This window comes from Thermostichus sp. MS-CIW-30, from assembly GCF_054058015.1.
This window is the reverse complement of the sequence record NZ_JBSRZW010000008.1, coordinates 1-56,075: the sequence shown is the minus strand read 5'-3', so window position 1 is coordinate 56,075 and position 56,075 is coordinate 1. Positions and strand designations below refer to the sequence as shown.

General features: G+C 58.9%; 53 protein-coding genes (1 of these 53 running past the window's edge). 27 read left to right on the top strand and 26 right to left on the bottom strand.

Annotated elements, in window-relative coordinates:
* Together ACVWXW_RS05280 and ACVWXW_RS05275 are read right to left on the bottom strand one after the other, a co-directional pair.
* Positions 1-434 carry the 5' portion of an SRPBCC family protein gene (locus ACVWXW_RS05280; RefSeq protein ID WP_414329799.1) on the bottom strand. The gene continues 151 nt to the left of window position 1, outside the view, so only the first 434 of its 585 coding nucleotides appear in the window; its start codon is at positions 432-434; the stop codon falls past the left edge of the window.
* A 154-nt stretch (positions 435-588) separates the two neighbouring features.
* Positions 589-834, bottom strand: a complete 246-nt coding sequence (locus ACVWXW_RS05275) for a hypothetical protein (protein WP_049749597.1) — start codon at positions 832-834, stop codon at positions 589-591.
* 156 nt (positions 835-990) lie between these two features.
* Between ACVWXW_RS05275 and ACVWXW_RS05270 the strand changes: the two genes are divergently transcribed.
* A complete protein-coding gene (locus tag ACVWXW_RS05270) occupies positions 991-1,080 on the top strand; it encodes a cytochrome b6-f complex subunit PetN (protein ID WP_244349857.1) in 90 nt (29 codons plus the stop codon).
* A gap of 91 nt (positions 1,081-1,171) precedes the next feature.
* Positions 1,172-1,333: a hypothetical protein gene (locus tag ACVWXW_RS05265; RefSeq protein WP_011434030.1), complete on the top strand. Its 162-nt coding sequence runs from the start codon at positions 1,172-1,174 to the stop codon at positions 1,331-1,333.
* A 23-nt stretch (positions 1,334-1,356) separates the two neighbouring features.
* Here ACVWXW_RS05265 and ACVWXW_RS05260 read toward each other — a convergent pair whose 3' ends face one another.
* From ACVWXW_RS05260 to ACVWXW_RS05250, 3 genes are all read right to left on the bottom strand, one after another.
* Positions 1,357-1,728: a DUF309 domain-containing protein gene (locus ACVWXW_RS05260; RefSeq protein WP_414404799.1), complete on the bottom strand. Its 372-nt coding sequence runs from the start codon at positions 1,726-1,728 to the stop codon at positions 1,357-1,359.
* 4 nt (positions 1,729-1,732) lie between these two features.
* Entirely contained in the window at positions 1,733-4,231 is a 2,499-nt protein-coding gene (locus tag ACVWXW_RS05255) for a sensor histidine kinase (RefSeq protein ID WP_457403078.1), read from the bottom strand.
* 225 nt (positions 4,232-4,456) lie between these two features.
* Positions 4,457-5,236: a TatD family hydrolase gene (locus ACVWXW_RS05250; protein WP_457393310.1), complete on the bottom strand. Its 780-nt coding sequence runs from the start codon at positions 5,234-5,236 to the stop codon at positions 4,457-4,459.
* A gap of 207 nt (positions 5,237-5,443) precedes the next feature.
* On the opposite strand from ACVWXW_RS05250, the gene ACVWXW_RS05245 reads away from it, so the two are divergent.
* On the top strand, positions 5,444-6,031 hold the full coding sequence (locus ACVWXW_RS05245) for a thioredoxin family protein (protein WP_414407619.1): 588 nt from the start codon (positions 5,444-5,446) through the stop codon (positions 6,029-6,031).
* Here the strand turns inward: ACVWXW_RS05245 and ACVWXW_RS05240 are convergent.
* Positions 6,016-6,825 carry an inositol monophosphatase family protein gene (locus ACVWXW_RS05240; RefSeq protein WP_041436751.1) on the bottom strand — a complete coding sequence of 270 codons (810 nt, stop codon included), beginning with the start codon at positions 6,823-6,825 and terminating at the stop codon, positions 6,016-6,018. The two genes, ACVWXW_RS05245 and ACVWXW_RS05240, sit on opposite strands and share 16 nt — an antisense overlap.
* 62 nt (positions 6,826-6,887) lie before the next feature.
* Between ACVWXW_RS05240 and ACVWXW_RS05235 the strand changes: the two genes are divergently transcribed.
* Both ACVWXW_RS05235 and ACVWXW_RS05230 read left to right on the top strand, forming a co-directional pair.
* Positions 6,888-7,526 carry a biotin transporter BioY gene (locus ACVWXW_RS05235; protein ID WP_457403075.1) on the top strand — a complete coding sequence of 213 codons (639 nt, stop codon included), beginning with the start codon at positions 6,888-6,890 and terminating at the stop codon, positions 7,524-7,526.
* A 180-nt stretch (positions 7,527-7,706) separates the two neighbouring features.
* Positions 7,707-8,147 carry a hypothetical protein gene (locus ACVWXW_RS05230; protein WP_414522501.1) on the top strand — a complete coding sequence of 147 codons (441 nt, stop codon included), beginning with the start codon at positions 7,707-7,709 and terminating at the stop codon, positions 8,145-8,147.
* Positions 8,148-8,463: 316 nt separating this feature from the next.
* Here the strand turns inward: ACVWXW_RS05230 and ACVWXW_RS05225 are convergent, their stop codons facing one another.
* Entirely contained in the window at positions 8,464-8,580 is a 117-nt protein-coding gene (locus ACVWXW_RS05225) for a photosystem II reaction center protein I (protein ID WP_011434021.1), read from the bottom strand.
* Between the two features lie 385 nt (positions 8,581-8,965).
* On the opposite strand from ACVWXW_RS05225, the gene ACVWXW_RS05220 reads away from it, so the two are divergent.
* On the top strand, positions 8,966-9,925 hold the full coding sequence (locus tag ACVWXW_RS05220) for an alpha/beta hydrolase (protein ID WP_457403074.1): 960 nt from the start codon (positions 8,966-8,968) through the stop codon (positions 9,923-9,925).
* Positions 9,926-9,950: 25 nt separating this feature from the next.
* Positions 9,951-10,937: a porphobilinogen synthase gene (gene hemB / locus ACVWXW_RS05215; protein ID WP_414344721.1), complete on the top strand. Its 987-nt coding sequence runs from the start codon at positions 9,951-9,953 to the stop codon at positions 10,935-10,937.
* Positions 10,938-10,948: 11 nt separating this feature from the next.
* Here the strand turns inward: hemB and ACVWXW_RS05210 are convergent, their stop codons facing one another.
* Entirely contained in the window at positions 10,949-11,485 is a 537-nt protein-coding gene (locus ACVWXW_RS05210; protein ID WP_414522504.1) for a slr1601 family putative cell division protein, read from the bottom strand.
* Positions 11,486-11,832: 347 nt separating this feature from the next.
* On the opposite strand from ACVWXW_RS05210, the gene thyD reads away from it, so the two are divergent.
* On the top strand, positions 11,833-12,753 hold the full coding sequence (gene thyD, locus ACVWXW_RS05205) for a thylakoid membrane protein ThyD (protein WP_414343742.1): 921 nt from the start codon (positions 11,833-11,835) through the stop codon (positions 12,751-12,753).
* A 16-nt stretch (positions 12,754-12,769) separates the two neighbouring features.
* Here the strand turns inward: thyD and secA are convergent, their stop codons facing one another.
* Positions 12,770-15,643 carry a preprotein translocase subunit SecA gene (gene secA, locus ACVWXW_RS05200; protein ID WP_457403111.1) on the bottom strand — a complete coding sequence of 958 codons (2,874 nt, stop codon included), beginning with the start codon at positions 15,641-15,643 and terminating at the stop codon, positions 12,770-12,772.
* A gap of 253 nt (positions 15,644-15,896) precedes the next feature.
* Here secA and ACVWXW_RS05195 point away from each other — a divergent pair, with 253 nt between their 5' ends.
* Genes ACVWXW_RS05195 through purU form a run of 3 tightly spaced genes read left to right on the top strand, consistent with a single transcriptional unit; the run spans position 15,897 to position 17,381 of the window.
* Entirely contained in the window at positions 15,897-16,211 is a 315-nt protein-coding gene (locus ACVWXW_RS05195; RefSeq protein WP_457403073.1) for a TatA/E family twin arginine-targeting protein translocase, read from the top strand.
* Positions 16,212-16,214: 3 nt separating this feature from the next.
* Positions 16,215-16,475, top strand: a complete 261-nt coding sequence (locus tag ACVWXW_RS05190) for a hypothetical protein (RefSeq protein WP_457403072.1) — start codon at positions 16,215-16,217, stop codon at positions 16,473-16,475.
* Positions 16,476-16,532: 57 nt separating this feature from the next.
* Entirely contained in the window at positions 16,533-17,381 is an 849-nt protein-coding gene (purU, locus tag ACVWXW_RS05185) for a formyltetrahydrofolate deformylase (protein ID WP_414413463.1), read from the top strand.
* A 1-nt stretch (position 17,382) separates the two neighbouring features.
* Here purU and ACVWXW_RS05180 read toward each other — a convergent pair whose 3' ends face one another.
* Together ACVWXW_RS05180 and ACVWXW_RS05175 are read right to left on the bottom strand one after the other, a co-directional pair.
* Complete coding sequence (locus ACVWXW_RS05180) at positions 17,383-18,600, bottom strand: RNA-guided endonuclease InsQ/TnpB family protein (RefSeq protein WP_457403071.1); 1,218 nt, start codon at positions 18,598-18,600, stop codon at positions 17,383-17,385.
* 133 nt (positions 18,601-18,733) lie between these two features.
* A complete protein-coding gene (locus ACVWXW_RS05175; protein WP_238376787.1) occupies positions 18,734-19,042 on the bottom strand; it encodes a gas vesicle protein GvpV in 309 nt (102 codons plus the stop codon).
* Between the two features lie 100 nt (positions 19,043-19,142).
* Between ACVWXW_RS05175 and ACVWXW_RS05170 the strand changes: the two genes are divergently transcribed.
* Positions 19,143-19,637, top strand: coding sequence for a pentapeptide repeat-containing protein (locus ACVWXW_RS05170; protein WP_041436747.1), 495 nt, complete (start codon positions 19,143-19,145; stop codon positions 19,635-19,637).
* Between the two features lie 14 nt (positions 19,638-19,651).
* Here ACVWXW_RS05170 and ACVWXW_RS05165 read toward each other — a convergent pair whose 3' ends face one another.
* A complete protein-coding gene (locus tag ACVWXW_RS05165; RefSeq protein ID WP_414330858.1) occupies positions 19,652-19,960 on the bottom strand; it encodes a hypothetical protein in 309 nt (102 codons plus the stop codon).
* A gap of 194 nt (positions 19,961-20,154) precedes the next feature.
* Here ACVWXW_RS05165 and ACVWXW_RS05160 point away from each other — a divergent pair, with 194 nt between their 5' ends.
* The 3 genes from ACVWXW_RS05160 to tenA all read left to right on the top strand — a co-directional run bounded on the left by ACVWXW_RS05160 (position 20,155) and on the right by tenA (position 23,003).
* A complete protein-coding gene (locus ACVWXW_RS05160) occupies positions 20,155-20,886 on the top strand; it encodes an aldehyde oxygenase (deformylating) (protein WP_457403110.1) in 732 nt (243 codons plus the stop codon).
* A gap of 110 nt (positions 20,887-20,996) precedes the next feature.
* Positions 20,997-22,022 carry a long-chain acyl-[acyl-carrier-protein] reductase gene (locus ACVWXW_RS05155; protein WP_011434004.1) on the top strand — a complete coding sequence of 342 codons (1,026 nt, stop codon included), beginning with the start codon at positions 20,997-20,999 and terminating at the stop codon, positions 22,020-22,022.
* Between the two features lie 321 nt (positions 22,023-22,343).
* Complete coding sequence (gene tenA, locus ACVWXW_RS05150; protein WP_414416477.1) at positions 22,344-23,003, top strand: thiaminase II; 660 nt, start codon at positions 22,344-22,346, stop codon at positions 23,001-23,003.
* Here the strand turns inward: tenA and ACVWXW_RS05145 are convergent.
* The 4 genes from ACVWXW_RS05145 to rpoB all read right to left on the bottom strand — a co-directional run bounded on the left by ACVWXW_RS05145 (position 23,000) and on the right by rpoB (position 33,102).
* Complete coding sequence (locus ACVWXW_RS05145; RefSeq protein WP_457403070.1) at positions 23,000-23,725, bottom strand: uracil-DNA glycosylase; 726 nt, start codon at positions 23,723-23,725, stop codon at positions 23,000-23,002. The genes tenA and ACVWXW_RS05145 overlap by 4 nt on opposite strands.
* Positions 23,703-27,620, bottom strand: coding sequence for a DNA-directed RNA polymerase subunit beta' (locus ACVWXW_RS05140; protein ID WP_457403069.1), 3,918 nt, complete (start codon positions 27,618-27,620; stop codon positions 23,703-23,705). The genes ACVWXW_RS05145 and ACVWXW_RS05140 overlap by 23 nt, the downstream gene beginning before the upstream one ends.
* A 63-nt stretch (positions 27,621-27,683) precedes the next feature.
* Entirely contained in the window at positions 27,684-29,567 is a 1,884-nt protein-coding gene (locus ACVWXW_RS05135) for a DNA-directed RNA polymerase subunit gamma (protein WP_414356733.1), read from the bottom strand.
* A 115-nt stretch (positions 29,568-29,682) separates the two neighbouring features.
* A complete protein-coding gene (rpoB, locus tag ACVWXW_RS05130; RefSeq protein ID WP_457403068.1) occupies positions 29,683-33,102 on the bottom strand; it encodes a DNA-directed RNA polymerase subunit beta in 3,420 nt (1,139 codons plus the stop codon).
* A 590-nt stretch (positions 33,103-33,692) separates the two neighbouring features.
* Between rpoB and ACVWXW_RS05125 the strand changes: the two genes are divergently transcribed.
* Positions 33,693-34,406 carry a biliverdin-producing heme oxygenase gene (locus ACVWXW_RS05125; RefSeq protein WP_457392901.1) on the top strand — a complete coding sequence of 238 codons (714 nt, stop codon included), beginning with the start codon at positions 33,693-33,695 and terminating at the stop codon, positions 34,404-34,406.
* 47 nt (positions 34,407-34,453) lie between these two features.
* Here the strand turns inward: ACVWXW_RS05125 and ACVWXW_RS05120 are convergent, their stop codons facing one another.
* Positions 34,454-34,984, bottom strand: coding sequence for a pentapeptide repeat-containing protein (locus tag ACVWXW_RS05120; protein WP_457392899.1), 531 nt, complete (start codon positions 34,982-34,984; stop codon positions 34,454-34,456).
* A 99-nt stretch (positions 34,985-35,083) separates the two neighbouring features.
* Complete coding sequence (locus ACVWXW_RS05115; protein WP_457403067.1) at positions 35,084-36,409, bottom strand: RNA-guided endonuclease InsQ/TnpB family protein; 1,326 nt, start codon at positions 36,407-36,409, stop codon at positions 35,084-35,086.
* A gap of 156 nt (positions 36,410-36,565) precedes the next feature.
* Between ACVWXW_RS05115 and pyrR the strand changes: the two genes are divergently transcribed.
* The 3 genes from pyrR to ACVWXW_RS05100 all read left to right on the top strand — a co-directional run bounded on the left by pyrR (position 36,566) and on the right by ACVWXW_RS05100 (position 38,789).
* Positions 36,566-37,114 carry a bifunctional pyr operon transcriptional regulator/uracil phosphoribosyltransferase PyrR gene (pyrR, locus tag ACVWXW_RS05110; protein WP_414341613.1) on the top strand — a complete coding sequence of 183 codons (549 nt, stop codon included), beginning with the start codon at positions 36,566-36,568 and terminating at the stop codon, positions 37,112-37,114.
* Between the two features lie 51 nt (positions 37,115-37,165).
* Positions 37,166-38,137 carry a putative 2-dehydropantoate 2-reductase gene (locus ACVWXW_RS05105; RefSeq protein WP_414341611.1) on the top strand — a complete coding sequence of 324 codons (972 nt, stop codon included), beginning with the start codon at positions 37,166-37,168 and terminating at the stop codon, positions 38,135-38,137.
* A gap of 79 nt (positions 38,138-38,216) precedes the next feature.
* Positions 38,217-38,789, top strand: coding sequence for a metal-binding protein (locus ACVWXW_RS05100; protein WP_414341609.1), 573 nt, complete (start codon positions 38,217-38,219; stop codon positions 38,787-38,789).
* A gap of 1,169 nt (positions 38,790-39,958) precedes the next feature.
* Here the strand turns inward: ACVWXW_RS05100 and ACVWXW_RS05095 are convergent.
* The gene (locus ACVWXW_RS05095; RefSeq protein ID WP_457403065.1) at positions 39,959-40,714 is read right to left on the bottom strand and encodes an ankyrin repeat domain-containing protein; all 756 of its coding nucleotides are present in this window, start codon (positions 40,712-40,714) and stop codon (positions 39,959-39,961) included.
* A gap of 241 nt (positions 40,715-40,955) precedes the next feature.
* Here ACVWXW_RS05095 and ACVWXW_RS05090 point away from each other — a divergent pair, with 241 nt between their 5' ends.
* Complete coding sequence (locus tag ACVWXW_RS05090; RefSeq protein WP_011433991.1) at positions 40,956-41,549, top strand: J domain-containing protein; 594 nt, start codon at positions 40,956-40,958, stop codon at positions 41,547-41,549.
* Here the strand turns inward: ACVWXW_RS05090 and ACVWXW_RS05085 are convergent.
* The gene (locus tag ACVWXW_RS05085; RefSeq protein ID WP_457403064.1) at positions 41,546-42,949 is read right to left on the bottom strand and encodes a 2-succinylbenzoate--CoA ligase; all 1,404 of its coding nucleotides are present in this window, start codon (positions 42,947-42,949) and stop codon (positions 41,546-41,548) included. The genes ACVWXW_RS05090 and ACVWXW_RS05085 overlap by 4 nt on opposite strands.
* Before the next feature lie 146 nt (positions 42,950-43,095).
* Between ACVWXW_RS05085 and petG the strand changes: the two genes are divergently transcribed.
* From petG to ACVWXW_RS05065, 4 genes are all read left to right on the top strand, one after another.
* A complete protein-coding gene (gene petG, locus ACVWXW_RS05080; RefSeq protein WP_011433989.1) occupies positions 43,096-43,209 on the top strand; it encodes a cytochrome b6-f complex subunit V in 114 nt (37 codons plus the stop codon).
* 63 nt (positions 43,210-43,272) lie between these two features.
* A complete protein-coding gene (locus ACVWXW_RS05075) occupies positions 43,273-44,901 on the top strand; it encodes a bifunctional pantoate--beta-alanine ligase/(d)CMP kinase (RefSeq protein WP_457403109.1) in 1,629 nt (542 codons plus the stop codon).
* Between the two features lie 144 nt (positions 44,902-45,045).
* Complete coding sequence (locus tag ACVWXW_RS05070; RefSeq protein WP_187147237.1) at positions 45,046-45,210, top strand: hypothetical protein; 165 nt, start codon at positions 45,046-45,048, stop codon at positions 45,208-45,210.
* Positions 45,203-46,240: a hemolysin family protein gene (locus tag ACVWXW_RS05065; RefSeq protein WP_457403063.1), complete on the top strand. Its 1,038-nt coding sequence runs from the start codon at positions 45,203-45,205 to the stop codon at positions 46,238-46,240. The genes ACVWXW_RS05070 and ACVWXW_RS05065 overlap by 8 nt, the downstream gene beginning before the upstream one ends.
* Positions 46,241-46,276: 36 nt before the next feature.
* On the opposite strand, the gene ACVWXW_RS05060 is transcribed toward ACVWXW_RS05065, so the two are convergent.
* From ACVWXW_RS05060 to ACVWXW_RS05050, 3 genes are read right to left on the bottom strand one after another with little or no spacing between them, the layout of a single operon-like run.
* The gene (locus tag ACVWXW_RS05060; RefSeq protein ID WP_457403062.1) at positions 46,277-46,594 is read right to left on the bottom strand and encodes a hypothetical protein; all 318 of its coding nucleotides are present in this window, start codon (positions 46,592-46,594) and stop codon (positions 46,277-46,279) included.
* A 15-nt stretch (positions 46,595-46,609) separates the two neighbouring features.
* Positions 46,610-47,239, bottom strand: coding sequence for a DUF4126 domain-containing protein (locus ACVWXW_RS05055; protein WP_414413217.1), 630 nt, complete (start codon positions 47,237-47,239; stop codon positions 46,610-46,612).
* A 9-nt stretch (positions 47,240-47,248) separates the two neighbouring features.
* Entirely contained in the window at positions 47,249-49,342 is a 2,094-nt protein-coding gene (locus ACVWXW_RS05050) for a HAMP domain-containing sensor histidine kinase (protein WP_457403061.1), read from the bottom strand.
* Positions 49,343-49,609: 267 nt separating this feature from the next.
* On the opposite strand from ACVWXW_RS05050, the gene ACVWXW_RS05045 reads away from it, so the two are divergent.
* A complete protein-coding gene (locus ACVWXW_RS05045; protein WP_457403060.1) occupies positions 49,610-50,587 on the top strand; it encodes a deoxyhypusine synthase family protein in 978 nt (325 codons plus the stop codon).
* Between the two features lie 10 nt (positions 50,588-50,597).
* On the opposite strand, the gene ACVWXW_RS05040 is transcribed toward ACVWXW_RS05045, so the two are convergent.
* The 3 genes from ACVWXW_RS05040 to ACVWXW_RS05030 are packed head-to-tail and all read right to left on the bottom strand — an operon-like array spanning position 50,598 to position 52,637.
* On the bottom strand, positions 50,598-51,164 hold the full coding sequence (locus ACVWXW_RS05040) for an ankyrin repeat domain-containing protein (RefSeq protein WP_011433982.1): 567 nt from the start codon (positions 51,162-51,164) through the stop codon (positions 50,598-50,600).
* Positions 51,165-51,168: 4 nt separating this feature from the next.
* Positions 51,169-51,987 (bottom strand): MBL fold metallo-hydrolase, encoded by an 819-nt coding sequence (locus ACVWXW_RS05035; protein ID WP_414413658.1) that lies wholly within the window; start codon positions 51,985-51,987, stop codon positions 51,169-51,171.
* Complete coding sequence (locus ACVWXW_RS05030) at positions 51,984-52,637, bottom strand: anthranilate synthase component II (protein ID WP_414357317.1); 654 nt, start codon at positions 52,635-52,637, stop codon at positions 51,984-51,986. The genes ACVWXW_RS05035 and ACVWXW_RS05030 overlap by 4 nt, the downstream gene beginning before the upstream one ends.
* Positions 52,638-52,832: 195 nt before the next feature.
* Here ACVWXW_RS05030 and ACVWXW_RS05025 point away from each other — a divergent pair, with 195 nt between their 5' ends.
* Both ACVWXW_RS05025 and ACVWXW_RS05020 read left to right on the top strand, forming a co-directional pair.
* Complete coding sequence (locus ACVWXW_RS05025; protein ID WP_457403059.1) at positions 52,833-55,241, top strand: DEAD/DEAH box helicase; 2,409 nt, start codon at positions 52,833-52,835, stop codon at positions 55,239-55,241.
* A 40-nt stretch (positions 55,242-55,281) separates the two neighbouring features.
* The gene (locus tag ACVWXW_RS05020) at positions 55,282-55,641 is read left to right on the top strand and encodes a hypothetical protein (RefSeq protein WP_414331067.1); all 360 of its coding nucleotides are present in this window, start codon (positions 55,282-55,284) and stop codon (positions 55,639-55,641) included.
* Positions 55,642-56,075: the final 434 nt, after the last annotated feature.

The window sequence follows — 56,075 nt, the reverse complement described above, 5'->3', positions numbered from 1 at the left end:
TGATGGGCCGACCAATCGGCCAGATCCCAAAACCCCTCGAAGATAAGAAAATCCCCTTGTGTTTTTTGGAAGCGAAGCTGCTGAGGAAAGATCTCCTCGATAGCCAGCACCACCGCAGCAGAAAATTGGGCAAATAAAACCTTTTGGGATCCCACTTGACGTACCAGTGTGCGGCCATTCTCACGGCCAATGACGCGACTTTCCACCAAGTTGGGAATAAACTCCGCCAGATGGTCGTAGTCGGTCAAAACCTGCCAGACCTGCTGCCGCTCCACCGGAATCAGGACGCGACCTCGCACTTGGCAGCGGCGCTCCCCCAAATCCTCCACCTCCACCTGGATGTCTGAGGACTCCGTCCCGCTGACGCCAGCAGGAATGGGGATCCCATCTTCTGGGGTGGGGTCTTGGGGATCCCATTCAGGGTCAGAAGGCATGGCGAGAACTTCAGTCGCGTAGGTGCTGTAGAGCAGTGCGGAAACCGGAGAGGGAATCGATTTTTGACTGGACAAACCATTCGCCAGCAGTTCCAATAGGCTGCCCCCCTGTGTTTTCTATTGTATCAGGGAACTGTATAGCAGATAACGAACTCTAGGGGAGAAGGGCCTGGAACCAACCGACGATCACCTGCCAAACCTGTTCTAGAAGGGCAAAGGGATCCCGCAACTCCTGCAGCACCTGCCGCGGGCCAATTCTAAAGACCACGTACAACACGGCCAAGATGATTACAATCCCCACCGTTGTCCAGATGGCCTCTCGAACCACCCGCACCCAAAAAACCAGCATAAAAATGGCGATGGCTACAGCGGCAACCAGCGGCAATGTGTCCAGTACCATCGGATCCCACCTCGTTTGGCTCAGACGTTTCAGATTTAACTCCACTGTAGCCAGCTTGAACTGAAAACAGGTGTTCGTAGATGTCCGTTGACAAGGGATCTCCTCTCGTAAAATGGGATCACCTCGAGATAACCCCTCTTTAGCTGGGCTAGACCTATGGACATCATCACCCTTGGCTGGATTGCCGTCCCCACCTTCTTCGTTCTTTCCATTGCCCTGGTGGTCTGGGGGCGCAACGGCATGTAATTTGTCATGCCTGGATTGAGCCTCACATCCATCTTGCATTCATCTTGTTGTTCCTGCCGCCGATATTGACGGGGTTACCCCCGCTCACACCATGGAAACCGATCTTCCCTTGGTCGCCCGCATCGCCTACGGAAGCATCTTTTTGCTGTTGACAGCCGTAACCCTGGGCGTTGGCTACATTACCTTCATCGACTGGCGGGATCGGCGGCGACGCAACGAAGTTGAGCGCAAAGCCCGTCGCTCCAAGCGCTAGGGCCGGTGTTGAGCCTGCTCAGGTTAGTCTTCAACCCAACTCAGGGTGGGGATGGCCAGGTAAGGCAAGGGATCCTGGGGTTGCAGTTGAGAAAGATGCCGCAGGATGCCCTGGTTAGCCTGCCACAGGGCTTGCACATCCCATCCGGCGTAGGTGGGCAGAAAGTCCGCCAGCTTGCGGTTAGCTTCCCCCAGCAGGATCATGCAGCCGCGGCGGTTGCCGTTTTGCAGGTGATAGTAGGCCACTGCCGTCTGCAATAGACCCTGGTAAAAACGCCGCTCTGGATCCACTGCCTCCATCCACAGGGCCTCTAGGGTGTCGTGGCAGGCGTAAAATTCCCCCCGGTTAAACTGCTCGGCGGCCAGACGCAGCGCTTCTGAGGGAGCGTCGCTCATGTCGCTAGGCACAGGCCAGGGGGGATGTCTGCACAGGCAGGGATCCCTGCGGCAGCACCAGGGTAAAGCAGGTTTTGCCTTGAGAGCTCTCCACCGAGACGCTGCCCCCCAGCCGCTGCATCCACTGCTTGACCAAAGCCAGGCCCAGGCCGGTGCCGCCCCGCTTCCAGGGATCCCCGCTGGGAATGCGGTAAAACTTCTCGAAGATGCGCTCCCACTCGCTGTGGGGAATTTCTACTCCCTCGTTGATCACCCGAATTTCCACCTGCTGCGGGCCGGGCCGCTGCGCCGTTACCCAGATGCTGCACCCTGGGGGAGTATACTTGCAGGCGTTGTTGACCAGCTCCTGCACCACCCGCTCCAGGCCACCTTGATCGGTGAGCACCTTGCCCACATTTGGCGCAATCTGCCACTGCAACCGTTGCTGGTTGGCCTGGGCCCGCTGTAGAAACGGCTCCAGCACGCTGGGCAGCCAGGTTGCCAGCGGCACTTCTTCCAGATGGAGCGTTTTGGATCCCTGCTCCAACCGCTGCAGATCCAGCAGGTCGTTCACCAATTCCGCCTCCCGCTCACACTCCTGCTCCAAAATCTTGAGATATTGCTCTCGTTTTTGGGGGGCGCGGGCGGTTTTCAGCAGTTGGATGGCCATCTTCATGTTGGTGATGGGGGTGCGCAGCTCATGGGAGACGGTGCTCAAAAAATCATCTTTGAGGCGGTTGAGGCGCTCCAGCTCACCAATTTGCTGCACAGAAGCCTGGTAGAGGCGGGCCTGGCGGATGGCAATGGCGCAGTGATCCGCCACCTGCTGCACCACCTGCACCTCCAGTTCATCAAAGCACTCGGCTGCCGGCTTCGCCAGCCAGAGATCCCCCAGCACCCCTTGGTCATCCCGCAGCGGGCACACCAGCAGGGTCAGCCCTTCCCGGCGGGGGATCCAGCCCTGCCCAGGCAAGTGGCAGAATTGCATCGCTTGACCCTCTTGCAGGTGCCGGTAGAGATCGGGGTAGTCGGCCAAGGTCAGGGTGATCCCACCGGCAGGTGGTAGAGCAGAGGTGTATTCATAGCGCACCGTCGCCTGGCCAGATGCCCAATCGTAGAGACAGAGATCGCAACCTTGAATGGGCAACCCCAGAGCCAACTCCTGCACCACTGCCCGCAGGATCTGGGCCTCGTCCAAGCTATCCCGCACCTGGTCGGTGACCCGCTTCAGGAGAGCATCCATCTCCAAAGAGCGCTGCAGGGCTGCCGTCCGCTCCCGCACCTCCTGCTCCAGACGGGCGTTCAGGGTTTGCAGTTGCCGGTAAAGCTGATTTTGCGTGATGGACAGGGCTAGATGCACCCCAACCCGGCCCATCAGCTCCAGCTCCGAGGGTGACCAGGCTTTGGCCTCGTCAATTTTCAGCTCTCGCCAGGCGGCAAAAGAGATGAGAGGCAATTTTTGTCTGGGATCCCCCTGGGTAAACCAACGGTAGCCCGCCCAGTGGGTTTCTTGGTAAACGGCCCCGCGAAACACGCTCAGCCAGCCCACCGGCTGGTCATTCCAGGCGAGCTGGGCCACCAGCAGGCCACGAATGGGTGTCTGCTTCATCTGCTCTTGCAGCTCCGGCCATTTCTCCAAGTGGGAGAGCGACCACATCTTGACCCAGCCCCCCGCTCCTCCGGCCCTTCCGAGCTGCTCCTGTAGCCAGGTGTCGTAGCTGGCCGGGGGTTGCACGCCATGACAACAGAGGGTATCTGAGCCCATAAAGTGGATCCGCAGCCGTGCCCCGATCCCCTGCAAACCGGCAGCAAGCTGCTCCAGCACCGTGGTCAAGGTCGTCTCCGGGTGCAGGGGCGAGTAAACTAGAGCAGCAATTTGGTTGATGAGGCGTTCCTGCTGCGCCTTCTGCCGCGCCTGCTCCAGCAATTCCGCCTGAGCAATGGCAATGGAAACTTGATCCGCCAGCAACTGCACCACCTGCAGCTCTTCTTGGGAGTAGGGACGAGGCTCAGCATGATGGGAGACCAACAGCCCCCATAGCTCCTGGTGATGCATCAGGGGAACCACCAAGGAAGAGGCCACCCCCATGGATTTCAAATAGTGAACATGGCAGGGATCCACGGGCCGCTGCAGCGGCTCGCCCAGAGGAACCCTAGCAGACAACCCCCAAGACTCCGGCTGGCTGATGGAACGGCTCTGCGCCTCCACATCCACAATCACCCGCACCTGAGCTAGGCGAAACAACCGCCGCGCCTCCTCGGGAATGTCCCCTGCCGGAAAAGTCAGCCCCAAGAGCGAGGGCAGCCGCTCCCCGCCTCGTGCTTCCGCCACCACCGTTCCGTGACCTTCGGGATCAAAGCGGTAAACCTTCACCCGATCCGTTTCCAGAAAAGACCGTATCTCTTCCGCTGTTGCCTTGAGGATTTCCTCCAGCTCCAGGGATTGCCGAATCTGGTGGGTGATGCGGTTGATGAGGGCATCTCGGCTGGGTCGAGCTGCGGCAGCCCACGTTTCAGTATCCATAGTTACAAGCCCCTAGCCCCTGGAATTAGCGGAAAGTACCTAAAAATACATCCCTTTTTTCCAGCATAGGATGCCTTTGAGAAGAGCAGTCGGAGTTCAAAAGAAAAGTTAAAGAAAAAGTTAAAAATGGTAACTCAGGGTTTCCCGGGTTGGAATCGCCTGAGATCGGGTGAGATCTAGGGTCGGGAATGGCCTACGGCTCACCCGCGCCCTCGGAAAGCAGAGCTAGAGGAGAGGCAGCTGAAACAGGCGAGCGGCATTTTGGCTGGTTTCTTCTGCCAGTTTTTCCGGTGGGATTCCCAACAGCTCCGCCAAGGTTTGGGCCACCCGCTGCACATAGGCCGGCTCATTGCGTTTGCCGCGGAAGGGGGTGGGAGCCAGAAAAGGGCAATCGGTTTCCACCAAAAGCTGGGATAGGGGCACCTCCAAGGCCGACCGGCGGACAGTCTCGGCATTCTTGAAAGTAACAATGCCGCTGAAGCTAATGAAGCAGCCCAGCTCGACAAACAGCCGCGTCTCCTCCGGGGATCCGCTCCAGCAATGCATCACCGCCCGCACTGGCCCCCCCGTGGCCATGGCCTCCTTGAGGATGGCGTAGGTGGCTGCTGCCGCCTCGCGGCAATGGACGATCAACGCCAAATCCTGGGCTTGGGCAATGGCAATCTGGGCCCAGAAGGATTCTTTTTGCCGCTCGATATCCGCCGGGTTGGACTTGTAGAAATCCAGGCCCGTCTCCCCGATAGCCACCACTCGCTCGTCGCTGGCGGCCAGGTGGGCGATCTTTTCGGCCAAATCGGGCTGCCACTGGCCCGCCTCCAAAGGGTGCAGCCCCACCGACAAAAATACTTCCGGATACTGGTCGGCAATGGCCTGCAACTGGGGGAATTCTGCTGGTGTTACACAAGAATGCACCAAACGCCGGATCCCCGTCTGACGCCAGCGCTCGGCCACCTGGGGCAGATCCGCGGCAAAATCGGGGTAATTGAGGTGGACGTGAGTATCCACCAAAGGAGCAGCAGGTAAGACGGCGGTGCTCAAGGCTCAGCTCCCCAACAATCGTGTTGCCAACCTTATCCAATTGTAAAAGCTGTCCCCGGCCTGCTTGGGATCCCTTCTGGCGCTCCCGTTTGCCGGCGAGCTCCCCTTGCGACGGCTCCTGGGGGGGCAGGATGATCCACAATGATTGAGGAAACCTTACGCCGGAGGTTTGTTATGGCCCGTACCCCCTCAACCATGCTGCCTTTGGGCACCCCAGCCCCTGACTTCAGCCTGCCGGATGTGGTGAGCGGCCAAACCATCTCCCTCTCCACCTTTGCCGACAAGCCGGCCCTGCTGGTGATGTTCATCTGCCAGCACTGTCCCTATGTGAAGCACGTGCAAGAGGAGCTGGCCCGCCTTGGCAGAGATTACAAGGATCGCGGCGTCGGCATTGTAGCCATCAGCGCCAACGATGTGGAGAAATACCCGGATGACAGCCCAGAGAACTTGAAGAAGATGGCCGAGACCTTGGGCTTTACCTTCCCCTTCTGTTACGACGAAAGCCAAGAGGTGGCCAAAGCCTTCACCGCCGCCTGCACCCCCGACTTTTTCTTGTTCGACGCGGATCGCAAGTTGGTCTATCGTGGTCAACTGGACGACAGCCGTCCCAGCCTGACCGATGTGCCGGTGACGGGCAAAGATTTGCGGGCGGCGCTGGATAACCTTCTGGCCGGCAAGCCCATCGATCCCGACCAAAAGCCCAGCCTGGGCTGCAACATCAAGTGGAAACCTGGCAATGAGCCTGCTTATTTCGCTGGGTAGATCCCGCTTTTTTGAATCGCGGCCAGGGCCTGTCGATGCAAGCTGGGGTTGGCTGCCGCCAACACTTCTCCCGTGGAGGTGCGGGTTAAGGGATCCCCTCGCCAATCGGTAATCACGCCACCGGATCCCTCAATCACCGGCACAAGGGCAGCAAAATCGTAGAGGGCAAGGCCACACTCCATCACCAGATCCACACAGCCGCTGGCCAGCAGGCCGTACTGGTAGCCATCGCCCCCATAGGAGGTAATGTGAACTGCTTGGCTGAGCCCCTGGAAGCACCGTTGTTGGTCGGGTTGGGTGAACAAATCAGGGGTGGTACAGCTCAAGTAGGCGCGGCTGAGGTCGGTGTTGGCCTTGGCTCGGACGGCTTGCCGGTGGGAGGGGGTTATCCATTGAGTGGGCTGTCCCCGTACCCCCAGCCAGCGTTCCCGCAACACCGGCTGATCGATGATGCCCAAAATGGGGCGGTCTTCTTCCAAGAGGGCAATCAGAGTAGCAAAGGTGGGCTTGCCGGTGGAAAAGGCGATGGTGCCATCCAAGGGATCCAGAACCCAGGTATAGAGGGATCCCGTCTGGTGAAAACCAAACTCTTCGCCAAGGATGCTGTGTTCTGGCACTTGGGCCATGAGCAAAGCCCGCATAGCTCGCTCTGCCTCCCGGTCGGCCACCGTCACAATTGGGGAGCGGGCCTCTTTGTATTCGGCTTGCAGTTCTCCGCGAAACAGGGGGCGAATCACCGCTCCGGCAGCATCGGCCAGGGCCTGGGCCAGTTCAATCCACTCTGCCTTGACCACCTTTTGCCCACCCTATTTGCGCGTCTCCCCTCTTAGCATAGAGTAAGGGTTTCCCCCCGGTTATGCGGTCTGGCCTGCTCTTAACTCCTCTGGAATGGCTCTGGACGGCGATTGGGGTAATCCTGACCATTTTGGGCACCCTGACCCATTTGAGTTTTCCGCCGGAGCTGCCTGGGTTGGGGGGATACAGCTTTTCGCTGCAAATTGGGGGCGTGTTGCTGACGGCTTGTTTGGCGGGGCCGGTGGCGGCGGTGTGCGCCCAGATCGTCTACCTAGGGTTGGGGCTGGCAGGGCTACAGGTGTTTGCCCAAGGGGGAGGGTGGCAGTACCTATACCAGCCTGCCTTTGGCTACTTGCTGGGGTTTCTGCCAGGAGCCTGGGCCTGCGGGACAATTGCTTTTCCGCAACGGGATCCCTACCCTTCTCCCCCGGCCCGCCAACGCGCTGCCGATGCCAAGCGGTGGGCAGGAGGGATCCCTGACTCCCCGGTGGGCCTCCAAGAGTTGGGATCCGGCAGCTTGGTGGCTTTGGCCTTGGTTCACCTGACCGGGATTCTCTACCTTTTGGCCACACAACCCTGGAATGGGGAGTTGCTGAGGTTGATAGGGCTTTACTCCGGCTATACTCTGCCGGGACAGATCATCGTGGCCAGCTTTGTTGCAGTGATAGCGTTGCTGTTGCGGCGCTTGCTGCTGCTCTGAAGCAAGGGAATCAACTCTGCACAAAGGCCCATGCAGATTTGGGTCGTGGCGCATCTTTTCTCAAGCTGCAGAGGCAGAAAGTAACTTAGAAAAGTAACTTAGAGCTGTGCCGCTCAAGCGGTGGTACAGACTCTGGTCAAGTCTTGTGAGGATTGACGGGTTTGCGTAAGGAACTGCGGGATGCAACGGACTGCTCTCACCCTTTTGGCCACCGGCCTTTTGGCCACTGGGCTGGCTGCTTGTGGAGATGGCGGCAGCTCAGGGGGCTCGATCCTGCCCCCACCCCAAGGCCCAACGGTTTCGTTTATCAATGCGCCCACCTCGGTGCGGGTAGGCACCTCCACGCCGGCCTTCACGGTGCAGGTGAGTGTGCCCGGCGGTGCTCGTCCAACGCAGTTCCTCGAGCTGGAAACTTTCAACCCCAGCGGCGTGCGCGTGCAAAGGGAATTCCTCAGCCCACAGCAGGCCGGCTGTAACCCTGGGGCCACCTTTTGTAGCTTCAGTACCGATTTCCGCGTTGCCCTCGGGGATCCCATCGGCGTTTGGCAGTTCCGGATTACCGCGTTTGACCAACAGAATCGCTCCGGATCCCAGACATTGCTGATTACCGCCTTCCAGTAGGCAAGCAGAGTTGCCGGTTTTGGGGTGAGGCCACTCACTCTAGAGGGGAATGCCCACCAGCGGGCCGAAGTCCGAACAAGGACTGAATCTTGCTCACCGCTGCGGCTTTCTTCCTGCTTCCACAACCCCTAACCAGCAGCAGCTTGCGTCGCCGCACCGCCGGAGGGATCTCCACAGGCGTCAATTTCCCCAGGGCTAGCGTTCCGCGTCGCCGGTGCGACCGGCAGAGTTCCACAAAAACAGGGCCAGAGGCATGCCCCCTCAAGCGATGAGCCGGTTATCACTGGAGTTCGCAAGCTGCCCAAGGCGGGATCCCCTACTCCAGGTCTCGACGGTTGGGGTTGCGGGAGGGGTCGTTGCTCAAAAAACCAAACACAAAAAGCCCCACAAAAAAGATGACAACCGCGTAAACAGAGATTTTCAGTAACAGCATAGTTTCAGCAACCCGTTTCCGACTGAGTGAACTGATGAAGCGATAAGGCAATCGTAAAACAAGGGTGAACCACCCCAGAGAGGGGATCCCGTTCAACCTGAGACCCCGCAAAACTTCTTCACAACATCATACCTCTCAGCGGCCCTTTTTCCCGCAAATGGCCCCAGTTCGCCCTGAGAGCTCCTTTCATCACGCCCTCAGGAAAAGCTGCAAAGCTTGGCCTGTTAGGGATCCCCGGCAAGAGCAGAGATTGTTAAGAAATATTTTGGGCTGGAAACAAAGATTGCAACTCCTCAGCGGCAGCAACGCTCGCGGGCGACTGGGACATAGGAAGATAGGATTTGTGGCTTTGTCGGGTCTTGCCGGACGTGTGTTGGATTTGCCCATGCCTTTTGATCGGTTAGGTGACTTAGAGGCTCTGGATGGGCGGTCGGGAGCTCAGCCGCAACCTTCGTCGGGGATCTATCGGCCCCAGGAGTTGCTGCTTTCCGATGGGATCCCAGCTTTTCTGCACCACTGGCCCCAGGGATCCCCTTGTGGAAGGGTGTTGCTTTTGCACGGCAAAGGGGATCACGGCGGCGGGTTTTGCCCTTTGGCCGGCGAGTTGGCTGCTCAAGGGTGGGAGGTTTTGGCTCCCGACATGCGGGGATTTGGTCGCTCCGGCGGGATCCGCTGCTGGATCGACCGCTTCAGCCAATATCAAGCGGATCTGGAGAGGATCGCCCAGCAGGTCTGGCCGCAGAAAGGGATCCCGCAGATCTGGTGTGGGTATAGCGCGGGGGCCAACTGGGTTACGGAATATGCCCTTGCCCATCCCGGCCAGGTGCAGGGCCTGATCCTCATCTCTCCCGCTTTTCGCATCGACCACTATTTCACCCCTTTGACCCACGCCCTTTTGCAAGTTTTGGACAGGGTTGCTCCCCAGCTGGCCTTAACTGGCCTCTACGAGCCAGCGCGGGTGACTTCCCTACCCGAGCAGCAAGCCGCCTTTGCGGCGGATCCCTACATGTGTGGTGTAACGCGGGCCAGATTCACAGCCGAACTGGTGCGCAGTGGACAGCGCTGCCTCGACCAAGCCCATCGGCTCCGCCTGCCGGTTTTGCTGCTTTACACCTCCGCCGATATCGTCGTCAATCCTGCGGGAGCTGTGGATTTTGCCCGTCGGCTGCCCCAGGGAGAAATCCACGATTTTCCCCAGTCCCGCCACGATCTTTTACACGACTGCCAAGCCGAAGCGGTAAAAGAGACCCTCCACCGCTGGCTGGCCCGGCATTTCCCCTCTGCCCCGGATGTCGCCTCTCGCCGGACGACCAGCTCAGCCCCTACCGACCTCATGGCAAAATAGAAACGCCCTCTTTCCTGCTGCTCCCATGAGCCAAGACCTGATCTACCGTCCCCGTCGGCTGCGGCGCACAGAGGCCTTCCGCCAGATGGTTCAGGAAACCCACCTGCGGGTGCAGGATCTGATCTATCCCCTGTTTGTCATGGAGGGGGAGAACCAGCGGCAGGAAGTAGAGTCAATGCCCGGCTGCTACCGCTACACCCTAGACCTGCTGCTAAAGGAGGTGGAAGAAGCCGCTCAACTGGGGATCCCGGCGGTGGCCCTGTTCCCGGTGGTGCCGGAAGAGAAAAAGGATCCCACCGGGCAGGAGTGCTTCAACCCAGAGGGCTTGATCCAGCGGGCGGTGCGGCGGATTAAACAGGAAATTCCCGAGATTTTGGTGGTAACCGATGTGGCTTTGGATCCCTACAACAGCGATGGCCACGACGGCATTGTGCGGGATGGGGTGATCCTCAACGACGAGACGGTGGAAGTTTTGGTCAAGCAAGCCCTCTCCCAAGCAGAGGCGGGAACCGACATTGTGGCCCCCTCGGACATGATGGATGGTCGCGTCGGCGCCATTCGGGAGGCCCTGGATGACCAAGGCTATACCGATGTGGCGATCCTGGCCTATTCTGCCAAATATGCCTCTGCCTTCTACGGCCCCTTCCGCGATGCCCTGGGATCCGCGCCCAAATCGGGAGACAAGAAAAGCTATCAAATGGATCCCGCCAATGCTCGGGAAGCCATCAAAGAGGTGGAGCTGGACGAGGCCGAGGGGGCGGACATGGTGATGGTGAAGCCGGCCCTGGCCTACCTGGACATCATCTACCGAGTTAAGGAATCGACGGATCTGCCCGTGGCTGCCTACAACGTCAGCGGCGAGTACGCCATGATCAAAGCCGCCGAACAAAAAGGCTGGATCGACGGCAAAAAAGTGATGATGGAATCGCTGCTGGCCATGAAGCGGGCCGGTGCCGATATCATCCTCACCTACTTTGCCAAAGAGGTGGCCTTGCTTCTCAAACAAGCCTAGGCAGAGGCAGCCTACGGCCTGGCAGACGGCTGGGTGGACTGCCCGATCCAGGAAGGGTGGGTGTTCTTCTCGTCGTCCGCCACCCAGGTACTGGGATCCACCAAACGCACCTGAATTTGATTGCGTGGCACCCGATTCAGCCGTTCCTTGATCAGGGCCTCCTGCTGCAAGGGATCCATACCTCGATCCACCCCCTCCTGCAGCCGAGAAATCCGAGTGGACAAGACCTCGATATGCCGCTCCAGAACCTGGAGCCGGTGGTGCTGAGCCAACTGCACCGGCAAGAGGCGATACAAACCACTGAGGGCAGCCGCCGTAAACAAGACATTCACCCCGATGTGACAGGCCATCTCCCAGACTGGAGGCTCGTGGCCAGGTTCTTGCCGTCCGCGCCGGCGGGAGCGCTGGACAGGGATCGTCCGCCGACCGGAAATTGGGAGAGAGGAGGGAAACCCTGCCCGAACCAGGGATCCCTGCCCTTGGGAGCGATGCACTCGTGGAGCAACAGAGATGTCCAGCCGCGGCCCAGCAACCTGCTCTGCACGCATAGACACGTGGCGAGCCGGGGTACGGGAAGAAGACTTGGGTGTCACGGGTGAAGGGAAGAAAATAGGGGGACGATGAACCACCTCTGCTGCCAAGAAGCGCAGCTAGGGCCTATTGAAGCCGATTTTTCCAGGTGTGTCAGGCTTTGCCGCAAAACATTTTTATTCTTGGGCTTTCTTGGGCTCTGCCACTTCGCCAAGCTCAGCAAACGGATGGCGGGATCCCAGGCAATGGCCAACGCGGGGCAGGAAACGCGCTAGGCTAGAGGTTCGAATAGCGGAAAGGCTCTGCACCGTTCAAAGGACAAGGGCGGCACAGGGCTTGTGCAGATGCAAGTCGGATCCACATCATGCGCATTGTCATCACGGGTGGAAGTGGTTTTATCGGGCGTCGCTTGGTGGCCCGTCTGCTGGAGCAAGGGGATCAGGTTTTGGTCTTGACCCGCCGCCTGGAGCAGGCCCGCCGCATTTTGGGGGAATCCCCCAACCTCAAGCTGCTGCCCTACGATCCCTACCAACCGCAAGCCTGGGCAGCCGCCCTGGAAGGGTACGAGGGGATTGTCAACTTGGCCGGAGAGCCTTTGGCTTCTTCTCGCTGGACAGAGACCAAGAAAAAAGAAATCCGTCGTAGCCGTGTGGAAACCACCCAGGCCCTTGTCCAAGCCCTCGCCTCCCTCAACCAAAAGCCCCAGGTGATGATCAGCAGCTCGGCGGTGGGTTACTACGGATCCCATCCGGCAGGAGAACCCTTAACAGAGACGGATCCCCCGGCCCAAGATTTTCTGGCAGAAGTCTGTCAAGCTTGGGAAGCTGCCGCCCGGCCGGTTGAGGAATTGGGGATCCGTTTGGCCATCCTGCGCACAGGGATTGTGTTGGGTCCGGATGGAGGAGCGCTGGGGCAGATGCTGGCCCCCTTTCAGTTCTTTATCGGCGGAACGATCGGCTCCGGCAAACAATGGCTGTCTTGGATCCACCGCGAGGATTGGGTGAGCTTGGTCTGCTTCCTGCTGGAGCAGGGATCCGGAGTGTTCAACGCCACCGCTCCCAACCCGGTGCAGATGGAAGAGTTTTGCCGAACCTTAGGCCAGGTCTTGGGTCGCCCCTCTTGGTTGCCTGTGCCGGAGCTGGCGTTGGAACTGCTGTTGGGCGAGGCAGCTCAAGTGGTTTTGACGGGGCAGAAAGTGATCCCGCAAGCGGCTTTGCAGATGGGCTTTACCTTCCAGTACCCACAACTGAAAGAGGCATTACGACAGATCCTCCTCCCCCGCTGACTTCTCTCTACGCCAATTATTCTTCCGTGAAATCGGCTTCCACCACCCCTGAAGCAGAGCTGGGATCAGGGCTGGCAGCCGCAGTGGGTGCCGGAGCCGGTCGCGATGCCTGGGGCACTTGCACAATTTGGGGAGTAAAGATGAATAGGTTGTACACCGTGTTGCGGCGGATGTTGTCCATCATCTCCAGGAACAGCTCGTAGCCCTCGTTCTTGTACTCGATCAGGGGATCCTTCTGACCGTAGCCTCGCAGGCCCACAGCTTCCCGCAGCGCCTCCATCTGCTGCAGGTGTTCCCGCCAGAGGGTGTCCACCTGTTGCAACAGGAAAAAGCGCTCTGCCTTGCGCATCAAACCGGGCTCAAAGGTATCCAGAAAAGCCTCTTTGGCCTCATAGGCCAGTTCTGCCTGCTTGATCAGGTAGTCCAAGATCTGCTCGTAGGAGAGATCCTGCAGGTCTTCAACCTTGAGGTTTTGCTTCAGGAGCGGCACAAACTCCTGCATCTTGGCGGTCAGCTTGTCAATTTCCCACTCTTCCGGGGGCAGCTCTGGGTTGACATGCGCTCGCACGATCTCGCCAACGGTTTTGCGCACATAGTCAAGGATCTTGGTCTTGAGGTTTTCCCCCTCCAAGATGCGCCGCCGCTCTGAGTAGATGGCCCGCCGCTGGTTGTTCATCACCTCGTCATACTCGAACACCTGCTTGCGCATGTCGAAGTAGTACACTTCCACTTTTCTCTGCGCATTCTCCAGGCTGTTGCTGAGCAAACGGGTGCTCATGGGCATGTCCTCCTCCACCCCGAACATGTCCATGAGCTTGGCTACCCGCTCGCCACCGAAAATCTTGAGCAGGTTGTCTTCCAAGCTGAGGAAAAACCGCGAGGAGCCGGGATCCCCTTGCCGCCCGGCACGGCCCCGCAGCTGGTTGTCGATACGGCGGGATTCATGGCGCTCCGTACCGATCACATGCAGGCCCCCCAGCCTCACCACCTCTTCGTGCTCGGCCTCAGTAATTTTTTCGTACTCGGCTTTGATGCTGTTGTAAACCTCCCGCAGTTGCAAAATTAGCGGATCCTGCACCGGCGCTTTCTCGGAAGCTACTGCGATGAGATCCTCCACCACCAGCTCTGGCAGACGGTTCAGCCCATACTTGGTCACCGCTGCCGCCACCACTTCGTCTAAAGCTTGGTTGGTGCGGGCCGACAGCTCACAGGGGTAAAAATTGGGGGAGACCACCGTCCAGGATTTTTTCGGCTTGGGTGCTGTCCCACCAAATCCCTGGCCACCCCCCCGTCCCACCATCTGAACGGATCCCAAGGGGTTGTCGGCGTCCAATTGAGCCAGCTTGGGCATCAGCCGTTCCCGCAGCTTGAGGCGGGCCATGTACTCCGCATTGCCTCCCAAGATGATGTCCGTGCCTCGACCGGCCATGTTGGTAGCAATGGTTACAGCGCCTTTTCGCCCCGCCTGGGCAATGATCTCCGCCTCCCGCTCCACGTTTTCTGGCTTGGCGTTGAGGAGGTTGTGAGGGATCCCCATTTCCTTGAGCATGGCCGAGAGGCGTTCGGATTTTTCCACGCTGGTGGTGCCCACAAGGACGGGGCGCCCCTGGGCGTGCATGTGGGCAATTTCCTCGGCAACCGCTTGCCACTTGCCCCTTTCGGTCTTGTACACCAAGTCGGGGGCATCTTTGCGGCGGATGGGTCGGTTGGTGGGGATCACCGTAACTTCCAGGTTGTAGGTTTTGCCGAACTCGGCCTCCTCAGTGCGAGCCGTGCCCGTCATGCCGGAAAGCTTGGGATAGAGCAGAAAAAGGTTTTGGTAGGTGATGGTGGCCAGGGTTTGGCTCTCGCTTTGAATCGGCACCCCCTCTTTGGCCTCCACCGCCTGGTGCAGCCCATCAGACCAGCGGCGGCCGGGGAGCACCCGCCCGGTGAACTCGTCCACGATCACCACCTCTTGATTGCGGACGATGTAGTGGACATCCTTGATGAAGAGCTCTTTGGCCTTCACCGCGTTAAAGACAAAGTGCGCCCAGGGATCCTTGGGATCAAACAGGTCAGAGACCCCCAGCAACCGCTCGGCGGCTTCAAACCCCTCGTCGGTAAGGATGACGTTGCGGGCTTTTTCATCCACCTCATAGTGTTCATCTCGGATCAGCTCCCGCGCCACCTGGGCTGCCCGCAGGTATTTTTCGGAGGGGCGAGCCACCTGACCGGAGATGATCAGGGGAGTGCGGGCCTCGTCGATAAGGATTGAGTCCACCTCGTCGATGATGCAGTAGTTAAAGGGCCGTTGCATCACCTCCTTGATATCGGTGGCCATGTTGTCCCGCAGGTAGTCGAAGCCCAGCTCGCTGTTGGTGCAGTAGGTAATGTCGCAGTTGTAGCTGCGGCGCTTTTCTTCGGGTGACATGCCCTCTTGCACTAGACCGACCGTCAGGCCCAAGAAACGGTGCACCTGCCCCATCCACTCCGAGTCGCGCCGCGCCAAGTAGCCGTTGACGGTAACGATGTGAACCCCCTTCCCAGTCAGGCCGTTCAAGTAGGCAGGCAGGGTGGCGACCAGGGTTTTCCCCTCGCCGGTTTTCATTTCGGCAATCTGGCCTTCGTGCAGCACCATGCCGCCGATGAGCTGTACGTCGTAATGGCGCAAGTTCAAAACTCGCTTGGCGGCCTCCCGCACCACGGCAAACGCCTCCGGCAAGAGATCGTCCAGAGATTCTCCTCTGTCCAAGCGCTGGCGAAACTCTGTGGTCTTGGCCTTGAGCTCCGCATCCGAAAGAGAGGCGATCTCGATCTCCAGCGAGTTGATCAGCTTGACGACAGGACGGTACTGCCGGATCTTCCGATCGTTAGGATCCCCGAGGAGCTTTTGTAGGGTTTGGAGCATGGGCAAGCCTAGGCCAATGAAGAACATTGATTAATGATGCAATTCTACCATTTTGACTTGGCCGGCCAGGGAGAGGTTGGCCTGGATGAGCTGAGAGCAAAACACCAGAGCCAACCAAAGCCATCAGAATGGATGAGGAGAGCCGGCAGTTACTTGCAGCCCGCGGCAAGAAAATGTCAGTCTAGGGAAGGGATCCCGACCAAACCGTACTCTGCCGAGGCTCATGAATTTTTTGGGTGTTGGACTGCCGGAAATGTTGGTCATCTTTGCGGTGGCTCTCTTGGTTTTTGGGCCCCGCAAACTGCCGGAGATTGGTCGCACGCTGGCCAAAACCCTGCGCAGTCTGCAGGATGCTTCCAGAGAGTTCGAGGCGCAACTGAACAAAGAGGCCCAAAAGCTGGAAAAAGCCACCCGCGGGACAACGGCTGCCGCCCCTCCCAAGGTTTCCCGAACAGCAGCCGCGGCTGAGCCCAAAGCCGAGTCGGTCGCCACAGCCGATACACCCACCTCAGAGATGGCTCCCCCCCCATCCGTAGCCGACGACGCTCAAACCGCAGACGCTGCTTAGTCTATGCCCCGCTTTAACCCCCTTTGCTTCGGCATGGAAATTACGCGCCTGTTCGAGCAAGGGCAGTCCTACTTCGCTCCTGCTAAGGTGGAGACCTGGCTGCGGCAGCATGGCCAAAACCCGTCTGACTATGAGATCTCGTTTCACCAGGAACTGCCCCCTGCCGGCTCTTCTGCGGCGATGTGGATTCGCATCGACCTAAAGCGTTGGGATGGCCAGCCGGTGGATCCCTGGCTATTGGAAGAGATCAACCGGGTAGATTGAGAATGGATTGCTCTTGGGGAGAGCCAGTCCCCACAAAGTTGAGGCTGTTGTCTACCGATGCCCAGTGCCACCCTGTTGGTATCTTGCCCTGATCAAAAAGGGCTGGTAGCCAAGCTCTCCAGCTTCATCTACAGCTACGGCGGCAACATCATTCACGCCGATCACCATACGGATCCCGAGGCAGGACTGTTCTTGAGCCGCATCGAGTGGGACTTGCAGGGCTTCCAACTGGAGCGAGGGGAAATTGTCCCCGCCTTTTCGGGTATTGCCCGTGGGATCCAAGCCAACTGGGAACTGCATTTTTCCGACACTCGCCGTCGCATTGCGTTGTGGGCCAGCAAGCAAAGCCACTGCCTTTTGGATCTGATCTGGCGGCAAAGGGCGGGAGAACTGCCCGCCGAGATCCCCTTGATCATCAGCAATCACCCCGACCTGGAATCGGTGGCCCGCTCCTTCGGTATCGATTACTACCACATCCCCGTTTCTCCAGAGGGCAAAGCCGCAGCCGAAGCCCGTCAGCTCGCTCTCCTGCAGGAATATCGAATTGACCTGGTGGTGTTGGCCAAGTACATGCAGGTCTTGAGTGGGTCGCTGCTCCGCCAAGCCCCGCCGGTCATCAACATTCACCATTCCACCCTGCCCGCCTTTGCCGGAGCCAACCCCTACCACCGCGCCCATCAACGGGGGGTGAAGATCATCGGCGCGACTGCCCACTATGCCACCGAAGATCTGGACGAAGGGCCGATCATCGAGCAAGACGTGGTGCGGGTCAGTCACCGCGATACCGTTGCCGACCTCGTCCGCAAAGGCCGCGACATGGAACGCCTAGTCCTGGCACGGGCAGTGCGGTATCACCTGGAGAATCGGGTGCTGGTGTACCACAACAAAACGGTGGTGTTTGCGTAAACTACCCGACCCTGACTGCTTCGCAGTACAGAGCGGGCTTTCGGTAGCCCTGCAGTTGGCAAGCCAACCACGAACCTCTAGACTGGTTTACAGCAGCCCCCAAAAGCGTAATCACATTCGCACCATTCAAATCCGCATCTCCTTCCCATCCACAGTGCCCACACTTGAACGACTTGCCACTGCGGTAGGACTTGCCCTGCTCAGGGTGGATGTGTAAGCACCGGTGACAGGTCTGCGACGTGTAAGCAGGCGGCACAAGAATCAGAGAAACCCCTGCAGCCCTCGCCTTGTATTCCAGAAACTGACGGAGTTGATAAAACGCCCAACTGTTGGCCCTGCGCCTTTCGGCTTTGCTGCGGGGTTGTTGATTGACCCTTTCCCGGATCCCTGTCAGGTCTTCCAGAGCAATAGCGCTGTTGGTAGCTTTTGCCCTAGAGACAATAGCTTTGGAGATGCGATGATTGACCCACGCCTGAAAACGTCTCTCCTTGCCAGACAGCCGTTGCAACAGTTGACGGCATCTGCGCCGCGAACTGTGTGTGCCCTTACTGGCTTTGCGTTGGAGTGCCGCCCTCAATCGAGAGTAGTGGTCTCGGACTCGGTTCAACTGCTGTCCATTCCAGTTATCCCCCTCTGACGTATGGGCAATATCTGTCCTTCCCAAGTCCACCCCCAGCACTCTACCCGTGCGTTGCGGTGGGGATGGCTCCGTTTCCACACAGATCTGAATAGAGTAGGAGCCGTCTTTGCGCTTGACCAGAGTGGCAGATTTGGGATTGGAGCCCGCCAGCCGTTCTCTCTGGTAGCGGCCAATCGCCAGCTCAAAGCGCTCCCGACCCTCCACCGTGGTCAGCGACACCGTCCAGTCTTTCTCGCGAAACGAAAAGATACGGGCATCGTAGGTCGCAAAGCCTCTCTTGAACGCTTTGACCGGACGGTTTTTCTGTCGGGCAACTTTACGGGCACCGGCCAGCCGTCTGCAGACCTGCTGGTCGCGTAAGCGGGACGTAGTCCTTGCCAAGTTACTGGACAAGCCGAACCGGGCACGGATTTCGCGGTAGCACAGAGACTGGAGCTTAACGGCGTTGGCGACTTTCTCGGGTGTGTTTTGGTTGACCCAGTTCAACGCCTGCACAAAGGCATCCATTGTCGCATCCAACTTTGCGGCTTGCGACTGGGACACCTTGAGCTTGCAGGATACGGTCAGGGCTTGGGTCATAGTTCTATTGTAACCTCGCATTCCTCCCGGCACTGACCCTACGGGTACAGTGCGGGGCTCCTGCGATTTCTAGCTGACTTGTTGCTTAGGTCTGCTTTGAATCTTGGGTCTTCTTTGAGATTTATAGGATCCCTCAATACTCGAAGGTCATGGGCGGGAAGCGGGAAGGGCGGGATCTGAGCTGGGCGGGTTCAGAGGCAGGAGCGGGATCCCGAAAGGCTTTTGCCTCCTGCTGAAGGTGTTGCATGGCCTGCTCGATTTCCTGAAGTCGCGCGTGGATTTGCCCTTGCCGCTCTCGAATAAACTCTAGCTCTTGGTTGAGCCGCTGCTTTTCGACAGTGAGCTGCTGCATTTCGGCATAGAGGGCGGATTCGGTTTGGCGGCGAGGGATCGAGCGCAGCTTGGGGCGAGGTCGAGTTCGGGGCACACGGGGCAAGCTCATAAGGGGGGATCCCGGAAAACGGCTTGCGCCTATCCTAGCGTGCTCTTGGCGGCCCTTCTATTCCTAGGTAGGATCCATTCGTCTGGTGTGGAAAACAGCGATGGTGGAAACTGGAGCAGACCTGTTGCAACGCTACGGCAGCGGTGAGCGGGACTTCAGCAACAGCCAACTGGCCGGAGCTGATCTGGCCGGGGCCGACTTGGCCGGGATCGACTTGGGGGGATCCATTCTCCGCCAGGCAAAGCTGGCCTCTGCCAACCTGGAGCGGGCCTACCTGAGCGGCGCCGACCTCAGCCAAGCGGATCTGCAGGGATCCAACCTGCGGCTGGCCAACCTAGAGAAAGCCAAGCTGCAGGGATCCCGATTGCAAGGAGCCAACTTGCGTGGGGCCAACCTGGCCGAAGCGGACTTGAGCGAAGCCGATCTCAGCCAAGCGGACCTGGCAGGGGCCAATCTCACCGGGGCCAACTTGAGAGGAGCCCTTCTTGCCCAGTGCAAACTCAAGCTGGCCAACCTGCGAGGGGCCTGCTACGACGCCACCACTCAGATGGAAGCGGGTGTTACACCGGTGGAGCTGGGCATGGTTCAAGCCTAGAGGGGGAAATGGGGCTAGTCCTCCGGCTCCAAGTCCAGGATCTCCTGAATTTCGGCATCGGTATAGCCCACCGCCCGCAACTTCTCCGATACCGTCTGAATCTCCCCTGGAGACAAATCCTGCTGCCGTACCCGATCCCAGAGATTGGCCACAATCTGCAGCAGCAAACCGCTGCTCTCCGCCTCAAACAGCTCAAAAGCCGTGGCTAGCTCAATGGCCTGCAACACCTCCTCGGCACTGCCAATCGGCTGATCGAGGGATCGTTCCTCCAGCTCCACCAGCAACTGGCGCAGTTGGTTCAGGCCATCCCCAAGAGCAGACATACAGCAGGCTCCACAACGGCACTCGAACCCTCACCCTAGCAGACCCCTATCATTCCGCAAAAGGAATCCCGCCAATTCTGCGACAGCTACAGCTATTCTGATTAAGAGAGCGATTCAACTGCAATCGAGGCGATTGTCGAGTCAGCATAGACAATCAACAACACCCAAACAACACCGAGAGGAGATGCATGAGTATGGCCCCAGTGAACGTCCTGCCCAATACCCCCCAGCCTTTAGCCGATGAGGGTGGCACCACCTTGGACTATGGCAGCGCGGTTTACCGGCAGGCCTACTCTCGCATCAACGGCATTGTGATCGAAGGGGAACAAGAAGCCCACGACAACTACCTCAAGCTGGCCGAGATGTTGCCGGAAGGGGCAGAGGAGCTGCACAAGCTGGCCAAGATGGAATTGCGGCACATGAAAGGCTTTCAATCCTGCGGCAAAAACCTGCAGGTAGAGCCGGATAGGGAGTTTGCCCGCACTTTCTTCGCCCCTTTGCGCAACAATTTCCAAAAAGCGGCAGCAGCCGGAGATCTGGTTGCCTGCTTGGTCATTCAGTCCCTGATCATCGAATGCTTTGCCATTGCCGCCTACAACATTTACATCCCCGTCGCCGATGAGTTTGCCCGCAAGATCACCGAGGGGGTGGTCAAGGATGAATATCTGCACCTCAATTTTGGCGAGCGCTGGCTAGGGGAGCATTTTGGCGAGGTCAAAGGGCAGATCGAAGCGGCCAACGCCCAGAACCTGCCCTTGGTCTGGCAGATGCTGCAGCAGGTGGACCAGGATGTAGAAGCCATCTATATGGATCGCGAGGCCATCGTCGAGGATTTTATGATTGCCTATGGAGAGGCGCTGGCCAACATCGGCTTCAGCACCCGCGAGGTGATGCGCCTCTCTGCCCAGGGTTTGCGGGCAGCATGACCCACCTCAGCATTCATCCTCTGCCGGCGGACTGCAGTTCTAGGCTGGCTACAGGCGGGTATGGACATGTTTTGATGGGATCCATCAGTTATCCAAGCGGGTAAACCTTTATGTTCGGCCTGATTGGGCACTTGACCAGCCTGGCCCATGCGAAGCGGGTGGCAGACAAGCTGGGTTATTCCGAATATGCGGAGAGCGACCTGGAGTTCTGGTGCATGGCTCCCCCTCAGGTGGTGGACGAGATCACGGTAACCAGCATCACCGGCCAAAAGATTTATGGGCAGTACGTCGAATCCTGTTTCTTGCCGGAGATGTTGGCGGGGGGACGGGTGAAGGCAGCTTGTCGGAAAGTGTTGAATGCCATGGCCCTAGCCCAGCGGCGCGGCTTGAACATTACTGCTTTGGGGGGATTCAGCAGCATCATTTTCGAGACTTTTCGCCTCGACAGTCTCCGGCGAGTCCGCAACATTGACTTGGAGATCCAACGCTTTACCACCGGCAATACCCACACGGCCTACATCATCTGTCAGCAACTGCAGTTGGCGGCCCAGCGCTACGCCATGGACTTGGCAGCCGCTACGGTTGCGGTGGTGGGGGCGACCGGAGATATCGGCAGCGCCATTTGTCAATGGTTGGTGGCCCACACTCACTTGGGCAAATTGTTGCTCATCGCCCGAGAGCGACGGCGTCTGGAGGAATTGCAGGCCAAGCTCAAGCAGGGGGAGATCTCTTCGCTGGAAGAGGCCCTGCCCCGCGCTGACTTTATCGTTTGGGTGGCCAGCATGAGCCAAGGCATGGCCCTCGATCCCCAAGTTTTGCCGGATCCCTGTGTCATCATCGACGGTGGCTACCCAAAGAACATCGCCTCCAGCTTGCAGCGAAAGGGACTCTACGTCATTGACGGGGGGATGGTGGAGCACTCTTTGGATATTGAATGGAACATCATGCAGTTTTTGAATGTGGCCAACCCGGCCCGTCAGCTTTTTGCCTGCTTTGCTGAATCCATGCTGCTGGAGTTTGAGGGGCTGTACACCAATTTCAGTTGGGGCCGTAATTTGATCACCCTTGAGAAATTGGATCTGATCGGGCAGCTTTCCCGCAAGCATGGGTTCCGCCCCCTCATGCCCGAAGCCTAATTGAGATTCAAAATGAAGAAAGCCTCAGCCCCAGCAGAGGTGCTGGCCCTGGTCAGGTCAATCACCAATCGAGTAAACTACCCGACACCAACCGCTAGGCGGTACGGAGCGGGCTTTTAGTAGCCCTGCAGTTAGCAAGCCAACCACGAGCCTCTGGGGTGGTTTACTGCACCCCCAATCGACCGTTACCAGTGCCTTAAAAAAAACCGTTTCTGGTGCCCGCAGTATTATTATAGCATTCCTCCCAACACTGACTTTATAGGTACAGTGCGGGGCTCCTGCAATTTCTAGCTGAAGACCAAACGCCGAGAGACGGTCGCCATGCCCCAGTCCTTTACTGCCCACCTTTGGCAAGCCATTCAGCCCATCTACAAGCAAATCCTCGATCACCCCTTCAACCGAGAGTTGGCAGCGGGCAGCCTATCGCGGCAGCGGTTCCAGTTTTACTTGCAGCAGGATGCTCTTTATCTCACCGACTTTGCCCGCGCCCTGGCCTTGATTGGAGCTCGTTCCGAAGGGGCTGAGCAGGTGGTGAGTTTCTTGAACTTTGCCCTGGGAGCCATTGTGGCCGAACGCAGCCTGCACGAAAGCTATTTTCGCCTCTACGACATTCAACCCGAAACAGCCTATGCCCCTGCCTGCTTCGCCTATACCCGTTTTTTGTTGGCTGCGGCGGCTGTGGATCCCTATGAGGTGGCCATTGCCGCTGTGCTGCCCTGCTTTTGGATCTACCGAGAGGTGGGATCCACCATCTATCGCACCGCGCAGCCTGACAATCCCTACCAACAGTGGATCGACACCTACGCCGGGGAAGAATTTGCCCAAGTGGTGCAGCAGGCTTTGGACATCACCGACTCCGTCGCTCAGCAGGCTACAGAACCGCTGCGGGAAAAGATGAGGGCAGCTTTTGTCACTGCCTCCCGGTTGGAATGGCTGTTTTGGGACAGTGCCTATCGCCTCGAATCTTGGCAACCCGCCTAATCCTCAGCCGGTCGGGCTGGCTTACCAGACAGCAACTGCTGGGCTTGCGCGAAAACGGCATCCAACATCGGCTCCGTCAGCAGCCGTGTGGCCGTGTTGCGCCGGCTGGGATGGTAAGACGCCAGCAAATAGCGACCCTCTGCCAGGGGAATAACGCAGTTGTGGCCAAAGCGGGGACGGAGCCTGAGAGGTGGCAAGAGCGTCAGAGCGTGTTGGAAGGCAAAATGCCCCAACGTCAGGATCACTCGCACCTGGGTTAGCAGCTCCAGCTCTTGCTTCAGGTAGCCCAGGCAGGTCTTGGCTTCTATGGCGGTGGGGCGGTTCTCCGGGGGCACACAGCGCACCACTGCCGAGATGTAGCAATCCTGCAATTGCAGGCCATCCTCTCGGTGGGTAGAGGTGGGCTGATTGGCAAACCCGGCTCGGTACAGGGCGCGAAACAGCCAGTCCCCGCTGGGATCCCCGGTAAACACGCGCCCGGTGCGGTTGCCCCCATGGGCTGCCGGCGCCAACCCGATCACCCACAGCCGCGCCTGCGGATCCCCAAATCCCGGAACGGGCTTGCCCCAGTAGGACTGCTCCCGAAAACGGGCCACCTTCTGAAGGGCGACTGACTCTCGCCAAGCCACCAAGCGGGGACAGCGGCAGCAACTGACGATTTCAGCTTGCAAAGTGGCCCAATCCTGGATCCCCAGCGCCCTACTCCTCCTCCTCGTCGTCATCCTCCTCTAGCTCGTCGAAGGCAGGGGTGGAATCGTCGATCAATTGATCATCTTCCAAGATCAAACGAGGCGGCAGCTCCGGCAACACCGCAGGCTCTTCCTCCTCTTCGTCAGGCTCCGGCTCGGCGGCAATCTCCTCGTAGGTGGTGAAGCCCGTGCCTGCCGGGATCAGGCGCCCGATGATCACGTTTTCTTTCAACCCGCGCAGCCAGTCGGATTTGCCCTCGATGGCCGCCTCTGTAAGCACGCGGGTGGTTTCCTGGAAGCTGGCCGCTGAGATGAAGCTGTCGGTATTCAAGCTGGCCTTGGTGATCCCCAGCAGGACGGGCGTGTATTTGGCCGGCGCTCCTCCAGTAATGGCCATGGTGGCGTTGGTCTGCTGGATTTCCCGCAACTCCACCAGCTCGCCCGGCAGCAGGATGGTGTCGCCGCCATCATCCACCCGCACCTTGGAGGTCATCTGGCGCACCACGATCTCGATGTGTTTGTCGGAGATCTCCACCCCCTGGGAGCGGTAGACGTTCTGCACTTCGTTGACAAAGAAGCGCTGCACCTCCCGCAGAGCCAACCGTGCGGCTTGGTCATCTCCCAAGGTTTGGCGATGGTACTCGTAGTAGATCTCCAAGAGGTCGTGGGGGTTGGCAGGGCCATCGGTAAGGGGATCCCCCACCCCCACCGGCTGTCCATCTACCACGATTAAGCTCTGCCCCGGCAGCCCAGGATAGTCTCTAACCGTGCCATCGGCTTCGATGACCTTGAGATCTGGCTCTTCTCCCCGCCAGCTCAGTTGAACGGTGCCGGGCCGCTTGGCCAGAACACACATTTCCTTGGGCTTGCGGGCCTCCAGCAGCTCCTCAATCCGTGGCAGACCCTGGATGATGTCCCCTGTCTTGGCCCGCTCGAACACCAAGAGGGCCAGAGAATCCCCCCGCTGCACCAGATCGCCATTCCGTACCTGCAGGATGGCACCCGCAGAAACCAAGTAGGGCCGCGCCATCCGCAACAGGACTTGGCCGTCCGTTATCTGCATCACCTGTCCTGACTGTGGAGAAGGGATCCCGGGAGCAAGCTCGTCCCCAGCCCGCACCAGCGCCCCCACTTCCACATTGGCTGGGCCCGTCAGGGGCACCTGCACCAGATCGTCGTCGGTAATCACCAGCACCCGCCGTACCACCTCCGCTCCCTCGCGGATTCCTTGGACGATCCCGGCCTTTTTGGCTTGGATTTCGGTGCGGGCGATAACATCTCCGCTGGCGATGGAGTCTCCTTCCTTCACCAACAGCCGCGTGTGGGTACTCCCCTGCGTCAGATCCGCTTCCACGTCGCGGCGCAGCAACAGGGTTTCCAGAATCACCAGTTGCAGGCGGCGAATATCTGGATCCTTCTCATCTTGGATCAGCTCGATATCGGCCTTCAGTTGTGGGGCGTCGGTATCGATTTCCAGCACCAGTTGGGTGCGTAGGAGTTCTACAGGGCCTACTGACTTCACCCGCTCCCCATCTTTGAAGGGAACCCGCTGCACCGCCCGCAGACGAATGGAGCGACCGGACTCGCTGGTGGACTCTTGAGTGGGCACCAAGGGCCGGTCGGGGATCTCGTACTCCTGCACCGGACGCAGCAGCAAGCCTGGGCCTTCGGGAGTTTCCACGTGTTCCAGGTAGACCAGTCGGTCGGGAACGATGCTGCTGAGCACCGGTTGCCCGGGCTGGATCAGGGTGCCACTTTTCACTTCCAAGTCGGCGGGGTTGTCCACCAGATGCAGGGATCCCGGCTTGATGACAATCTCCCGCAGAATGTCGTTCTTCTGGATGACTTCGACAACACCGGCATTCTGGCAAAAGATGTCTTTCACCACCTCAGTGCCTGCTTCCACATACTGGCCATCGTCCACGTTCAGCAGGGAGATGTCCTTGTTCACCTCGTGGGTCTCTTCTGGGATCCACAGCAGGGTGCCGCCCTGGATGACTTCGTAACCTTGCTTGGCCTTGCCGCGCCGTGCCACCTCAATGCCGGCGAACTTCACCAAGCCTCCCGTCTGACTGCGGAAGTGGTTGTCGATCAGCTCCGCCACCACCTCATCGTTGCCCACTTTGGTGCCCGGAGTAGCCTTGAGAACAAAGGTCTGCCCACTGGAAGTGTCCAGCAAAAATTGTTCCCGCCCCTGGTGGGATTCCACCCGTACCCGTGCTTCCCGCAACACCACCGAAGCGTTGATGATCTCCACCTCGCGCCCACTTCTGGTGTCGCTGCGCTCCGGTAGCCGCACAATGCCGCCATGCTCCGTCACCAGCGAGGTTTCGGCGATCACATCCCCCGCCTGCACCCGATCCCCGTTTTTCACCACCGGCTCGGCCCCCGGAGGCAGGTTGTACACCTGTCCAGACATCACCCAGATCAATCCCTGCCGCTGGGCAGTGTAGGTGGTGTTACCCTGGCGGTCAGTCTTCTCCTCGATGGGCAGATCGGCAAAGCGAATTTCTCCAGCCAGGTCGGCCACCACCTCTTTCTGGGCTTTCTCGGTGCTCTTACGGCTGGCCTTGGCCAGGGACACCTCTGCAATCAACTGATCCCGCTGCACCTGGGCTCCGTCCCGCACCAGCAGGGTGGATCCCTGAGTCATGTCGAAGGACTCCCGTTGACCGTCTGGGCCTTCCAAGATGATTTGGTTGTTTACCTCCACTTGTAGAGCATCGTCGCCGTGGCGGGTACGGAAGGGGCGGGTGCGCAGATTTTTCGGGAACCGCACCACACCCGCAAAGGGGGCGCGAATTTGGCGGGCCACCTCCCCTGTAAACACGCCTCCCGTGTGGAAGGTGCGCATGGTCAACTGGGTGCCCGGCTCCCCAATCGATTGGGCGGCGATGATCCCGACCGCTTCCCCCAGATCCACCAGGCGGGAATGGGCCAAGCTCCAGCCATAACACATCCGGCACACGGAGCGGTTGGCTTCACAGGTGAGGGGAGAACGCACCATCACCTGGCGGATGCCAGCCTCTGCAATGGTTCTAGCCAAGTCGTGATCCACTTCTTGGTTGCGGCGGGCGAGGATCTCCTGGGTTTGTGGATGCACCACGTCGCGCGCCAACACTCGGCCCACCAAGCGCTCCTCCAGAGACACCACCACCTTGTCCCCGTCCATCAGGTATTCCAGAAGGATGCCCTGCTCAGTGCCGCAGTCGGATTCCCGCACGATCACATCCTGAGACACGTCCACCAAACGGCGGGTGAGGTAGCCGGAGTCGGCGGTGCGCAGAGCCGTATCCACTAAACCCTTGCGGGCCCCATAGGAAGAGATGATGTATTCGGTAACGGTCAGGCCCTCGCGGAAATTGGTTTTGATGGGCAAATCGATGATCCTCCCCTGGGGGTTGGCCATCAGGCCGCGCATGCCCACCAACTGCCGTACCTGGGAGACATTCCCCCTCGCCCCCGAGTTGGCCATCATGTAGACGGAGTTAAGGGGATCGTTCTGGCGGAAGTTGCTGAGCATCTCCTCCTTGATCTGGTCGTTGATCTGGTTCCAGGTGTCGATCACCTTTTGGTAGCGCTCCACCTCTGTGATTTCTCCACGGGTATAGCGCTCGGTGGCCGCCTCGATCTCGGCTTCCGCTTGTGCCAACAACTGCCGCTTGCTGGGGGGAACGCGCAGATCTTCGACGCTGATGGAGACGGCTGCCTGGGTGGCGTATTTGAAGCCCAGGGTCTTCAGAGCATCCGCCATCTGAGCGGTGCGGGCTGTGCCGTAGCGGGCAAAAGACCAAGCAATTAGGTTGCGCAGCTCTTTTTTGCCAATTTGATAGTTGCGAAAGGGCACAGGGGGCAAGGGGGTGTCGGCTTTGTTGCCGTCGGCAGCCTGCCGCGCCAGGCCAGCGGAAAATCGTCCTTTTTCGCTCATGATGCCTCGCTAGAGAGAAGAGGAGAGAGGGGAGAGAAGAGCCGTCCTACGGCAGGGGATGAACTACGCAGACAAAATATCTTGCACGGTCTTGTTAAAAATGATCCGGCCTGGCGTGGTGCGAATGTACTGGCTGATCACGTTGCCGTCTTGATCCTCGCGGATACGGCGGTAGTTGGTGATCTTGAGGCGGATGCCGCCCGGTTCTTCGATGATTTGCGGCTCGGACTCTTTTTCGCCCTTGCCCAACTCCATCGGGCCGTGGTAGCGCACCCAGACCTTGCTGTGCAGGCCGATGGCGCCGCGGTCGTAGGCGATGAGAGCATCTTCCAAGCTGGCGAAGAAGCGATCGCCAAGATCGGGCTGGTGGGGGTTATCTGCCGTCAGGTAGTAGCATCCCAGCACCATATCTTGGCTGGGGGTGATGATGGGAGCGCCGGTGGCCGGGGAGAGGATGTTGTTGGTGGCCAGCATCAGCAGGCGCGCTTCCGCCTGGGCTTCCAACGACAGGGGCACATGCACCGCCATCTGGTCGCCGTCGAAGTCAGCATTGAAGGCGGGGCAAACCAGAGGGTGAAGTTGAATCGCCCTTCCCTCCACCAGGATTGGCTCAAAAGCTTGGATCCCCAGGCGGTGCAGGGTGGGGGCACGGTTGAGCAAGACGGGGTGGCCGTCGATCACCTCTTCCAGCACATCCCAAATCTGTGGGTCATTGCTCTGGATCATCTTTTTGGCAGCCTTGATGTTGTTGACAATGCCCCGCTTGATCAATTTGTGGATGACAAAGGGCTGGAACAGCTCGATGGCCATCTCTTTGGGCAGGCCACACTGGTGCATGCGCAGGTTGGGCCCCACCACGATCACCGAACGCCCGGAGTAGTCCACCCGTTTGCCCAACAGGTTTTGCCGGAAGCGCCCCTGTTTGCCCTCGATGATGTCGGAGAGGGACTTGAGGGGACGGTTGTTGGCCCCCGCCACTACGCGCCCCCGCCGACCGTTGTCGATCAGCGCGTCCACCGCCTCCTGGAGCATGCGCTTTTCGTTGCGCACAATGATCTCCGGTGCCATGATCTCCTGCAGCCGGGCCAGACGGTTGTTGCGGTTGATCACACGACGGTAGAGATCGTTGAGGTCGCTGGTGGCAAAGCGGCCCCCATCCAACTGCACCATGGGACGCAAATCCGGCGGGATCACCGGCAGCACCCGCAACACCATCCACTCCGGACGGGATCCGGTGGCGATGAAGTTGTCGATTACCCGCAGCCGCTTGATCAGGCGTGCCCGCTTTTGGCCGCGAGCAGTGGTGATCTCCTCCCGCAGTTGCTCCGCCTCTTTTTCCAGGTCGATATCCTTGAGCAGGCGCTCGATGGCCTCCGCCCCGATCATCGCCCAGTTCTCCGGCAGTTGCAGTTCGGATCCCTCCTCGTACATCTGATCTTCGATCTCGAGGAATTGATCCTCCGTCAGCAGTTGTTTGTAGGAGAGATTCTGGGCATTGCCCGGATCCACCACTACGTAGGCGTTGAAGTATACCACCTGCTCCACATCCCGCAGCGGCATATCCAACAGGGTGGCGATGTGGCTGGGGATCCCTTTCAAATACCAAACGTGGGTGACCGGAGCGGCCAACTTGATGTAGCCCATGCGGTGGCGGCGCACCCGCGACTCGGTCACCTCCACCCCACAGCGCTCGCAGACGATCCCCCGATGCCGTACCCGCTTGTACTTACCGCAGTGGCATTCCCAGTCTTTGGCCGGCCCAAAGATGCGCTCACAGAAAAGACCATCCATCTCCGGCTTGAGGGTGCGGTAATTGATGGTCTCGGGCTTGGTGACTTCCCCCACCACTTGACCATTGGGCAGGGTGCGCTGGCCCCACTCCATGATCCGTTCTGGAGAAGCCAAGCCAATTTTGACATAGTCAAAGCGTTGCTCTGTTTTGGCCATCGCCGTTTTCCTCCTGGCTTGCTGAACCCAAAGGAGAGGGAAGCCCCACCCTCCTTCGTGGGTTGAAGGGGATCCCCGTCACGTTCGCGTCAGGGGTGGGGAGCGCTCTCAACCCTCAAAAGTCCTCTTCCTCCTCCTCGTCCTCATCTTCCTCAAGGCTGCGGCTGGCATTCGCGTCAGCGGTGCGGAGCACTCTGGTAAAGGCGGGTGATGGCGAGAGATCCTCAGACGTAACCGATTCATAGGTGGGTCGAGAGGGAGTGTGACGGTTGGAAGTATCGGCCATCAGATCCACTTCCACATCGTGGGTTTGCCCTTCGCTGTCCACCTCCACCTTGTGTACAGACACATCTAGGCAGAGGGACTGCAACTCCCGTACCAGCACCTTGAAGGACTCCGGCGTGCCGGGTCGAGGGATGGGCTTGCCCTTGACAATGGCGTTGAGAGCCTCGTTGCGCCCCACCATGTCGTCGGACTTGACGGTGAGCAACTCCTGCAGGATGTAGGCTGCCCCAAACGCCTCCAAAGCCCACACCTCCATCTCCCCAAAGCGCTGGCCGCCCTGCTGCGCCTTGCCCCCCAGCGGTTGCTGGGTCACCAAAGAATAGGGGCCGGTGGAGCGGGCATGGATCTTGTCATCCACCAAGTGCACCAGCTTCAGCATGTAGGCGCGGCCCACCGTAACGGGCTGGTCGAAGGGCTCCCCGGTGCGACCATCAAACACCTGGATTTTGCCGCAGTACCTGCCTTCCGGGTTGAAGATCCAGTCCTTGCCGGTCTTCTCTCGGGCTTCCCTCAGCTTGGCCTCCACCGTCAGACGGGAGGCTTCTAAACCGTGCATCTCATCAAAGGGCATCAGCTTGAAGCGCACTCCCAGATGTTCTGCTGCCCAGCCCAGCAGGCACTCGTACACTTGGCCCACGTTCATGCGAGAGGGCACCCCCAAGGGGTTGAGCACCACATCCACCGGTGTGCCGTCCGCCAGGTAGGGCATGTCCTCAATCGGCAAGATGCGGGAGATGATGCCTTTGTTGCCGTGACGGCCCGCGATCTTGTCCCCCACCTGGATTTTGCGCTTGAGGGCGATGTAGACCCGCACCACCATGTTGGCGCCGGGAGGCAGCTCATCCCCCTGTTCGCGGGTAAAGATGCGCACATCTACCACCCGACCGCGCTCGCCGTTGGGCACCCGCAGCGAGTTGTCCCGCACATCCCGAGCCTTTTCCCCGAAAATGGCCCGCAATAGCCGCTCTTCTGGGGGCTGATCCGACTCCCCTTTGGGGGTGACTTTGCCCACCAAAATGTCGCCGGCCTCCACCCAAGCCCCAATGCGCACAATGCCGTTTTCATCCAGGTCGCGCAGGGCATCTTCCCCCACGTTGGGGATCTCGCGGGTAATCTCCTCAGGGCCCAGTTTGGTTTGCCGGGCCTCGATCTCGTGCTTCTCGATGTGTACCGAGGTAAAGACATCGTCGTAGACCAGCCGCTCGCTGATCAAGATGGCATCTTCGTAGTTGTAGCCCTCCCAGGGCATGTAGGCCACCAACACGTTTTGGCCCAAAGCCAACTCGCCCCCTTCGGTCGCCGGGCCATCCGCCAGCACCTGGCCAGCCACCACCCGATCCCCCGTATAGACAAGGGGACGCTGGTTGAGGCAGGTGTCTTGGTTGGAGCGCTGGTATTTCTGCAGGCGATAGACAATTGGATCCCCGCCGTCGTCTGGCCGCACCACGATTTCGTCGGCAGAGACATAGGTCACCACGCCATTGGTGCGCGACACCACCACCATGCCGGAGTCGCGTGCCGCCTGGGCTTCCAGGCCAGTGCCCACATAGGGCCGATCCGGCTTAAGCAGGGGTACCGCCTGCCGCTGCATGTTTGCTCCCATCAAGGCACGGTTGGCGTCATCGTGCTCCAGGAAGGGGATCAAGGAGGTGGCCACCGAGATGACCTGCACCGGCGCCACTTGGACGTAGTGCACTTCTGTGGGGTGGGCGGTGGTGAACTCTTGGCGGTAGCGCACCGGCACCAAATCGGCAGTGATGCGGCCCTCGGCATCCACCGGCACATCCCCCGGGGCCACGCGGTACTCGTCCTCTTCGTCAGCGGTGAGGTAGACCATGCCCAGATCTTTGCGCACCACGCCGTTCTCGACCCGGTAATAGGGGCTTTCGATAAAGCCGTACTGGTTGACGCGGGCGTGGGTGGCCAGGGATCCAATCAACCCGGCGTTGGGGCCTTCTGGAGTTTCGATGGGGCAGATGCGGCCGTAGTGGCTGGGGTGGATATCCCGCACCGCAAAGCCGGCCCGTTCCCGACTTAGGCCGCCGGGGCCCAGGGCAGATAACCGGCGCTTGTGGGTCAGCTCCGCCAGGGGATTGGTCTGATCCATGAACTGGGAGAGCTGGCTGGAGCCGAAGAACTCCTTAATGGCCGCCACCAAGGGTTTGGGGTTGACCAAAGAGGCCGGGGTGAGGTTTTCCGACTCGGAGACTGTCATCCGTTCTCGGATGATCCGCTCCAGGCGATTCAGGCCCACCCGCACCTGGTTTTGCAGCAGCTCGCCCACGGAGCGCACGCGGCGGTTGCCCAGGTGGTCGATGTCGTCCACATGGCCGATGTCGTACTCCAAATTGATCAGGTAGTCGATGACGGCCAAAATGTCGGTGACGGTAAGCACCCGCACACTTTCGGCTACGTTTAAATTTAACTTTTTGTTCAGCTTGTAGCGCCCTACCCGGCCCAAATCGTAGCGTTTGGGGTCGAAGAAGCGGGATTCCAGCAACTGCTGGCCACCCGATACGGTGGGGGGTTCCCCGGGCCGCAACTTGCGGTACAGCTCCATTAGGGCTTCTTCTTCGGTGTAGGGCCCCTCTTTCTCCATGGTTTTCTGGAAGAATTCGGGGTGGCGCAGGTTGTCGTAAATCTCGGAGTCGCTCAGGCCCAAGGCTTTCAGCAGAACTGCCGCCGAGAGCTTGCGGGTTTTGTCGATGCGCACCCACACCAGGCCGTTTTTGTCGGTCTCGAACTTCAGCCAGGCACCGCGGTTGGGGATGAGGCTGGCGCTGTAGGTGCGACGCCCGCTTTTGTCCAGCTCCGATTTGTAATAGACGCCGGGGCTGCGCACAATTTGGTTGACGATCACCCGCTCGGCGCCGTTGATGATGAAGGTGCCCCGATCCGTCATCAAGGGCAGTTCGCCGATGAAGACGTCCATGTCTTTGATCTCGCCGGTCTCTTTGTTGATCAGGCGAGTGGGCACCCGGATCTGCGCTTGATAGGTGGCATCCCGCCGCTTGGCCTCCTCGGGGTCGTAGCGGGGGCGGTTGATCTTGTACCCTTTGGAGGGATCCCCAGGGCGATATTCGGGCAGGAAATGCAGCTCCAGCTTGCCGGTGTAATCGACGATGGGGGAAAAGCTGAGAAGCTCCTCTTCAAACCCTTCTCGCAAAAACCACAAGAAACTCTCCCGCTGAATCTCCACCAGGTCAGGAAAGGTAGGAGCGACAGGGGATGGCACTGCTAATTGTGTCATGCGTTGCTCGGGAGGGGTCGCGCTGCAGTCAGGCCTTCCATTATAGAAACCCCGCCAACGATCGTCAACGAACGTTACAAAGGTCGAGGGGCTGTCCGGATCCCTTGAGGGCTCACTTGGAAAATCTCGGCAAAACCGCTTGGGATCCCCTTTTGGCTGCCGGGGCAGGGGCGGTTTCCGCCATGCCTTAAGGATTGTTCACATCCATTCACACTCAAGCAGATTATTCTAATCTTTAACCGTTTTTGCGGATCATCCGCTGCTCCAGCTCGGATTTCCGGTCAACCTTGGGGATCGGAGGGGTGGCTCTGACAGGCTCAGCCAGTCGCCAGGGTGGACGCGGCGCCGGTCTTTGTCGCTTTTGAGATGCACGCTGTTGATGCAGGCTAGGGGGCAAGACGCGGAGCCATCAATCATGAGAAAGGATCGGGAATGGGTTTACAAAGCTTCTCAGGCTGGGGGAACCTCGGGATGGCTTGCGGGTGATCTGCGGGTGATCTAATGAAGCACAGTTTGTTGGCGAGGAGGGTTTTGTGAGTCAAAGCCACAACAATCAGAATAAGAATGATTTGAGTAACCGGGACAACAGCCTGTCGGCCCAGTTGCGGGAGGGCACCAAGCAGTCCCACACTATGGCCGAGAACATGGCCTTTATCAAGTGTTTCCTGAAGGGAGTGGTGGATAAGCGGGCCTACAGCCGCTACCTGGGCAATTTCTACTTTGTCTACAGTGCTCTGGAAGAGGGCTTTGCCCAACTGCGAGAGCACCCGCTGGTGGGCCGGTTCTACTACCCGGAGCTGTGGCGCAAGACCAGCTTGGAGAAGGACTTGAATTATTTTATCGGCCCCAATTGGCGCGCTGTGGTCAAGCCCTCCCCTGCCTGCCAGGTCTATGTCAACCGCATCCGAGAAGTGGTGGAAAAAGATCCACTTCTCCTGATCGCCCACGCCTATACCCGCTACATCGGTGACTTGTCGGGTGGCCAAATCCTCAAAAACATCGCCCGCCGGGCCATGGGCTTGCCGCAGGGGGAAGGAACGGCCTTCTACGATTTCGAGCAGATCCCCCACGAGGGCAAGTTCAAGCAGCGCTACCGTGCCCAGCTGGATGCGTTGGAGCTGGATCAAGCCACCATCGACCGCATTGTGGCAGAGGCCAATTATGCCTTCAAGCTGAACATGGACTTGTTTAGGGAGTTGGAGGGGAATTGGCTGTTGTCGATGGCCCGCTTGGCCTGGAATTCGCTGCTCAGCCAGTTTCAACGCAAGCCCACCCGTTCTGAGGCAGCCGCTCCCAGCTCCTGAGCCCTAGATTCCAGATCTCCCCTCTCCCAGAGGAGAGGGGGTGAGGGCTAGTTACATTCGAGGGTGTCGCGGGTGGCCCGACCAGTTACAGGGTTAACGCCGGTGGCCCGTTCACAGAGGATGGAGAGGGCGTCTTGCCGTATCAACGCATTGGTGAAATCCGCCCCATCAATTTGGATCCCTTCGACTCGGGCCAGCCACATCATGCTGTCCTGCAGTTGCGCTTCTCGCAGATCCGCACCCTGTAAGTTGGCCATGTCCAAAGTGGCCCCCCGCAGGTCGGCCCCGCGCAAGTTGGCTTTGCTGAGATTGGCCCCGAATAGGTTTGCCCCTGCCGCCTTCACGTGGCTGAGATCGCTTTGGCGCAGGTTGGCCTTGAGAAACTTCCAGCCGCTCAGGTCTTGCCCTGAAAAGCTCACCCCCTGCAGATCTCGTTTGGTGTAGTCCTCTGCCTGGGCCGGGGATCCCAGCGGAGTAACCCCCAGGCAGAGTATCAGCCCGCAAAGCACCATCCCCCGCAGGAAACGGCTCAGCCAAGACCGCCTCGCCAGAACCGAAGCCAGCCAAGCAACAGACATCGTGGATCCCTCCCTCAAGGAAACCTCCATGGCTTGGGAATTGCTTCTGGTTTTATCTTACCGGATAGGGATCCCGCCGGCAGGTTGGGCTATCATGAACTACCCCACCGCATAGGCGGATGGGGTTTCTGATGCCCCATCCCCTTGACGGCAGGATTTTAGTCTCTTCCTCTGCCCCAGGTGCTTCATAGCCCCGCAGGACTTTGAAGTAGAGCTGAAGCATCCAAGACTCACGAGGCCGGTTCCCAACCCCGGTTGCCGATTAGTGGCAACGTTGTACATCACCATCACCGAGCCCCGATCCCTCGGGATTTCAAACCCACAACCAGAGCAGACATGATAGCGGTTGCTCAAGTCCGCCCACTCCTTGTGGACTGCCCCGCACTTGGGACAGCGTTGCGAGGGCTTGAGGGTTTGCGTAGGAAACATGAGAACTAAACCACCTTTCTGCTCGATTTTGTAGGTAATCATTCGGTTGAGGGTACCAAACCCCACCGACAGAATGGACTTGTTTAGCCCTGCCTTGCGCTTCCCACCCTTGCGGGTCATCCCTTTGACATGCAACTTCTCCGTTACGCCGACGTCATAACGACGAGCTATCTCTGACGTAACTTTGTGTTGCCAGTCTCTTCTCTGACGAGCAGCCTTTGCTTGCAGTTGCGCTTCCCGCCGGTGAATTTTCTTCCATCTCCTGGAAGCCTTTACGCCCTTTTTAGGGGCACGCTTTCTGCGCTTCAGTCTGGCGACTCTGCGAATCTTCTCCTCACTCCGCTGGGTAAAGCGGGGATTAGTAATCTCCCGAAACTCCGCCCCGTCAAACAACGTCAGGGCGGTCTCTGTACCCAGGTCATAGGCAACGATGGACTCGTACTGCAAATCCGACTGTGAACCAAACTTAGGTTCAGGTATCGCCACCTCGACCGTAAACGAAGCGAACCACTGCCGCCGGGACGGCTTGTAGACGATAGTCAGCGTTGTTGGCACGCCCCAATGCTTGGCTTGACCGCGCATTTTCAGCGTAATGCCCAAGTCATTGAGTGTGACCGTGCCATGCTTTCCCGTGCTGTTGACCTTCCACCCCGACCGGGCAGGATACGTCCAGCCCGAATACCGGCGAATGGACTTGAATCTTGGCTTCCTACTCAGTCCTTGGAAAAACCGTTGGTAAGCATAATCCACCCGCTTGACGGTGGCTTGCAGGGCTTGGGAGTTCAGTTGGGCAAACTCCACCCACACCTGCTTGAATTCGGGGAGTAGGTTCTGCTGTTCCAGGTAGGTCACCGTTCGGCGGTGGAGCTTGTACTCGGTTTCCCGGTGGCTGACACAGGCGTTGTAGAGGTAGCAGTGCAGACGACGAGCCTCGAGCAAAGCCTTTTCCTGAGCTTTGCTGGGATACAGTCGAAAGGTCTGCCTTCTGGTTGCCATATGCGTTATCCTACCCCCACCTGCCCCAGTTCTGAGTGCTCCACAAATCCAGTGGCGCTATCCATCGCCACCCTACAGAGGGTGGGGAATTCCGCGCGTTTTGTTAAAGTCTTCTACAGACCAGATCCGCGATTGGCGAGGGGGCGACAGGGATCCATGTCCGAGATCGAGGTCTTCGATGCGGAGCAGTTGGCCGGGCTGATCGAGGGTCTGGCAGAGGCGATCGGCAGGGATCATCCCCACCTCCAAAAGTTGACGTTGATCGGCATTCGCACCCGGGGAGTTCCCCTGGCCTACCGCCTGCGGGATCGGATTGCCACTCTGCTGGGGATCCCGCCCCAAGTGGGGGAGCTGGACATCACTTTTTTCCGCGACGATTTGAGCGCCGGCGGGTTGCGCACCCCCGATCGCAGCGAAATGCCGCGTGACCTGACCGGCCAAGAAGTGGTGCTGGTGGATGATGTTATCTTTCGCGGTCGCACCGTGCGAGCAGCTTTGGAGGCTCTAAACCACTTTGGGCGACCGGAACGGGTGCGATTGGCGGTGTTGATCGACCGGGGTCACCGGCAGTTCCCCATCCAGCCCGATTACTGCGGTTGTCAGCTTTCTACAGAACCGGAGCAAATGGTGAGAGTCCATCTGCGGGAAACCGATGCAGAAGAGCGGGTGCTGTTGATAGACAAAACAGCAAAGATTAAACCCTGAGCCAGCGCTGGGGTGCGGTATTTTGGGGATGACCTGCCGAAACTCACTGCCATGTCTTGGTTGCCGGAAACCCGCCGCTACGCTGTTTTGGGCACGGGCGCTTTGGGAGGATTTTATGGGGCGAAATTGCAACAGGCGGGCTTTTCGGTGCATTTTCTGCTGCACAGCGACTATGACCATGTTCGCCAAAGCGGCCTCTGGGTGCAGTCCTGCTGGGGGGATTTTCATTTGCCCCAGGTGAATGCCTACGCAGCCGTGGAGGACATGCCGGCTTGCGAAGGCGTGATCGTGGCTTTGAAAGCCACCCAAAATGCGCTTCTGCCGCACTTGATCCCGCCTGTGTTGGCCGAGAATGGCGTGGTGATCTTGTTGCAAAACGGGCTGGGGGTGGAACCCGAGATTGCCGATTGCGTTGGCCCAGAGCGGGTCATGGGGGGCCTCTGCTTCATCAGCTCCAATAAGGTTGGCCCCGGCCACATTCACCATCTGGATTACGGTTCGGTGCTGCTGGCAGAGTACGGCCCTGGCTATGCCCCCCAAGGGATCACGCCCCGCCTTCAACAAGTTCAAGCCGATTTTCAACGGGCAGGGATCCCGACTTCGCTCTCACCAGATTTGATGTTGGCCCGCTGGCAGAAGTTGGTCTGGAATATTCCCTTCAACGGCCTCTCGGTGGTGTTCAATGCCGATACTCAGCAAATGATTCGAGACCCTGAGGCCCGTGCTTTGGCGGAAACGCTGATGCAGGAGGTGATACAGGGAGCTGCAGCTTGTGATCGCCTGCTTCCCGACTCCCTGATCCAAGAAATGCTCACCAATACCGAGAAAATGGCCCCCTACCGCACCAGCATGAAAATCGACTATGAGCGCAAACGTCCTCTGGAACTGCAGGTGATCTTCGGCAACCCCCTGCAGTACGCTCGACAAGCTGGGATCCATCTGCCACGGGTTGAAATGCTCTACCGACAGTTGCAGGTGTTGGATCGCCTGAATCGAGGGATCCCTGGGGAGCAGCAGGCTTAAGTTTTTCAAGATCCGGCGGAGCGATCCCAGGGCTGGAGCAGGCTTTCTCCTTTGCTTGCGGGTAGACTGAGCCGCAGTCGTGTACTGTTGCTCTGGCTTTATGCCGCTGGGATCCACCCACGATCGCATTACCCTCTGGACGGCCCCCGGCATCACCCTAGCCGCCGGTGTGTTGGGGAACAGCACCACAGTTGCCCTGGCTGTGGGATCCGCCTATCTGTTCAGCGGCCTGATGTTTTCTGGAGATCTGGACACCTGTTCCCGACAGTATCAACGCTGGCTGTTCTTGCGCTGGATTTGGCTGCCCTACCGCAAGTGGATGCGGCATCGCTCCTTTTGGTCTCATGGGCCGATTGTGGGCACCGCCGTGCGGGTGCTGTACTTGAGCCTATGGGCAGGAGGAGCTGGCCTGCTGGGGGCTTGGCTGGGATCCCGGTTGGGCTGGTGGATGTGGCAACCCTGGGTGTGGGGCAGCGATCTCTGGCAATTGCTGCAAGTTCACGCCGAGATGCTCTTTTGGATTGGGATGGGGTTGGAACTGGGATCGGTGAACCACAGCCTAAGCGACTGGATGGTCTCCCGCTGGAAACGCTGGCGCAGAAAACGCCGTCAGGTTCGATCTCCTGCCAGGCGACTCAGCTATCGTGGCTAGGGATCCATTGGGCCAAGGTTTGATTTTTCGCCCGCCACGGCATTTGAATGGCAGTGAGGTTACCTACTGTTCCGCAACGCGTAGTCATTTATCTCACCGTCAAGGTGAAACAAACGACCGGTTGCTTCCTGCTAAGGCCTCCGGCCCGCTGCGCGAGCAGTTGAAATAGAGGGTAATAAGAACCACGACTGCTATCAGCCCCTCACCCCCCCTTGAACCTGTGCTGTGCCCACAACTCCGCGACCTATCCTCTCAAGAGGGCTGAAACTGCAAATCTTGGCCAATTACCCTTTAGCCCAGGTACTCTGCTTGTGGCCATTTCGATTCAAACTGGGACACTGCACCCATACCTAAAGCCTTGAATACAGGGAATCAGAAGGCTCTCCTCAGTAGCCCAAGCGTCTCACCCTAACTTGAAACGACTACTTGAAGCAGTTTTGTCAAGAACATTTCCTCTTACGTTGGCTAGGTATTGCAATTCAATCTCAATAAAGCTATGCTGTTACTCAGTTGAGTGGTGGAGTCATATCCATCAGTCTTCCTCTCTTGTCTTGGATGCGGCAGGGATCCTGTGCTGGCAGAGCTGGCCATCTGCGTCAGCAGGGATCCCTTTTTCTCCTCTCCAAGGCTAAGCAAGGTTCTGTGCTAATGAGAGTCAGAATCAGTTGATAGAGAGATTTTTTGCTTGCTCATGTCAATCTGTGGAGGTGGCAGTGTAAAGGAGCAACAGCGGCTGAGGGTTATGGCTTTGGAAGGGGGCAATCTGGCTTCGGGAACCGGAAGACAAGACCGAATACAAAGATTGCTGCTCTAGTTTCCTTTGCAAACTTGTCAGAAGCTAAGGAAAAAGACCAACCTTTTGGGACAAACTGTCTGTCCTATGTCTTGTTTTGTCGTTCAAAAATTTATGTTGGGCTCAAGAGAAACTCTAGAAAAAAGTTGAATCAGGTGGAAGAATCAGTTAGAATCTAGCTGGCGTTAACGCTAACCGCGACGAAGAGACTGGAGGGAGGAAAGCCTAACAGCCTCTCTCCTTTTTTCTGTAGGGGTTACCCTCACTCTCAAACCCCATCTCATGAGAAGGGAGGAAGACCAAATACCCTATGACTTGAAATAGCAGCATTTTCATTAACTTTTGTTTTACTCTCTATGCCAAGCTTGATACTAAGCTAAAGAGTTGCTCCTCGATCTTGTAACCATTGGACAGCCAGCCTGTGTTGGCGTTTTTGTGCATAGGCTAAGGGGGTATGCCCATCTTCATTGCGAGGGTTTAGTTCGGCTCCATTTTCCAGCAAAAGCTCCAGGATTTCGATGTGTCCTTCCCAAGCAGCCCAGTGCATCGGTGTCGCCCCGAATCGGTTGCGTGCATTCACATTGGCCCCGTACAAGAGCAGAAAGCGAGCGATGCCCAAATCCCCTCGGGTGGCGGCTTCATGCAGAGGGGTTCGGCCTGTTTCGTCAGTGGCATCCACCGGCGCTCCCTTGGATAGTAGGCGGGCCAGAATGCTTTTTCGACCGGTGGCTGTGGCCCAGTGGAGAACACGACCAGTGTTGGCTCCCTTCTGGATGAGCAGACCGATTACCTCCGCCTGATCGGTTAAAGCAGCCCGCTGGAGAGGGGTATAGCCATGGTTATCTGGGAGATTGATATCACTGCCTGCCCTCAAGAGACGCTCCACCAGCTTGACCTGGCCGCTGTCGGCAGCCAAATGGAGAGGGGTAGCACCTGTGGGATCTAAGGCATTGGGGGAGGCGCCATATACTAAGAGCAAGTCCAGCAGTCCCAGATGGCCAAGGAGTGTCGCTTTATGAAGCAAAGTCATTCCCTGAGCATCGACAGCATTCACATCTTCCCCCCGCTGCAAATGGGCCAATAATTGTTTTAGATCTCGATTGGCAAGAGCTTGATGAAGCGATTCACTCATAACAGATAGAAATAAAAAAGCCAAGTTGCAATGAAGTTGGGCAACAGGAAGGGATCCTCGATAGGCCGGAATGGAGGCTCCAAACAACTTGGGCAAAGTCTAACACTGGATCCCTGCTGCTGAGGGAAGCGGGAGAACCAAGCGCTTGGTGGGATCCCTTGGTCAAGCCGGGGCCGCAGCGATAGACTAGAGCTGGTTTTTGGCCAGGTCTTTTCCCGATCCCTTAGTTGCGCCACTGTTTATGGATTACTACGCGATCCTGAACCTATCTCCTGCAGCGGACATTGAAGAGATTAAACAGGCGTTTCGACGGTTGGCGCGGCAGTTTCACCCTGATGTGGCAGGGGAGGGATCCCGAGAGCGTTTCCAACAAATCCACCAGGCCTACCAAGTGCTGAGCGACCCTGAGCAGCGGCGGCGCTACGATGCACAACGTCAATCTGCACAACGTCAATCTCCACCCAGCTCTCCTGCTGCCGGCGAAAGGCGGGTGGTCATTCGCAGCATAGGCCCCTCATCGGCAGAGCAGCCCAATCCGGAAGGGCTCAAGGAGGGGATTGCCCGCGTCAAGGCAGCCTGGCGGGAGCGGAAGTTGCCCACGGCGGTGGCCCAGGCGGAGGCGCTGCTGAAACGGTTTCCCAACTCCAGCGAGGCCATCCACATCTTGGCGTTGGCCTACCAGCGCTTCGGCAACCATTTGATCTACGAGGGGCGCTATCAGCAGGCGGAAGCCTACTTGAGAAAAGCTTTGGCCACGGAGCCGCACAACCGAGAATTGGCCTTTGAAATCAAGCGAGATTTAGCCCGTCTGGGCATTCGGGAGGGATCCCGCTAACTTGCCTGCGTTGGGATCCCCAACGTCTGAGCTGCCCACTGCCGGAGTTGTTGGCGGTTGACTTTGCCCTGAGGGTTGCGCGGGATCCCCGTACACCACAGCCAGTGCTTCGGATGCTTGAAGGGACTCAGTTGGCGGCTTAGGTGTTGCTTCAGGTGCATTTCCAGCTCTTTGGGGATCCCCGTTTTGGGGACGACCACCGCCACCACCTGCTGCCCCCATTCGGCATCCGGTAGGCCCAACACGCACACATCTTCCACCCAGCCGCTGGCTCGGATCTCCCCTTCCACTTCTGCAGCCATCACCTTTTCCCCGCCGGTTAGGATTAGGTCATCGGCTCGACCTAACCAATAGAGGGATCCCTGTCGGTCTAGATAGCCCAAATCGCCGGGGGTAAAGCCTTGCTGTTGCCCTTCGCGTAAGCGGTGCGTAGCACTTAGGTGCGGGTAGTAGCCCAGTGCCAGCGACTCTGCCTGAATGTGAATGTAGCCTACAGCATGGCTGGGCAGGGGATCCCCTTTTTCGCTGCGGATCTGGAGCGTGGCGTGGGGCAGAGGCCGACCCAGACTGTCGCTCCCTTGCCAAAAGGCTTCTGGCAGTAACGTACACACCTGGGAGGCGGTCTCGGTCATACCGTAGGTGAGGGCAAGGGGAAGGTGAAGTTGCCGGGCCTGTTGCCGCAAGCTGGGCCAGGTGGGGCCACCGCCGACCAAAATGGCCCGAAATTGGCGCAGGCTCTCCAAAACTCCCGGATGGGCGCTGAGCAACAGCCGTTGCAACTGAGTGGGCACCAGCGATAGAAAGCTCCCCGGCAAAGGGGGATCCCAAGCCTTGGCCTGCTGTTGCCGTTTCCAATCCCAGACAACCCACTGCCCACCGCTCAGCCAGGAGCGGACTGCCTGCATCAAGCCGCTGACGTGGTACAAGGGCAGAACGCAATAGCTGTGTACAGGCCCGACGGCAAAGTGCTGTTGGTGGGCTTTGGCCGAGGCGCTGAGGGTCAGCCAAGAGTGCATGGCCCATTTTATCTGGCCGCCGGAGCCACCGGTGGGGATGCCGATCAGCGGCCAATGGGAGCTGGGCACAGCTTCCCGCAAATCCCGCAGGCGCGGATTCAAGGGGGCGGGATCCCCTTCCAGTCGGCCCTGGCGCCAGCACCAGCCGGATCCCATATCCGCCAAAGCCTGTCCCCATTCCCGTTCTCCCCAGTGGGGATTACCCAGGAACAGCGGGATCCCCAAGCGTTGGCAGGTCAAAACTGCCGCCCACACCTGCACCGGATCGGAGTCTGCCACCAGCAGGGGAACGGCCTTGTCTGCCAAAGGGCGCAGTTGCTCTTCCAGTTCGGACAGGCGCCCCTTCAAGTCTCCGCCATCCCCGGACAAGACAATTGACCTCATGGGCTATGGGTATGCCATCTCAACGGCTTCGCGGATCCCCTGCATTTTATTAGGGGATCCCCCCTCGATTTCCTTGGCAAGGAACGGTGAGGATAGGTTTGGGCTTGGCTTATCATGATCTAGGTTTGAACTGGGAGGTCTGTGTTGTGATCGAGCCGATTTTGTTGGGGATCGTCTTGGGCATGGTGGTGGTCACCTTGGCGGGCTTATTCGTGGCAGCCTACAGGCAATATCAACGCAGCAATAAGATCGGCCTGTAGGAGCAGCCTTTGGGGGGGTTGGAGAAAACCCATAGGGGAGAGAGAGATTGAGGTGGCATGGCGATGCACTGGCTGCGCACAGTCGCTGCTTTGCGGGAGCAGATAGCCAATTGGCGGGGATCCACCATCGGCTTGGTGCCCACGATGGGATCCCTGCATGAGGGCCATCTCAGCCTAATCCGCCGCTGCCGGCAAGAGTGTGACCACACGGTGGTCAGCATTTTCGTCAATCCGCTGCAATTTGGCCCCAACGAAGACTGGGATCGCTATCCCCGCGACGAGGAGGGGGATCGGGCCTTATGCGAGGCAGCAGGTGTGGATGTGGTCTTTGCCCCTGACCCGCAAGAGATGGGAGCCGACCCCGCAACCGGAAGCGACCGCACCTGGGTCATGCCCCCCGAATCCCTTCTGCAGACCCTCTGCGCCCCCCACCGACCTGGCCACTTTCGCGGTGTAGCCACCATTGTGCTGCAACTGCTGAACCTGGTGCAGCCGCAGCGGGCCTACTTCGGCCAAAAAGACGCCCAGCAACTGGCGATCATTCAGCGTTTGGTTCGGGATCTGCAAATACCCACCACGATTGTTCCCTGCCCCACGGTGCGAGAAGCCGATGGCCTCGCCTGTAGCTCCCGCAACCGCTACCTTTCTGCTGCTGAACGACAGGTGGCTGCCGGGCTGTACCGGGCCTTGCGTCGGGGATATGACCATTGGCAGGCCGGGGATCCCTCAGCAGAAGGGATCCTTGCCGCCGCCCGTGCTGAGCTGGAGCATACCCCAGAGCTGCAACTGCAGTACCTGGAATTGGTGGATCCCCAAACGCTACAGCCGCTGCCGCGGGTGGAAGACAAGGGCCTGCTGGCCATTGCTGCCTATGTGGGGCAGACTCGCCTGATCGACAACCTGCTCCTTTCCCCAGAGCAAGGGGATCCCTCGCCGGAGAGAGTCCAGCATGCGGCACCGCCCTCTTCCGGCACGACCTCTCCCCCGCGTCGCCCGCTGATTGCCATCGACGGCCCGGCTGGAGCCGGAAAATCCACCGTGGCGCGGGCAGTAGCCGCCCAGCTGCAGCTTTTGTACTTGGACACGGGGGCCATGTATCGAGCCATCACCTGGCTGGCACTGCAACGGGGGATCCCTTTGGACGATGCCGAGCAACTCACCCAACTGGCCGCCCAAACCCAGCTCACCCTGCAGAGTGGCACCTCTTCGACAGAGCCGACCCGCATCTGGGCCGATGGCGAAGAAATTACCCAGGCCATTCGCTCTCCGGAAGTGACCCGCTGGGTCTCTCACGTGGCGGCAGTGCCGGGAGTACGCCAGGAGCTGGTGAAGCGGCAACGCAGCATTGGCCGGGATGGCGGTGCTGTCTTGGAGGGGCGGGATATCGGCACCCACGTCTTTCCTGATGCAGAGCTGAAGGTTTTCTTGACCGCTTCTGTTGGGGAGCGGGCGCAGCGTCGGCAACACCAACTCCAAGCCCAAGGGCAAATGGTGCCTCTCGAAGAATTGAAAGCGCAAATCGAGCAGCGGGATCGCCGCGACAGCGAACGGCTCATCTCTCCCTTGCGGCCTGCCCCCGATGCCATCTTGATCGACACAGATCACCTGAGCCAATCCGAGGTGCAAGACAAGATTGTCATGTTGTACCGGCAACTTTTGGAGCGATCCGGCTCCGCCCATTTCGATCAGTAGCCTTAACTCAATCAAGAACAAATCAACGGGACAAGTCAGATTTCCGCATGATTTTCAGGGAGCTGGCCGGTTTGAACAGCTTGATCCCTCTCTCATTTCTCATTGAAGATTTTCGTTGAAGATGCAGTTGATGAGGGGGCACGGATGCCGAGCTATGGGTTGAGTGATGAACTTTGGCAAAACCACCGAGGTGTTGAGGTGCCGGAGGGGATCCCGTTGATGATGGAAATAGGCCGACCCGCTTTTCTCTCGATGAGCCAATGCTACCTGTATCCCGTTCCGCCGTCGCGAACGGAGCGCTATGGTTAATGTCTTTCTCTTGGCCTTTCTGCTGCTCCTCTCAGGAGCTTGCTCTGGGGCCGAAACCGCCATCACGGCCATGGACAACCTGCGCCTGGAATCTCTGATCGAAGAACAAGGGGATCCACAGGGCTTGTATCGACTGGCCCAACAACAGCGCTCGCGGCTGATCACCACCCTGTTGCTGGTGAACAACTTTGTCAACATCGGCATTGCCGCTTTGGCCACAACCCTCTCCATTGAACTGTTGGGAACCCAGATTGGAGCTTTGGCCGCCACCGTGCCCACCACAATTGTGGTGCTCCTCTTTGGAGAAGTAGCCCCAAAGTCCTTGGCGGTGAGCCATCCGCTAGGGGTGTTCCGCTGGGTGGTGCGGCCCGTCCACATCCTATCGCTGCTGTTGCGCCCTTTTAGCGACGCTTTTGAGTGGGTTGTCAGCAGGCTCTTCAACCTATTGGAGTTCTCCCCGCTGACGGCTACTGCTTCTCTCAAGGATTTGGAGCTGTTGATCGATGTGTTGGGGCAGCGGGGGCTGCTGGATTGGCAAAAACGGCGGCTGTTCCGCGGTGCCTTGGCTTTGGACTTACTCCAAGCGCGGGATGTGGCCAAGCCCAGAGTCAAGATGGAGACCATCTCCCACGACAAAACGTTGCAGGATGTGGTGAAGCTCTGTTTGGAAACGGGCTACTCCCGCATCCCCGTACAGGGAGAATCCAAGGATGAGATCGTCGGCATCATCCACCTCAAGCAAGCCCTGCGCCATCTGGATCAAAAAGGCAATGCCGAAGTGACCCAGGCGATGGCACCGCCTTTTTTTGTGCCGGACACCAAGCGGGTCAGCCTGTTGCTCAAGGAAATGCTGCGCTCTCGCCAACACCTGGGGATCGTGGTGGATGAGTTTGGCGGCACCACCGGCCTCATCACGCTGGAAGACATTTTGGAGGAGCTGGTGGGGGATATTTACGACGAGAGCGACCTCTCCCCCCTGCTGCTGCAGCGACAACGACGACAAGGTGGCTCTTCTGCCCCCTCCGGTTGAGCACCATGAGCAATCGGGTTGTCCACCCTCTGAGTCTTAGCTGGCCCCTGAGGGATCCGTCTCCGCGGCTGTTGGGTTTTCGTGCGCGCCGGGAGTGAGCTCCCCAAAGCCGGCCTCGACGGGATAGCGGGCCACAAAAAAGATCCAGAAGCTGTGGATCCCCAACCCCAAAGCCCACCAGCCCAACAGGGGCACCAGCCACGGCCAATCCGCCCGGTACAGTTGCTGAAAAAACACCAGCCCAGACCCGCTGCAGAGAAAAACGGCAATGTGGGCGGCATAGGTATAGCGATCATCCAGCTTGCGAAATTCGGGATCCCGACGGGAGGGCTTCCGGGGCCAGCGAGGCGGCATGGCAAAACCATCCAGTTAAAACCTTCTCCAGTGTAGAACAGCCGTCGGCGGGGATCCCTGAGACTTGGGAGCGGCATTTCTGCTGCGGAACCCCAGTTTCAACGCCCGTTTGCCCAGCCAGTACACTAGCAAACCCATCAGCAGCACTGCCAGCCAAGGGGCCAGCACCGCCACCACCGCCAGCAGCAGAGAAGTGACGTTTTCGCCGGTGGCCAACAGCGGGTTGCCCAGCCCCCCTGTGGTGGTGGTAGAGGCCAATCGCAGCACATCGGTGGTGCCTTGGGTGATCCCAGCAGCCCCCCCTCCGAGAATGGCAGCCAAAGCCCAGCGCCACATCGGGCTCAGGTCACCAATGTCCCCCATTGCCGCCGACATCACCAGGATTCCGGCCACCACTGCCACCGGCGTTGCCACTACATCTAGCAAGTTGTCCACCCAGGGCACGTAGTAGGCAGAAACCTCGAAAAAGGTGGCCACCACAAAAACCAGCAGCGCCACCTCTGAGCCAATCCATTGCAGATCGGGAGCCAGCTCCAGATGTCCAGCCTGAGCCGCTATGCTCATCACCAGCAGCGGCACAAAAATACGAAAGCCACAGGCAGCACTGAGGCCCAGCCCCAAAAAAATGGCCAGTAGGCTTTCCATCTTGGCTCCTTAGGTTTGGTGGGAATGGCGGGGATGTTCCCGCCAGCAGCAACTGGGGGGATCCGTCTCGGCTGGCTGAACCTCGAACTCCAGCGGTCCCTCTTCAGTGTACAGGTGCAGGTCGAACCAGAAGGTGGATCCCTGTTCTAGCTTGCTCTCCAGGCAGATGCGGGTTCGATGTTTCTCCAGGATGTTGCGCACGATGGCCAACCCCAGGCCGGTGCCCTCTAGAGTGTGGACCCGGTTCTCGACACGGAAAAAGCGGTCGAAAATCCGCTCCTGATCTTCTGGGGCAATGCCAATGCCCGTATCGGCCACTGCCACCCGCACTGCCTGCGGGGATCCATCCGCCTGAACCACCAGGTGGGCATGTACCGTCACCAGGCCCCCTGAGGGGGTGAACTTGAGGGCATTGCCCAGGAGATTGGTCATCACCTGCAGCAGCAGATCGTAGTTGCCCCAGACCAGCGGCAGATCCGGATCGACGAACTTGCGCAGCTGGATCCCTTTGTCGCGGGCCTGCAGTTGGTGGGTGCGCAAAGTCTGCTCGATCACTGCCGCGATGTCGACACCTTCAAAGTGGTACTGCTTGCCCGATTCCAGACGAGACAAATCCAAAACATCGTTGACCAGGCGGGTGAGGCGATCGGTTTCGCGGTTGGCAATTTCCAGGTAGTCCAGCCGCTCCGCCGAGGACATCTGCTCGCCGTACTCGTAGAGGGTCTCGATAAAAGACTTGATGCTGAAGAGGGGGGTGCGCAGCTCGTGGCTGATGTTGCTGATGAATTGAGCCTTGGCTTCGTTGAGCTCCACCTCGCGGGTGATGTCCTGCACCGTCATCACGATCCCCTTGAGATTTTGCCGCCGCGGATCCGACACCGGCGAAAGCAGGATGCGGATAACACGCTTGGTGGGGCCGGTGAGGTTGACGCGAACTTCCTCTGCTTCTTGATCCCCGCGGGCAATTTGCATCAGGGGGCGGGCCAGTTGCTGCTGCAGATCCTCCGGCAACAGCTCCGGCAGGGGTTTGCCCAAAACGGGATCCCCTTCCCAGCCAAACATACGAGAGGCGGCAGGATTGAGCAGCAGCACCCGCAACTCGGCATCCAGCAAAATGGCGGCATCGACGATGGAGAAGACCAAGGTCTCCAACTTGGCTTTGGCGGCAGCCAGTTCTTCGATGTTCTGTTCTTCGTAGCTTTGCAGCCGCTCCGCCATCTCGTTAAAGCTGTCGATGAGCTGGGCCAGCTCGCCCCCGAAGGGCAGGTCGATGCGCTGCTTGAAGTTACCTTTGGTGATCTCCTGGACACCCTTGACCAGCTCTTTGATGGGATAGGTGATGGTGAGGGCATTGACCACCGCTCCCAGGATGGCCAAGACCCACACCGCCAAAAACACCCCAATCGAGACCTCCCGCGCCAATTGTGTGGAGCGCACCAGGGCGGGATTGGGATTGATGCCCAAGCCGAGGGTGCCCAAAAAGCGGCCCTGATGGTAGATGCCGACGAAAATATCCGTCACCCGCCCAGCAGGGGTAAGGTGGGTGCGCACCAGCGGTTGGCCCTCAGCAGGAGGACGGTTGTCCGGCAGTTGCATGCGACGGGTAAGGCTGAGGGAGGTTTTCACCTCCTGATTGGAGAACGGGATCCCGTAGTAGATGTTTCCTTCGGGATCGGCGTAGAGCAAATAGCGGATGCTGCTGGTGCTCTCAAAGTACTGGCGGGACAGTTGCGCCACTTCGCCAATGCGATCTTCCGCAATCAGGGGGGCGACATTGGCGGCCAAGAGCAGCCCCAGATCTCGGCCAAAGCGGGCTTCGTTGAAGCGAGCATCCTGCTGCACGGTGCTGACGGCCCAGAAGGTGAAACTGCTCACCACCAATGAGACCACCAGCGTTGCCACAAAGAGCAACTGAGTTTCCAACCGCAGTTTTTGCTTCCATCGCGCCCACCAGCGCCGCAGGGATCCCATAGAGATCCCGGTCGTTGTTGGCACTGACATGTCCACAGCGCCAGGCAATGGCTCGGCAGGAGAAGAAGCCAGCTCAGGAGATTGGACTTCGGCAATGGGCTCGGCTGGCTCGACAGTGCTGACAGGAGGCATGAACCCAACGTGAACAGATAGCGTGAACGGATATAGGGCGGTGATTCGCCACCATTCTGACATGGGCAGGCGATCCCTTTGTCTCAGCCAAGGCCGGGTGAGAACCGGTATGGGATCCCGGCTTCGCAACGCAACCTGCTCCAGCCGACCTGCAGGGGAATGGTTGCCAATACCGATAAAGGTATCCCCAAGCAAAGCTTGTCAGCGCCCCTAAAGTTGATAGACTAGAAAACCGTGCTTCACCAGGTCAGAGTGACCGGAAAAATCGTGACCAACAGCCCCGTCAGCCAATTTATCCAACATCATTTTCGCCACTTCAACGCAGCCGCGCTGCTGGATGCAGCCAAAGGTTATTGTGCTCACCTGGAAAAGGGCGGCAAGATGATGGTGACCTTGGCCGGTGCCATGAGCACAGCAGAGCTGGGCCTTTCCCTAGCGGAAATGATCCGGCAGAACAAGGTGCACGCCATCTCCTGCACCGGCGCCAACCTGGAAGAGGACATCTTCAACCTCATCGCCCATGAGTTCTACGAGCGGGTGCCCCACTACCGCGATCTTAGCCCGCAGCAGGAGCAGGAGCTGCTGGAGCGGCACCTGAACCGGGTAACCGATACCTGCATTCCCGAAGAGGAGGCGATGCGGCGCCTAGAAAAAGCCCTCTTGGAAGAGTGGATGGCTGCCGACCAGGCCGGGGAACACTACTTCCCGCACGAGTTTATCTACCGCATCCTGCGCAGCGGCCGGCTGGAGCCCTACTACCAAATTAATCCCCGGGATTCTTGGGTTTACGCCGCTATGGAGGCCAACTTGCCCATCTATGTGCCGGGATGGGAGGACTCCACCACCGGCAACATGTATGCCGCCCACTGCATCACGGGTGAGATCCGCAATGTGCATACCGTCCGCACAGGGATCGAGTACATGATCCACCTGGCGGACTGGTACACGCACACCTCGGCGGAGTGCTCCATTGGCTTCTTTCAAATTGGCGGCGGCATTGCTGGGGATTTCCCCATTTGTGTGGTGCCCATGCTCCATCAAGATCTGGGTCGCCAGGGCGTACCCCTGTGGGGCTATTTCTGCCAGATCAGCGACTCCACCACCAGCTACGGTTCCTACTCGGGGGCAGTGCCCAATGAGAAGATCACCTGGGGCAAATTGGGGATCGACACCCCCAAATTTGTCATCGAGTCGGATGCCACCATCGTGGCGCCTTTGATCTTCGCCTGGGTGCTGGGGTGGTAGAGAAGGGGAATCAATCTGTATGCCCGTCGGTTGAGGCGGAGCGGGGCCAGCGGGACAACAGGGTTGCAGCTTCCCAGCGGCGCAGATCCTGGGCAATGCGCAGGGGCGTGAGGCCGTAGCCGTCCGGCTCGTCGATCTCGGAGCCATGTTCCAGCAGCAGCCGAACGACCTCGGGGTTGCCGGACCAAGCGGCAAAATGCAGGGGAAGGCCACCGGCGCCAAAACGAGCGTTCACCTCGGCCCCTCCCTGGAGCAGGGCTTTCGTAACCTCAGGGTTGCCCAGGCGAGCCGCTTGGTGCAGTGGGCTAGCTCCCCCATGGTCTAGTTGATTGGGATCCGCCCCCGCTGCCAGCAAAAGACGGGCGTTGAGGCCGCTTTCTACGAAAAACAGGGCTGTCTTGCCCCGCTCATCGACGGCGTTGGCGTCTTTCCCCAGCCAGAGAGCCAGTTGCAGCCGCAGCGGGTTGGCTTGGGCCAAGGCTTGTGGATCTTCTGGTAGGGAGTATCCATAGAATCCCAGACCCCCCACTAGCAGGGATCCCAGTCCGACAGCGATTTTTAGGACCTGACCTCGCATAGCCCTATTCCTCAAAGAAAAGGATGGCGAGCCCCTGCCTGGGCAGAGCCTGGGCCGAGAGCAGCAACGGGTTGCTGAGGGCAGGTTGCGCGGCAGCAGCGGGGAAGAGACGCAAAAACTCCTGCAGCGGCAGCAGCTCGCATTGGGATTCCTCGGCGGCGGCCGTGCGATACATGGTGGGGATGACCAGCTTGGGCTGCAGCGCCTCAATGGCCGCCTTGGCCCCGGCAGGATCGTAATTTTTCGGCCCACCCCCCACTGGCACCAGCAACAGGTCGGGACGAGCAAGCAGGATGGACTGCTCCCGCGTAATTGGCTGCAGCGCCCCTCCCAAATGGACAATGTCGATCCCAGCCATGCGCCAGCGCCAACCCACATTCACGCCAAAGCGAGGGCCACGGGGCATGCGTACTCCTTGCACCCGGATCCCGTCAATCAGATAGTCTCCCGGCTGAAACAGCACCTTGGGGTTGCCGGGCACCACATCCAAAGCCCCTTCATCCAACAAGCGGCTGCTGAGCAACACCAGATCGGCAGCAACTCGTGGGGCAGGATAGCCAGCCGTACAGCCCGCCGGCCGAAACGGGTTGACCAGAAACCGTCGGCCCTCCCCCTCGAACAAAACACAACTGTGGTGCAGCCAAGTCAGTTGCAGCCCCTGCGAGCTGGAGCCGGGAGTGAACTCTATAGACCCTGGGGTTGTTGGCGTTTCCGAACCTTGTGCCGGCGCTGTCTGAGCGCCCGCTTTGCGCCCTCTGGCCAGGTTCACGGCCATCGATCCCAGTAGCCCAGCGCTGGCTTGCAGAAGCTGGCGACGCTTCATGGAGTGGGGATCCCCGATGTAACAACGGCAACGGTTTCCTGAGGTTTCTGCGAAACATTGGGCTGAGCAGCAGTTGAGGCTTTGGCGCTGCGCAGGAAGTTGCTCAACAAGCGCTTGCCCTCTGCAGTCAAGATGCTCTCCGGGTGGAACTGCACGCCCTGAACGTGGGGATAGCGGCGGTGGCGTACCCCCATGATGATCCCATCGCTGGTTTGGGCCGTCACCTCCAGCTCGTCAGGACACGTAGAAGGCTCGATCACCAAGCTGTGGTAGCGGGTGGCCGTGAAAGGCTGGCTCAACCCCTCAAACACCCCCACCCCTCGATGGTAAATGAGCGAGGTTTTGCCATGCATCAGCTCAGGTGCGCGCACGATCTGACCACCGTAGACCTGGCCAATGCACTGGTGCCCCAGACAAACCCCCAAAATCGGCAGCTCTGGCCCCAGCTCCCGAATCAACTCCAGGGAGATCCCGGCATCTTCCGGCCGCCCTGGCCCAGGAGAGATAACTACAGCTTGCGGCTGCATTCGGCGCAGGTCGTCAACGGAGAGCTGGTCATTGCGAAAAACCTGAAGCTGAGCTCCCAACTCCCCCAGGTACTGCACCAAGTTGTAGGTAAAGCTGTCGTAGTTGTCGATGACGACCAGCACGATAGCATCCGGCAACGGCACCCCATTTTAGCACTTGCTTGAGCTGCTGTTCTTGATCCAAAGAAGCAGAGTAACTGGCGCTTTTTGCAGGGGAGCAGTCGACGCCCCAAGAAAGCTTGTATCCTAGAAGGTACAACCCACAGGAAGCAGTGAATTGGGCGGGTTTCCAGGTTTCCCAATGTTGATTTGGATCCCATGAGTGCGCTTCTCCCCCCGGCAACCGATTTGCTGGACGAGTTGCGGCAGCTTTTCCCCTTCGAGCTGGACGACTTTCAGATCCGAGCCATTCAGGTTCTGGCTGCTGGGGAATCGGTGGTGGTTTGTGCTCCCACGGGATCCGGCAAGACCCTGATTGGAGAATATGCGATCTATCGAGCCTTATCCCAGGGCAAGCGGGTTTTCTATACAACGCCCCTGAAGGCCCTCTCCAACCAAAAGTTCCGGGATTTTGGCCAGCAATTTGGCCCGGAACGGGTTGGCCTGCTCACCGGCGACATTTCCATCAACCGGGATGCACCGGTCTTGGTGATGACCACCGAGATCTTCCGCAACATGCTCTACGGCACACCGATATCCTTGGCAGTGCAAAGGTATGCCTACGGCGAACGCGATGACGGCACAGAATTCTCAGAGGGCGAGGTGGATCCCTTGCGGGATGTGCAGGCGGTGATCTTGGACGAATGCCATTACATGAACGACCAGCAGCGGGGCACCGTCTGGGAAGAAGCGATCATCTACTGCCCCCCCACGATCCAGCTCATTGCCCTTTCTGCCACCTTGGCCAACAGCGACCAGCTCACCGATTGGATGAACCAGGTGCATGGCCCCACCCATCTGATCGACTCCAACCACCGCCCGGTGCCGCTGCAATTTCACTTTGCCAATCGCAAAGGGCTGTTCCCCCTGCTGGAGCAAACCGAGTCGGGGCAGTGGGTTCGCAACCGCCGCTTGAAAAGCAAACGGCCCAACTCCCACGAGCCCTCCTGGGCAGGAGTGCCGGACATAGCGCAGGTGTTGGAAAACTTGCGCCAGCGGGACATGCTGCCGGCCATCTATTTCATCTTCAGTCGCAAAGGCTGTGATATGGCCGTGGCCAGCGTAAGGGATCTGGACTTGGTAGCCAGCGAGGAAGAACGGCAGCAGTTGGCCGAGCAGATCGACCGCTTTTGTCGAGAAACGCCCGAAGCTGTCCGACGAGATCAGTTGGATGCCCTTTACCGGGGTATTGCCGCTCACCATGCCGGCATGTTGCCTGCCTGGAAGGGACTGGTGGAGCATCTGTTTCAGCAGGGGCTAGTGAAGCTGGTCTTCGCCACTGAGACTTTGGCCGCCGGGATCAACATGCCCGCCCGCACAACTGTCATCTCCTCCCTTTCTAAGCGCACCGACAACGGCCACCGCCTCTTGACCGCTTCCGAGTTCATGCAAATGTCGGGCCGAGCCGGACGGCGGGGCAAGGACATCATCGGCCATGTGGTGACGGTGCAATCCCCGTTTGAGGGGGCCCAAGAAGCTGCGCGGCTGGCCACCTCTGGAGCGGATCCCTTGGTGAGCCAGTTTACCCCCACCTATGGCATGGTGCTGAACCTGCTGCAAAAGCACTCTTTGGAAGCAGCACGGGATCTGATCAACCGCAGCTTTGGACAATATTTGCTCTCGTTGCAAAAGTTGCCCGAACAACAGGAGATCCTGCACACGCGCGCCGAGCTGGAGGAGATCGACCGTCTCTTGGGAGGCATTGCCGACGAAGATATCGCCCGCTATGAGAAGATGCAGGCGCAACGGCGGGAAGAACGACGCATTTTGCGCTACTTGCTCAAACAACGGGAAGCTGAGCCGGATCCCACCTTGCGGCTGTTGGCTTTTCCCCACATCCAAGCCCAAGAGGAAAAAATCCGTGCCCTAGAAGCTCAAATCCGAGAGAATCCCGCTCACCAAGTGGGGAAAAAATTGCTGGGTTTGCGAGAAAAACGACAGCGCTTGCTCAAGCGCCTCGAGCACCTGGAGCGGCAGAGCGATTCCGTGCAGGAGTTGCGCTGGCAGCAATTTATGGCCTTGGTGGGGGTGTTGCAGGATTTCAACTGTCTGCAAGAGTATCAACCTACCGATAGCGGAGAGGTGGTGGCCGCGCTGCGGGGGGATAACGAGCTCTGGCTGGCGCTGGCTCTGCTCTCGGGTGAGTGTCAGGGCTGTGCTCCCCATCATTTGGCCGGAGTTGTGGCTGCCTTGGTCTCAGAGGCTCCCCGTTCAGGTACCTACAGCCGGCTGCGCACCTCGGGGCTGGTGGAGGATGTGCTGCACGGATTGCGGGGTTTACGGCGGCAGCTGTTCCGCAGCCAACGGCAACACCAGGTGTTTCATATGCCGATCGGGTTTGAGCCCAGCTTGGCTGGGATCGTCGAACATTGGGCGCAAGGGATCCCTTGGGAGACCCTGGAAGCCAGCACCAACCTAGATGCCGGAGACCTGGTGCGCCTGATCCGCCGCACGCTGGATTTGCTTTCTCAGATCCCTTATGTTCCCCATCTGCCGGCGGAGTTACGGGAAAATGCCCGTCAAGCCCAAAAAATGCTGGATCGCTTCCCGGTGAGCGAGTTGATCTAGCGAGCTCAGACCGTTTGCTGTTCAGTGAGGTTGCAGCTCTATGATGCCCGCCGGTGAACCCACCCTCAGGGATGTGTTGAGTGTTATTGAAGAGATCCGGCAAGATGTGGAAGAGATCCGACAGGATGTGGAAGGACTCCGGCAGGATGTCTCCAGAACCAACGAGCGGCTAGAAGCCCTGGCAGCCGATCAAGCAAAGCGCTGGGCCGAGCAGGAAAGACGTTGGGCTGAGCAGGAGAGACGTTGGGCCGAGCAGGGGATAGAAAACCGGGTGATCCTAGAACGAATTGACACCTATCAAAAGGCTAGTGCCCAAGTGGTTAACCTGGCTTTTGCCTTGATTGGAGCTGCCACCGTAGCTCTTGTCGGCATCGTCCTACGGTTGGCCGTTAGTCTATAGTCAGCTGGTTCGGCAAAAACTTCGGCAGGCAGGATGGCCTTGCTTCTCTATTCGGCAACTGGTACGGCTTGTCCTTGAGTTTGGCATTCCGAATGGCCATCTCTGGCAGGGCCATGTCCCACCCCGTCTGTTATATCCCCTATTGTGTCCCACTTTAGCCTGGATTACAGTGGGTTTCCCCGGTCTATCGTGGACACTAAAAAGCCCAGAAGCCTTGCTGGGTAAGAGCTTTCTGGACTTCAGTGGACGTTATCGGATTACGGAGAGAGTGGGATTCGGTCGCGCCAGCGGGCCGGATGGCCTTACCCACGGTGAGTTGCTCTCACAAACAAGTTCCAGCGGAGAGAGTGGGATTCGGTCGCGCCAGCGGGCCGGATGGCCTTACCCACGGTGAGTTGCTCTCACAAACAAGTTCCAGCGGAGAGAGTGGGATT

Coding starts and splice junctions, on each gene's coding strand:
- ACVWXW_RS05275 (WP_049749597.1), bottom strand. CDS start 834: ATGGTACTGGACACATTGCCGCTGGTTGCCGCTGTAGCCATCGCCATT.
- ACVWXW_RS05270 (WP_244349857.1), top strand. CDS start 991: ATGGACATCATCACCCTTGGCTGGATTGCCGTCCCCACCTTCTTCGTT.
- ACVWXW_RS05265 (WP_011434030.1), top strand. CDS start 1,172: ATGGAAACCGATCTTCCCTTGGTCGCCCGCATCGCCTACGGAAGCATC.
- ACVWXW_RS05260 (WP_414404799.1), bottom strand. CDS start 1,728: ATGAGCGACGCTCCCTCAGAAGCGCTGCGTCTGGCCGCCGAGCAGTTT.
- ACVWXW_RS05255 (WP_457403078.1), bottom strand. CDS start 4,231: ATGGATACTGAAACGTGGGCTGCCGCAGCTCGACCCAGCCGAGATGCC.
- ACVWXW_RS05245 (WP_414407619.1), top strand. CDS start 5,444: ATGGCCCGTACCCCCTCAACCATGCTGCCTTTGGGCACCCCAGCCCCT.
- ACVWXW_RS05235 (WP_457403075.1), top strand. CDS start 6,888: ATGCGGTCTGGCCTGCTCTTAACTCCTCTGGAATGGCTCTGGACGGCG.
- ACVWXW_RS05230 (WP_414522501.1), top strand. CDS start 7,707: ATGCAACGGACTGCTCTCACCCTTTTGGCCACCGGCCTTTTGGCCACT.
- ACVWXW_RS05225 (WP_011434021.1), bottom strand. CDS start 8,580: ATGCTGTTACTGAAAATCTCTGTTTACGCGGTTGTCATCTTTTTTGTG.
- ACVWXW_RS05220 (WP_457403074.1), top strand. CDS start 8,966: ATGCCTTTTGATCGGTTAGGTGACTTAGAGGCTCTGGATGGGCGGTCG.
- hemB (WP_414344721.1), top strand. CDS start 9,951: ATGAGCCAAGACCTGATCTACCGTCCCCGTCGGCTGCGGCGCACAGAG.
- ACVWXW_RS05210 (WP_414522504.1), bottom strand. CDS start 11,485: ATGCGTGCAGAGCAGGTTGCTGGGCCGCGGCTGGACATCTCTGTTGCT.
- thyD (WP_414343742.1), top strand. CDS start 11,833: ATGCGCATTGTCATCACGGGTGGAAGTGGTTTTATCGGGCGTCGCTTG.
- secA (WP_457403111.1), bottom strand. CDS start 15,643: ATGCTCCAAACCCTACAAAAGCTCCTCGGGGATCCTAACGATCGGAAG.
- ACVWXW_RS05195 (WP_457403073.1), top strand. CDS start 15,897: ATGTTGGTCATCTTTGCGGTGGCTCTCTTGGTTTTTGGGCCCCGCAAA.
- ACVWXW_RS05190 (WP_457403072.1), top strand. CDS start 16,215: ATGCCCCGCTTTAACCCCCTTTGCTTCGGCATGGAAATTACGCGCCTG.
- purU (WP_414413463.1), top strand. CDS start 16,533: ATGCCCAGTGCCACCCTGTTGGTATCTTGCCCTGATCAAAAAGGGCTG.
- ACVWXW_RS05180 (WP_457403071.1), bottom strand. CDS start 18,600: ATGACCCAAGCCCTGACCGTATCCTGCAAGCTCAAGGTGTCCCAGTCG.
- ACVWXW_RS05175 (WP_238376787.1), bottom strand. CDS start 19,042: ATGAGCTTGCCCCGTGTGCCCCGAACTCGACCTCGCCCCAAGCTGCGC.
- ACVWXW_RS05170 (WP_041436747.1), top strand. CDS start 19,143: ATGGTGGAAACTGGAGCAGACCTGTTGCAACGCTACGGCAGCGGTGAG.
- ACVWXW_RS05165 (WP_414330858.1), bottom strand. CDS start 19,960: ATGTCTGCTCTTGGGGATGGCCTGAACCAACTGCGCCAGTTGCTGGTG.
- ACVWXW_RS05160 (WP_457403110.1), top strand. CDS start 20,155: ATGGCCCCAGTGAACGTCCTGCCCAATACCCCCCAGCCTTTAGCCGAT.
- ACVWXW_RS05155 (WP_011434004.1), top strand. CDS start 20,997: ATGTTCGGCCTGATTGGGCACTTGACCAGCCTGGCCCATGCGAAGCGG.
- tenA (WP_414416477.1), top strand. CDS start 22,344: ATGCCCCAGTCCTTTACTGCCCACCTTTGGCAAGCCATTCAGCCCATC.
- ACVWXW_RS05145 (WP_457403070.1), bottom strand. CDS start 23,725: ATGACGACGAGGAGGAGGAGTAGGGCGCTGGGGATCCAGGATTGGGCC.
- ACVWXW_RS05140 (WP_457403069.1), bottom strand. CDS start 27,620: ATGAGCGAAAAAGGACGATTTTCCGCTGGCCTGGCGCGGCAGGCTGCC.
- ACVWXW_RS05135 (WP_414356733.1), bottom strand. CDS start 29,567: ATGGCCAAAACAGAGCAACGCTTTGACTATGTCAAAATTGGCTTGGCT.
- rpoB (WP_457403068.1), bottom strand. CDS start 33,102: ATGACACAATTAGCAGTGCCATCCCCTGTCGCTCCTACCTTTCCTGAC.
- ACVWXW_RS05120 (WP_457392899.1), bottom strand. CDS start 34,984: ATGTCTGTTGCTTGGCTGGCTTCGGTTCTGGCGAGGCGGTCTTGGCTG.
- ACVWXW_RS05115 (WP_457403067.1), bottom strand. CDS start 36,409: ATGGCAACCAGAAGGCAGACCTTTCGACTGTATCCCAGCAAAGCTCAG.
- pyrR (WP_414341613.1), top strand. CDS start 36,566: ATGTCCGAGATCGAGGTCTTCGATGCGGAGCAGTTGGCCGGGCTGATC.
- ACVWXW_RS05105 (WP_414341611.1), top strand. CDS start 37,166: ATGTCTTGGTTGCCGGAAACCCGCCGCTACGCTGTTTTGGGCACGGGC.
- ACVWXW_RS05095 (WP_457403065.1), bottom strand. CDS start 40,714: ATGAGTGAATCGCTTCATCAAGCTCTTGCCAATCGAGATCTAAAACAA.
- ACVWXW_RS05090 (WP_011433991.1), top strand. CDS start 40,956: ATGGATTACTACGCGATCCTGAACCTATCTCCTGCAGCGGACATTGAA.
- ACVWXW_RS05085 (WP_457403064.1), bottom strand. CDS start 42,949: ATGAGGTCAATTGTCTTGTCCGGGGATGGCGGAGACTTGAAGGGGCGC.
- ACVWXW_RS05075 (WP_457403109.1), top strand. CDS start 43,273: ATGCACTGGCTGCGCACAGTCGCTGCTTTGCGGGAGCAGATAGCCAAT.
- ACVWXW_RS05070 (WP_187147237.1), top strand. CDS start 45,046: ATGCCGAGCTATGGGTTGAGTGATGAACTTTGGCAAAACCACCGAGGT.
- ACVWXW_RS05065 (WP_457403063.1), top strand. CDS start 45,203: ATGGTTAATGTCTTTCTCTTGGCCTTTCTGCTGCTCCTCTCAGGAGCT.
- ACVWXW_RS05060 (WP_457403062.1), bottom strand. CDS start 46,594: ATGCCGCCTCGCTGGCCCCGGAAGCCCTCCCGTCGGGATCCCGAATTT.
- ACVWXW_RS05055 (WP_414413217.1), bottom strand. CDS start 47,239: ATGGAAAGCCTACTGGCCATTTTTTTGGGGCTGGGCCTCAGTGCTGCC.
- ACVWXW_RS05050 (WP_457403061.1), bottom strand. CDS start 49,342: ATGCCTCCTGTCAGCACTGTCGAGCCAGCCGAGCCCATTGCCGAAGTC.
- ACVWXW_RS05040 (WP_011433982.1), bottom strand. CDS start 51,164: ATGCGAGGTCAGGTCCTAAAAATCGCTGTCGGACTGGGATCCCTGCTA.
- ACVWXW_RS05035 (WP_414413658.1), bottom strand. CDS start 51,987: ATGAAGCGTCGCCAGCTTCTGCAAGCCAGCGCTGGGCTACTGGGATCG.
- ACVWXW_RS05025 (WP_457403059.1), top strand. CDS start 52,833: ATGAGTGCGCTTCTCCCCCCGGCAACCGATTTGCTGGACGAGTTGCGG.
- ACVWXW_RS05020 (WP_414331067.1), top strand. CDS start 55,282: ATGATGCCCGCCGGTGAACCCACCCTCAGGGATGTGTTGAGTGTTATT.